We start from the raw sequence: 56985 nt of genomic DNA, 5'->3' as shown, positions 1-56985 counted from the left end.
TGATGTGTGCGAACAGCTCCTTCTCCTTGAGCGCCTCCACGACCGAGGCGATGCCGTCGTACCGACCGATCCGGAGGTTGTCGCGCTGGGCCACGTCGTGGGTGAGCACCACACGGGAGTTCTGCCCGACACGGGAGAGCATGGTCAGCAGCACGTTGCGCTCCAGGGACTGCGCCTCGTCGACGATCACGAAGGCGTCGTGCAGGGAGCGTCCGCGGATATGGGTCAACGGCATCACCTCGAGCATGCCCCGCGAGAGCACCTCGTCGATGACGTTCTGGGAGACCATCGAGCTGAGCGTGTCGAACACGGCCTGGCCCCAGGGTCCCATCTTCTCGCCCTGGTCACCGGGCAGGAAGCCGAGCTCCTGGCCGCCCACGGCGAACAGCGGACGGAACACCATGATCTTGCGCTGGGTGCGCCGTTCGAGGACCGCTTCGAGGCCGGCGCACAGGGCGAGCGCGCTCTTCCCGGTACCGGCGCGACCGCCCAGGGAGACGATCCCGACGGACTCGTCCTGGAGCAGATCGATCGCGACGCGCTGCTCGGCGGAGCGACCGGAGACGCCGAAGACGGTCTGGTCGCCCTGGACCAGCGTCACCTGCCGGTCCCGGGTGACCCGCCCCAGTGCCGAGCCGCGCGGGCTGGTGATCGTCAGCCCGGTGTGCACTGGCTGATGGGCGACCTCGGGGATCTCGACGACCTGGCCGTCGTAGAGGTCGGTCATGGTCTGCTCGTCGACCGAGGTCGTGACCATGCCCGTGTAGCCGCGGTCCCGGGCGAGCTCCGCCCGGTACTCCTCGGCATGGATCCCGGAGGCGGAGGCCTTGATGCGCATCGGCAGGTCCTTGGAGACCAGCACGACGTCCTTGCCCTCGAGCTGCAGGTTCTTGGCGACCGCGAGGATACGGGTGTCGTTGTCCCCGAGGCGGAAGCCGTCGGGCAGCGAAGCGGTGTTCATGTGGTTGAGCTCCACCTGCACATGCCCGCCGTCCTTGCCGATCGGCAGGGGCACGGAGAGATTCCCGTGCTGCTCGCGCAGATCATCGAGCAGACGCAGCGCCTGCCGGGCGAAGTAGCCGAGGTCGGGATGGTGCCGCTTCGCCTCGAGCTCGGTGACGACCACGATCGGCAGCACGACGTCATGCTCGGCGAAGCGGTGCAGCGAGAGCGGGTCCGACAGCAGCACCGAAGTGTCCACCACGTAGGTGATCACTCCGGTCTCCACGCCCGAGAGGATCTGCTGAGCTCCTCCGGGACGCAACGAGGGCACCACCGGCGAGCCGTCCCTGTTCGCGGCTCCGATCACCCCCGACGTGAACCTCGTACCGGAGCCTGTGACGTCCGTCTGTGCGGACATCGTCTCGCGGGCTGTGGTGGTGTCGTCCATCGGAGCCTCCCGAAATCGCGCGGATGCCTGGACCCTAGCGGGGTCCTCACCCGCTCACGGGCGCGTCCCGCCGTCGGCGGGTTCGACGTTCACCCGATCGTCACCGGGTGTTCTGCCGAGCACCCGATGGAACCAGTGTGCCACCGGTCACACGCCCGGGGCGGGAGGCGCGGGCACATGATCGGCGACCGTCGGTGCCTCATGGCCGACGGTTGGGCCCGGCGACTGGGCCCGACGACTGGGCCCGACGACTGGGCCCGGCGACTGGGCCCGACGGCTGGGTCCGACGGTCGAGGCCGGCGTCCGGGCTGACGGTCAGGCCGACGGTCGGGGCGACGCGCGAGGCCGACGTCAGTGCTCAACCAGGGTGTGGACCGGGCCTGGACGACGGTGGTGTAGAGGTCAGACTCCGTAGCGTCGCTCTCGTCGGCAGAAGTCGCGCAGCGCGCGCAGGAGGTCGATCCGGCGGAAGCCCGGCCAATAGGTCTCGCAGAACCAGTACTCGGAGTGGACCGACTGCCAGAGCAGGAATCCGGACAGTCGCTGTTCGCCCGAGGTGCGGATGATCAGATCAGGATCCGGCTGCCCCCGGGTGTAGAGGTGCTCCGTGATCGAGTCGACGCTGATCGCGGCGGCGATGTCCTCCGGGGAGCGGCCCTGCGCGCCGAGGTCGCGCACGAGCTCCTGCACGGCGTCGACGATCTCCTCGCGGCCGCCATAGCCGATGGCGACGTTGACCGTGAGCTCGGAGTCCGGGGCGGCGCGCTCCTGGATCCGGGCGATGCCGGCGCGGACGTCGTCGGGCAGCGCCTCCGCGGTGCCGGTCAGCCGCACGCAATAGCCTGCCTCGGCGATCTGCGCGACGGTCGAGGCGATGATCTCGTAGAGCGCGACGAGCTCCTCGGGCGGGCGGCTCAGATTGTCGGTGGACAGCATCCACACGGTGACCAGCGGGATCTTCAGATCCTCGCACCAGGAGAGGAATTCGACGATCTTCGCGGCGCCGGCTCGATGACCATGCTCGGTGGACTCGCCGGCCTCTTTCGCCCAGCGCCGGTTGCCGTCGACGATGACGCCGAGATGCTGCGGGAGCTCGAAGGCTTCGAGCTCCTTGGTGAGCCGACGTTCGTAGACGCGATACAGAAGGCCGTCGTCATCCATTGCAGCCTCCGTTCACAGGGTCCGAGGTGATGCCCCGGCCGCCGTGGGGCGCCGGGTCCGTGCACGGCACGCTCTGTGCGGCCCGACCCATGACGCCGCACCCATCCAGTATCGACGATGCGGGATGCCGACCTCGCCGTTTCCCCGCAATCCTCACCGGATCGTCACGTGGGGCACCGCTAAGTTACGTTGCCGTAGGTTACGATTTCGGCATGACTAACGGGCCGCGTCCCGAGGACGGCGACAGCTCCTCGAGGACCACTCCATCGCACGCCACCCGGCGGGACCATGCCGCAGCACCCAGCTCCTCCCCCACAGCTCGCACTGCCGTCTCGGCGGAGGATCCAGCGCTGCAGGAGGCCGCGGAGGCGATGGCAGAGTCAGGAGCTCCCCGCATCGACCCCGACGCGGGGATCCCCACGGCGGAGACTCATCCCTTCGCCCCGAAGACCCTGACACGGGCGATGGCCGCTCGGGCCGCTCAGCTCGGGCTGCAGCTGCCGAAGCCACGGCTGCGGGGCATGCTCCACCTGATCGCTTTCCCCACCTCGCTGGTGGCCGGTCTGCTGCTGGTCGCGTTCGGCGACACGCTCGCGGTGCGGCTCGCGTGTGCCGTCTTCGTGCTGACCGCGGGGATGCTGTTCGGCATCAGCGCCGTCTACCACCGCGGCACCTGGACGCCCCAGCGCGCGATCATGCTGCGCCGCTTCGACCACGCGAACATCTTCCTCATCATCGCCGGCACGTACACCCCCATCGCGGTGGCGATGCTCGCCCCGCGCCAGGCGATCACCCTGCTCGGCATCGCGTGGGGCGGTGCGCTGGTCGGCGTGTGCTTCCGTCTGTTCTGGACGAACGCCCCGCGCTGGCTGTACGTCCCGGCCTACGTCGCCCTGGGCTGGGTGGCGGTCTTCTACATGCCGGCCCTCCAGGCTTCTGCCGGCTGGTCCGTGGTCTGGCTGCTGTCCATCGGCGGCCTGGCCTACACGGTCGGCGCCGTCGTCTATGCGCTCAAGAAGCCCAACCCGTCACCTGCCTGGTTCGGATTCCACGAGATCTTCCACGCGGGAACGCTGATCGGCTTCGGCTGCCACTTCGCCGCGGTCGCGACCGCCGTCGTCTGAACGGGACGGCGACGTCGTCAGAGCCGCGTGGCCGCGGCCGTCCGAGCGACTTGTCCGCCGCCGCCTGAGCGGAGCGGCCGCCCCCACCTGAGGGACACAGCGATCCCCCACGGCGGCCGACGTCTCGGCGACGGCCAACGTCTCAGCGGCGGTCGTCGCCGCCCGAGCCGTCGGCGTCGTCGTCGGAGTCGCGATCGACGTCGTGCGCTGGCGAGGGCCGAGGATCTGCTGGGATGCCCGCCACGTCGCCCGAGGTCTCGAGCGAGCTCTCCTCCGCCGCCTCCCGCGGGGCCTGGTCCTCGGCGTCATCGACGTCGGAGGGATCGCCGGGACGCAGGGGACCCGCGGTGCCCTCAGGGGCGTCCTCGCCCTCAGAGGCCGCCGCGGTGGCGTCGCGCTCGGCCTGCTCGGCGTCCATGCGCTCCTGCACTGCGGCGCGAGCCTTGACGCGTCGCGTGCGTCGGGTCATGTCGAGCACCAGCAGCACCACGGCCACCGCGAGGATGAACATCGCGATGAAGCCGGGCAGGCCCGGGGAGACGGAGACGGAGGTGAAGCCGCCGCCGTCCGAGGGACCACCATCCGAGGGGAAGGGGTCGGCCAGGAGCATGCCTGCCGCGGACTTGAACTGCGCACCGATCATGCGCGAGCCTCGATCGTCTCGTCGCGCAGCCCGGCGAACAGGTCGTTCTCCGGCAGCTTCACGCCGATCCGGGAGATGTGCAGCTCGTAGTCCTCGGTGCCCCACACCGCGGTCTCCACATCATGCGAGATCCGGAAGAACGGACCGTCGGGGTCCACCTGGGTGGCGTGCGCGCGCAGAGCGTCATCGCGCACCCCGAGATAGTCGCGCACGTCGATCCTGGTCGTCAGCAACCGGTCCGTCGACTCGTCGAAGCGTTCCATCATCTGCTCGAGCTCCTCGTTCGGAGCGCCGGCGGCCCGCAGGTGCCGAGCGACGGCGGAGAACCGTTGACGATGGAATCCGTTGATGTAGTAGAGCTTGGCGACCGCCCAGGGCTCACCGAGCTCCGGAGCGAAGTGCGGATCCGCGGCGAGGTCGAAGGCCGCGACGCTGATCCGGTTGGTCTGGATGTGATCGGGGTGCGGATAGCCGCCGTTCTCGTCGTACGTGGTCAGCACGTGCGGGCGCAGCCGACGGATGGCTTCCACCAGCGGGCGGGCGGCCTCCTCGGGGCTCAAGGTGGCGAAGCTGCCCGCGGGGAGCGGGGGCAGCGGATCACCCTCAGGAAGCCCCGAATCGACGAAGCCCAGCCATTCATGATCCACGCCGAGGATCTCCTGGGCCGCAGCCATCTCCTGGCGCCGCACGGTCGGCAGGACGTCGCGGGTCAGGGTGGGATCGTCGCGCAGCCGAGGGTTCAGCACGTCCCCGCGCTCCCCGCCGGTGCAGGTGATGACCGTGACCTGCACACCCTCGCGGGCATAGCGCGCGGTCGTACCGGCCCCCTTGGAGGACTCGTCATCCGGGTGCGCGTGGACGGCCACCATCCGCAGGGTTTCATCGGGCGCTGGCAACTGGACGGTCACGGTTCTCCTCGGATCATCGGCTCGGGGACGAGGCACCCCGGGGCCCGGCAGCGGCATCTCGGGCGTGCCGTTACAGCGTCCGATCGTACGCCACGTGGCCTGAGGGTTCACGGGGCGACGGACACGGGGCCGACAGACGTGACCGGGCCCTCCCGGGCGCCTGCGCTCCCCTGGGAAGTCAGCATCGAGAGGTCTGGGAGGATGGACTCATGAACGGCACCTTGCAGCGCCCGGCCGATCGCTACGGCGCCCCGAAGATCTCGAAGCGCACCGCCCGGATCCTCATCGCGCTCGTCGCCGCTGCCTTCCTCGCCGTGGTCGCCCTGGTCGGCTACTGGGTCGCGAGCCCACCCATCCGGGCCGACCTGGTCGGATACGACCACGTGGCCGATGACGTCATCGCCGTGCAGTACTCCCTCACCATGGATCCTGGCACCGAGGCCACCTGCCGCATCCAGGCCCTCAACGAGGGCCGCGCGCAGGTCGGGTTCGTCGAGACCACCATCCCCGCCCAGACGGAGCGCCAGACCGTGCACTCGGTGGAGATCTCCACCCAGGGCAAAGCCGTCTCAGCCGAGATCGTGGCGTGCGAGCCCGCCTGACCCTGAACCCCCGGCCCCCGGCCCCCGGCCCTCGGCCCTCGGCCCCCGATCTCCGGCCCTCGATCCCCGATCCTCGATCCCCGATCCCCGATCCCCGATCCCCGATCCCCGATCCCACCTGATCGTGACCGCTCTGGCCGACTCCCTCCGTCGAATCCGCCCAGAAGCCGCCCCCGGGAGGCGGACGCCTGGGAACTGCCGCTCGAATTACTCGCAGCGCGAAACTCCTTGAGCCTTCGGGAAACCCTGAATTGCGCGGTGTAAGGTATCCCGAAACCGGCATCGAGCCGGTGATCATCACCCGCACCACGGGGCGCATGAGGACATGTGCCCCGTGATTCGCGTATAGGGGGCTCTTTCACGATGCCCTCGATGCGCTCGATCCAAGACGACAGGAGTGAACCCATGAGCAGCCAGCCGAATGGCGCCTGGCTCACCCAGGACGCGTACGACCGTCTTTCCCAGGAGCTCGCTGAGCTCGAGGGCCCGGGCCGTACCGAGATCGCGGAGCGCATCGCCGCTGCCCGTGACGAGGGCGACCTCAAGGAGAACGGCGGCTATCACGCAGCCCGTGAGGAACAGGGGAAGCAGGAGGCTCGCATCGCCGACCTCCAGCGTCTCCTCAAGAATGCTGTGGTGGGCGAAGCGCCGAAGGACGACGGTGTCGTCGAGCCCGGCATGGTCGTCGCCATCACGATGGCCGGCAAGGAGCGCACGTTCCTGCTCGGCAACCGGGAGATCGCAGAGAACGCGGACCTGGAGGTGTACTCCTCCGAGTCGCCGCTGGGCAGTGCGATCCACGGGTCGAAGGTGGGCGACACGGTGGAGTACACCGCACCGAACGGGAAGTCGTTCTCCATCGAGATCCTGACGGCCAAGCCCTACGCCCCGTGAGGTGATGCGCCCCGTGCGCAATGCTCCGCCCGGAGCATGACGAGAGCGGCCCCCGATCCAGCTGATGCCGGATCGGGGGCCGCTCTCTGTCGCCCGGTGCGCGCCGGGCACTCAGGCCCGGCGCGTCCGCGTCACTCCTGGGTGGGCTTCGTCGGGAATTCGGGGGCCTGCTCGGGCGACTGCTCCGAGGTGTCTGCAGACGGTACTGCGGACTTCGCCTCCGACACGGTCGCCGGCTGCGCCTGCGAGTCGCTCGTATCCCGGCCCTCGGCCCTGCTGACATCCGACTCAGCATCAGCATCAGCATCAGCATCAACATCAACATCAACGAGATGGGGATGATGACCCACGGCGAGCGCCGCGAAATGATCCCGGGATGCGGAGTCCACACCCAGCTCCGGGCTGGGATCACGACCCACTATGTACAGCAGCGTGGCGTTGACGAACGCGATCAGCGGGATCGCGAACAGGGCGCCGGGGATCCCGGCGATCATCGCGCCGCCGGCCACGCCCAGGAACACGGCGAGCGGGTGCAGCTCGACGGCCTTGCCCATGAGCAGGGGCTGGAGCACATTGCCTTCGAGCTGCTGCACGAGCAGCACGATGCCGAGCATGATCAGGGCGAAGATCCAGTTCTGCAGCACCAGCACGAGGAGCACGGCGATGATGCCCGAGGCGATCGCGCCGACCAGCGGGATGAAGGAGAACAGGAACACGAGCAGCCAGATCGGCACCGCATAGGAGCCTAGGCCGAGGGCGACCATGCCGATCGAGATGCCCACGGCGTCGACGGCGGCCACGAGGATCTGGGTGCGCACATAGGCCGACAGCGCCTTCCAGCCCCGGCGGAATGCCTCGTGAGTGCCGGTTCGGGCGGCCGGCGGCAGGAGCCCCACGACCCAGCGCCAGATCGTCGGGCCGCTCGAGAGCAGGAAGAACAGCGTGAACAGCATGATCAGGACGCCGGTGACGAGGTTGCCGAGCACCGCGGCCGTGCTGACCGCCGAGTTGAGCAGCGTGTCCGCGTTCTCCTGGAGCTTGGCCAGCCCCTCGTCGAGGGCCGAGTTGATCATCGGTGCATCGATCTGGAAGGTCGTCTTCGCCCACTCCGACACGGATTCGAAGCCCGTGACCAGCTTGTCCTGGATGTCCGCCCACTTGGCGATCAGCTGCCGACCAGCGAGGGTGAACATGCCCGCGACCACGAGCAGCAGGCCGAGCAGGGCGACCCCGCTGGCCGCCCCGCGACCCAGGAACGTATAGCGCGTGAGCAGCTTGACCACAGGGGTCAGCAGCACGGCGAGGAGAACCGCGAGCAGCACCGGGATGACGATCCCGGTGATCTGGAGCAGGCCGTAGAGGATCAGCGCCGTCGCAGTGACGATCACGAGGATCCGCCAGGACCAGGCTGCCAGGCGACGCACGCCGAGCGGGATCTCCTCGACCTCCTGCGCCAGGCCAGGTGCCCGCGGAGTGGGGCGCAGCTTCGACATGGGGTTCCTTCCCTCGGTGCCAGGACGACTCCTGCGCATCCTAGTTGCACAGCATCCTCCGGGACGCCTCCCGGAGCGCGCACCCCGACGAAGGTCGGCCCCGTTCCCACCGACTGGAGGACACCACGCCGACCAGACGCTCGGTAGCGTGATCCCATGCACACAGCCGACCCGTCCTCCTCGACCCCGACCGGTTCCCCCGCTCCGTCGGCGACCGACTCCTCTGCCCCGTCCGCGCCCGGCCCTGCAGCGCCGGTCACGGGTGCCGCGGCGCCCGTCGGAGCCGACACCGCTCTCCCGACGCAGTCCGCGCTGTCGATCCGCGGCCTGCGCAAGACCTTCGGCAAGACCGAGGTGGTCCACGGGATCTCCCTCAACGTGCCGCGCGGCTCCTTCTACGGGATGGTGGGCCCCAACGGCGCCGGCAAGACCACCACCCTCTCGATGGCGACCGGCCTGCTGCGGCCCGACAGCGGCACCGCGCACGTGCTCGGAACCGACATGTGGGCCGCCCCCACGGCCGCGAAGAGCCAGCTGGGTGTGCTGGCCGACGGTCTGCGCACCTTCGACCGGCTGACCGGTCGGGAACTGCTGACCTATGTCGGCCTCATCCGTGGCATGGAGGCCGACGTCGTCGAGGAGCGCAGCGCATCGCTGCTCGCCGCTCTGGACCTCGAGGGCGAGGACGGCAAGCTCGTCGTCGACTATTCGGCGGGCATGACCAAGAAGATCCTTCTGGCCTGCGCCCTGCTCCATGCGCCGCGCCTGCTGATCCTCGACGAGCCGCTCGAGGCGGTCGACCCCGTCTCCGCACAGGTGATCCGGAAGATCCTCACGGCCTACGTCGACGGCGGCGGCACCGTGGTGCTGTCCAGCCACGCGATGGAGCTGGTCGAGGGCCTGTGCAGCCACGTCGCGATCATCGCGGACGGCGCGCTCCTGGCAGACGGCACGCTCGACGAGGTCCGCCAGGGCGGCAGCCTCGTGCAGACGTTCATCGATCTCGTGGGCGGCGGCGACGTCGCCGAAGGGAGCCTGTCGTGGTTGGAGTCCTGAGCAGCGAGCACGCCGCCACCGCGTCCGCGACGGACGTCGCCCACGGCGCGGTCTCCCAGAAGTCCCTCATCCGCCTGCTGATGACGCTGAAGTGGACCCTGTGGAAGCGGTCCTACCGCAAGAACATCGGCAAGCTCATCGGCACCATCATCGGCGTGCTGTACGGCGCGGGCGGTCTCGTCGGCCTGGTGTTCGCCTTCCTCGGCGCGACGCTGTGGAGCGGCGAGGGTGATCTGTTCCCGATGATCATCCGCGGCCTCGGCGCCCTGACGGTTCTGCTGTGGTTCCTGATCCCCGTCCTGGCCTTCGGCCTCGACGACACGCTGGATCCACGCCGTTTCGCACTGTTCCCGCGCAGCGGCAAGGAGCTGCAGCCCGGCCTGTTCGCTGCGGCCGTGCTCGGCCTGCCCAGCCTGTTCACCCTGGTCGCGCTGGTCATCGCCACCGCCTTCGAGGTGCTGTGGCTGGTGCTCTACGGCCACGGCGTGGGGTGGATCATCGCCGCCATCGTGCTGCTGATCCCTGCGAACCTCGCCGGGCTCGGTCTGTGCCTGCTGCTGCCGCGCGCCTGGTTCGCGCATTCGGCGAGCCGTGCCTCGTCGCGCAGCGGGCGCGAGCTGGGCGGGATCATCGGCATGCTGGTCATGCTCGCCGTGATCTACGGCTTCTCCCTGGGCATGCAGAAGGTCGCGGAGATCGACGTGGACTTCCTGATGCGTTGGCTGCCCCCGGTGATCGACGTGCTGGCCTGGACACCCTTCGGCGCTCTCTTCGCCGCTCCCATGGACCTCGCCGAGGGCCACGTGCTGGCGGCGCTGGTGCGCCTCGTCATCGGGGCGGCCGCGATCGCGCTGACCTGGCTGTGGTGGCGTCGTTCGCTCGATGCCTCGCTCACCTCGGCCCTGTCCGGCGATGCCTCCTCTGGGACCACGAAGGTCTCCGCCCTGGTGCCGCGCTTCGTGAAGCCGACGGCCTTCGGTGCGGTGCTGGGGAAGTCGCTGCGGTACTGGCGCCGTGACACCCGCTACCTGGCCGCGATTGGCATCTATCCGCTGGTCATCGTGTTCTTCGTGGCGATGGGGCTGATGCTCCCGGAGTCGCGGCCCATGATGCTCGCCATGGTGGTCCTGATGTGCGGTATCAGCGGGATCACCCTGTGCAACGAGATCGGGTTCGACGGCCCCTCGGGCTGGGTCAACATCACCGCAAACCTTCCGGCGCGTGCGAACCTGCTGGGCCGGGTCGCGGCGATGGCCCTGCTCATGGTGCCGCCGGTGATCGTCGTCGCCGCCGTGATCCCGCTGCTGTACGGCCTGCCCCATCTCATCCCGCTCATCGTGCTGGCCTCACTCGGCTCGATGGCCACCGGATGGGGCAGCTCGGTCGCGATCTCGGCGATCCTGCCCTACCCGGCGTCCGCGCCCGGTACCAATCCGATGAAGGACAAGTCCGCCTCGAGCACGAACGCGATGCTCACGATGACGATCGCCATGGTCGCGGTGTTCGTGCCGCAGATCCCGACGATAGGGCTGGCGATCTGGGGCCTCGTCGTGGGCAGCGACTTGCTGCTGCTCGTGGCCGGCATCGTCTCGTTCGCCGTCGGTGTCATCGCCTTCCTGGTCGGCCTGCGCATCGGTGTGGTGCGGCTGACCAGCCGTTACCCGGATCTGTTCCAGAAGGTGCGCGACTTCCTCTGACCCCCGGGTCCACCGGGTCCACCGAGTCCACCGAGTCCACGAGTCCACGAGTCCACGAGTCCACGAGTCCACCGAAACGTCCCACCATCGGGACGAAACGAGGGACTCGGCGGGCATCCACCGGCGCGTTCGTCCCCTTTTCATCGACACGCCCACCGAGTCCACCGAAACGTCCCACCCTCGGTACGAAACGAGGGACTCGGCAGGCGTCCACCGGCGCGTTCGTCCCCTTTTCATCGACACGCCCACCGAGTCCACCGAAACGTCCCACCCTCGGTACGAAACGAGGGACTCGGCAGGCGTCCACCGGGTCCAGACCGGCGAGGGGTGCGGGTGGGGCGAGGGGTGCGGGTGGGGCGAGGGGTGCGGGTCCGGGTGCGGGTGCGGGTGGGCGAGTTGGCTCAGGCGCCGAGCTGGCGCTGCATGACCAGGGCATCGATGCGTCGGCCCCGGATCCGGTAGTAGCCCCGGCGGCGATCGATCTCCTGGTACCCGGACCGTGAGTAGAAGGCCCGGGCCCGTTCGTTGTCCTCGCGCACCTCGAGAAGCAGGCGCTCCGCTCCCCCGCGACGGGCCTGTTCCTCGCACCAGGCGAGCAGTGCACGTCCGATGCCGACGCCCTCACGCAGGGTACCGATGGTGTGCAGATCAGCCAGGTCTCCGCCGATCATGATCCCCGCATAGCCGAGCAGCTCACCGCTCGCCTCAGCACCCGTGGCGGCGAGCACGTAGCGCCGATCCGGGTGCTCGATCTCCTCGGCGAGCTGGAACACGGTCCAGGCCTCGTCGGGGAACAGCTCGAGCTCGGCGAAGGCGATCTCCTCGACGTCGGCGAGTGTCGCGGGGCGCAGCGCCCAGGCCTCCGGTGCTACCGGACGCGTCCCGTCGGACGGTGGGACCGAGCCCGCTCCGGTCGTCATCTCCGCTGCCCCGCGCTCAGCGGCCCAGGGCGCTCTTGCGCGCGGTGGGCTTGGCGGCGTCGGGCGCGCGCAGGTACATCGGCTCGGTGCTGGAGAGGTCGATGCCCTGGCCCGTCAGCTGCGCGGCGGCGAGGATGAGGTGCCCGGCGTCCACATGGGCCATCTCCACGGTGGCCGGTAGCAGATCCGGGTAGATCGCCGTCCCGGAACCGACGAGCAGATCGCAGGCCGACAGCTCCTCGGAGACAGCTGCCGGGAGGTCGACGGCGGGGTCGCTGGTGCGAGTCACCGTGCCGTCCTCGTCCCGACGGAAGCGGGCGTGGTAGACCTCGCGGCGTCGTGCGTCCAGCGCCACGCCCACCGTCACCGGCGAGGTATCCGCGGTGGCGAGCGCCTGGTGGGCGAGGGCATCGAGGGAGCTGAGACCGTACAGCGGGATCCCGAGCACCCCGGCGATGCTGCGTGCGGCCACCAGCCCGACGCGCAGACCGGTGAAGGGGCCCGGGCCGCGCCCCACGACGAGCCCGGTGAGGTCGGCGCGCTGCACGCCGACCGCTCCCATCGCCTCGTCGACGAGAGACAGCAGCACCTCGTCGTGATGACGCGAGCGCTCGTCCCCGCGCACGGCGAGGATCTCCGGCGTCGAGCCGTCGAGGGCGCCGCGCGCCACGGCGACGCTCACGGCCCCGGAGGTGTCGATTCCCAGCAGCATCAGCGGTTCTCCTCAGTAGTCGATGCGGTCCTGGGACCGATCGGGGGGCCTGCCTGTGCGGTCGTCACGGAGTCGCCGTCGACTGTCACGGCGTCGTCGGCCGCCGCACCGCCGTCGGCCGCCGCACCGCCGTCGGCCGCCACACCGCTGTCGGCCGTCACATCTCGGTCGGCCGTCACATCTCGGTCGGCCGTCACAGCAGGCAGCGGGGACAGGGCGTCGCGCAGCTCGGCGCGGGAGCTCCGGTCCCAGCGTGGCCCGCTCGGGGTCAGGCGCAGGGTCCGGGGCTCGTCGGGGTCGTCGGAGTCGTCCACCTGGTCGGGACGCTCGAGCTCGAGGAGCAGGTAGGAGTCCACGAGGTGCTCCACGCGGCCGCGTCCCCATTCCACGACGGTGACGGCCTCGTCGAGGTCCGCCTCCAGGTCGAGGTCGTCGATGTCGCCGTCGGCGCCCAGCCGGTAGGCGTCCACGTGCACGAGGGCAGGGCCGCCACGGAGGCTCGGGTGCACCCGCTCGATGACGAAGGTCGGGGAGGCGACGGGGCCGCGCACCTCCAGCCCGGCGCCGAGGCCCTGGGTGAAGGTGGTCTTCCCGGCGCCCAGGGGCCCGTCGAGGATCAGCACGTCGCCTGGCCGCAGCACGCCGGCGAGGGCGACCGCGACGGCGCGGGTCCCGTCGGCGTCGAGGGTCCGGACCTCCAGGGTGCGGGCGTCGAGAGGCCGGGGTTCCAGGGTCCGAGCGCCGGGGTCCTGGCCCTCGAGACCACGTGCACCGAAGGACCCGGCCTCGGGAGATCCGGCCTCGAGGTCGCCGTGGCGGGTCATGCGCGCACCTCGCGGGTGACCCGACCGGAGACCGAGGTGAGGACCTCGTAGGGGATGGTCCCGGCGGCGCGCGCCCAGTCCTCGGCAGTCGAGGCGGAGGGGTCCGTCGGCGCCTCCCCGGCGTCGCCGAACAGGAACACCTGGTCGCCGGCGCGGGCGTCGGTGTCCGGTCCCAGGTCGATGACGATCTGGTCCATGCTGATGCGTCCCACCTGGGGGGCGCGGCGGTCGCCGGAAGCGGTGCGCACGAGCACTTCGCACTGGTCGCTGCCGGCCCGGTGCAACCCGTCGGCGTAGCCGATCGGCACCAGGCCCAGGCGTGTGCGCCGCGCGGTGGTGCGGATCCGGCCATAGCCGATGCTGTGCCCTTCCGGGACGTCCTTGACCAGGGCCAGGCGGCTGGTGAGGGTCATCGCCGGGCGCAACTGGACGTCGGTCGCCACCGGCGGGTAGCCGTACAGGGCGATTCCGGGGCGCACGATGTCGCGGTGCAGGTCGGGCCGGGTCAGGAGGGCTGCGGAGTTGGCCAGGTGCTGCAGCGGGATCGGGCCGACCTCGTCGGCGAGCGCGTCGCAGGCCGAGTCGAACAGCGCCACCTCGCGATCGGTGGAGGGGTCCGCGGGATCGTCCGCGCTGGTCAGGTGGGTCCAGGCGGCGACGACCTCGATGAAGTCGTCCTCCCGCATGGCGGCACCGATCTCCCGGATGTGCTCGGGCAGGACACCGTTGCGGCCCATGCCCGTATCGATCTTCAGATGGACGCGGGCGCGGCGGTCGGCCTGGCGGGCGGCGTCGGCGACCAGCGCGAGCATCTCGGGCGAGCCGACGGACACGTCGATCCCCGAGCTGATCACCTCGGGCAGCACGATCGCGGCGGTGTGCGGTTCGTACAGCCAGGTCAGGATGTGCACGTCGAGGCCGGCGCGGCTGAGTGCGAGGGCGCTGGCGGGGTGGGCGACGCCGAGCCAGGTGGCACCGCCTTCGAGGGCGGCGCGGGCGGCGGTGAGCATGCCGTGCCCGTACCCGTCGGCCTTGACCACGGCCATGAGGGCGGTGTGCTCCTCGAGCTGCCCGGTCAGGGCGCGGGTGTTCTGGGTGATCGCCGAGGGGTCGATCACGGCCCGGTTGGGCACGTGCCGAGGGTCCTCAGCAGGGATCGGGATGGTCATCGGGCTCCTAGGATCACGACAGGGCGTCCGCCAGGATATCCCCGAGAGCACGGGGCAGGTGATCGGCGACGTCGAGGGCGACGAGCGGCAGGCGCCCGTCGAGGGAGGCGAGTCGGCCCGCTCTGCCATGCAGGATCGCGGCGAGCGCGGCGGCATCGGGTCCGTTCAGACCGGCGGCGAGAAGGGTGCCCAGCACGCCGGCGAGCACGTCGCCGGTGCCCGCCGTGGCGAGCTGCGCCGTCGCGTCGTCCTGGCTGCGAAGAGGAGCTCCGTCCCCCGGGGCGATCAGCGTGATCGCGCCCTTGAGCAGGACGGTCGCCCCGGTCCGTCCCGCGAGCGCGGTCGCCAGAGCGGGCCCGGGGAGGTGGGTGTCCAGGCCGAACCGCTCGGAGAGCCGGTCGGCCTCTCCGCGGTGCGGGGTGAGGACAACGTCCGGACCGAAATGCTGCTGTGGCGTGATCGCCTCGAGCCCGCCGGCATCGATCACGCCGCGGTCGAGGTCCCCGCCGTCGGCGAGCAGGGCCACGCCGGTGCGGGTGCGAGGATCCTCACCCGGGAGCCCGGGGCCGACGACGAGCGCGTGCGTGCGCCCGATCTCCTCGAGGTCGACGGTGTCGGTCCGGTGGCCGACGATCTCGGGGCGCGCACGCAGCACGAGATCGAGGACGGCCTGCGGGGCCAGGCAGCGGACCATGCCGGCGCCGGCACGGGCGGCACCGGAGGTCGCGAGCACCGCCGCTCCGGGGAAGCGGACGCTGCCCGCGGCGAGGGCGACCACGCCGCGGGAGTACTTGGTCGCGTCACGCCCGGGGTGGGGCCAGAGGGCACGCACGTCGTCGTTCTCGAGCCGACGGACCGCGGGAGCCGGGGGCAGGTGCTCCTCCAGTCCGAGGTCGACGGGGTGGATGCGCCCGGCGAGCTCGGCGCCTCCGGGCAGCAGCAGGCCTGCCTTGAGCGCTCCGAAGGTGACCGTCTCCTGGGCCGCGAGGGCGCCGGGAGCGGCCTGGCCGGTGGTCGCGTCGACGAAGCTGGGAAGGTCGACGGCGAGCACGGGGACGCCGGCTGCGGAGACCGCCTCCAGCAGCGGGACGAGCCCGACGGGGATCTCGGGACGCCCGCCGATGCCGACGATCGCATCCAGCACGAGGTCCGCCTCGGTGAGCAGGGCCCCGAGGTCCTCGGGGGCGAGCTGCGCCAGGGGATGGATCATTCCGTCGGCGGCACGCAGTGCGGCAGCGCCCTGCTCATGGAGCGACTCGGCGGTGGAGATCGCGTCGGCCGTGATGCCCTCGCCGCGCAGGATCGCCGCCGCGTGCAGGGCATCGCCGCCGTTCGCGCCGCTGCCGGCCAGCACGAGGACGTGCGGCGCCTCCGGCGTGCGCATCCGCTTCGCGACGTGGCCGGCCAGGGCGCGGGCGGCGCGCTGCATGAGCGGCTGGCCCTCCTCGAGCAGCGGGCGCTCCGCGGCGCGGATGTCCTCGGCGGTGTAGGCGCTGATCATCGGCCCTCCCGTTCGGCGACCACGATCGCGGTGGCGATGTCCCCGTCGTGCGAGAGCGAGAGATGCAGGTGGCGCACCCCGGCGAGCTCGGCGGCCCGCAGCGTCGCCCCGCGCAGCTGCAGATAAGGGCGGCGCGTCGGCGTCTTCTGCACGGTCACGTCCTGCCAGGAGAAGTCCCCGGGGGCGCCCAGCGCCTTGCCGACGGCTTCCTTCGCGGCGACCCGCGCGGCCCGCGAGGCGTCGGAGAGACCCCGCTCCCCCGGCGTGAACAGGCGCTCGAGCAGGGCCGGAGTGCGGTCGATCATCCCCGCGAGCCGGGAGATGTCCACGACGTCGATGCCCACCCCCACCACGGTGCCGTCGTCCGCAGGCGCGAACGCCCGACCTCCGAAGCTGTCCTCGGGGCCGGGCGCCGTGGTCGCGGTGGGAATGCTGCTCATCCCCGCAGTATCACACCCTGACCCGGGTGCGTGCGGAGGTGCAGGTCAAACGCTCATTCGACGGTGACGGACTTCGCCAGGTTGCGCGGCTGGTCCACGTCCAGGCCCTTCGCCGTGGCGAGCTCGCAGGAGAAGATCTGCAGCGGGATCACGGTCAGCAGCGCGGCGAACAGGGTGCGGGTCGCGGGCACCCTGATCACTTCGTCGGCGTACGGGAGCACTGCGTCGTCGCCCTCCTCGGCGATCACCAGGGTGCGGGCGCCGCGGGCGCGCACCTCCTGGATGTTGGAGACGACCTTGGAGTGCAGGGAGTGGCGACCGTTGGGCGAGGGCACGATGACGAACACCGGCTGTCCCTCCTCGACCAGGGCGATCGGCCCGTGCTTGAGCTCGCCGGCGGCGAAACCCTCGGCGTGGATGTAGGCGATCTCCTTGAGCTTGAGCGCGCCCTCCATGGCGGTCGGGTAGCCCACATGGCGGCCCAGGAAGAGCACGCTGGTGGCGTCCTTCATGTCCTGGGCGAGCTTCTCGACCTGCGCGGAGCTGTCCAGCACCTGCTGGATCTGCTCGGGGATCTGTTCGAGGTCGCCCATCAGTGCGGCGATCTCGTCGGGGTAGAGGTTGCCGCGCACCTGGGCCAGGAACAGGCCCAGCAGGTAGCAGGCGGCGATCTGGCCCAGGTACGCCTTGGTCGAGGCGACGGCGATCTCCGGGCCCACGTGCAGGTACAGCGCCGCATCGGACTCGCGCGGGATCGTGGAGCCGCGGGTGTTGCAGATGGCGATGACCTTGGCACCCTGCTCGCGGGCGTGGCGCACGGCCATCAGGGTGTCCATGGTCTCGCCGGACTGCGAGATCGCGACCACGAGGGTCTTCTCGGTGACGACCGGGTCGCGGTAGCGGAACTCGTGGGCGAGCTCGACCTCGGTGGGGATGCGGCACCAGTGCTCGATGGCGTACTTCGCCACCGCGCCGGCGTTCGCGGCGGTGCCGCAGGCGACCACGACGATCTTGTCGACGCTGCGCAGCACGGAGGGGTCGATGTCCATCTCGTCCAGCTGGAGCGCCCCGTCCTCGAGGCGGCCCAGCAGGGTGTCGGCCACGGCGCTGGCCTGTTCGTGGATCTCCTTGGCCATGAAGGACGGGTAGCCGCCCTTCTGCGCGGCCGCGGCGTCCCACTCGATCGTGTAACGCTTGGCGTCGGTGACCTCGTGGCCCTCGAAGTCGATGATGCGCACGTCGTCCGCGGTGACGGTGACGACCTGGTCCTGACCGATCTCCAGGGCTTCCTTGGTGGAATCCACGAACGCGGCGACGTCGGAGCCCAGGAAGTTCTCGCCCTCGCCCAGTCCCACGACCAGCGGGGAGTTGCGGCGGGCGGCGACCACCGTGTCGGGGGCGTCGCGGTGCACGGCGAGCAGGGTGAAGGCGCCTTCGAGGGAGGCTGCCGCGCGGCGCATCGCCTCGGTGAGGTCACCGGCGGTCTCCATCTCGCGGGCCACCAGGTGCGCGGCGGCCTCGGAGTCGGTCTCGGAGGCGAAGAGGTATCCGTCGGCCTCGAGCTCGGCGCGCAGGTGCGCGAAGTTCTCGATGATGCCGTTGTGCACGACGGCGATCTCGCCCTCACGGCCGCCGAGGTGCGGGTGGGCGTTGGTGTCGGTCGGGCCGCCGTGCGTGGCCCAGCGGGTGTGGGCGATCGCGACGCGCCCGGTCGTCTCGGTGTCGCCCTCGAGGGCGGCACGGAGGTTCGCGAGCTTGCCGGCGCGCTTGGTGACGCGCACCGAGCCATCATCGATCACGGCGACTCCCGCGGAGTCATAGCCGCGGTACTCGAGACGGGCCAGACCCTGGAGGGCGACGTCCACGGGACGGGAGGAGGGGGCCTTGGCCTGCGGGCCTGCATATCCGACGATTCCACACATGCCGCTCACGCTAGTGATCCCCGCCGTGGATCTCGTCCCGGAGGCGGAATCCGTGGGAGTCGTTCCTCACTGTGGCGGGGTCCCGTGCACGGGCCTGCCGGAACGTGCGCACGGCCGGTCACATTCGCGCACGGGTCCCTCGCAGGGTCCCGGACGGGACATTCGGGGCCGATAGGACGCGCCGCTGGACGTCGCACGGGTCTCATCTGACAGCCCGGTGGCGGGATTCGGCCCGCGGTGCTGGAACAATCAGCGCCATGAAGGCCGCTTCAGCGTCGAGCACCGTCACCCCGTTCGAGGAGATCCCGCGGGATGACTGGGCCCGGCTGTCACAACAGACCCCCCTCCCCCTCTCCGAGGACGACGTCGTGCGCCTGCGCGGCCTCGGCGACCGGATCGACCTGCAGGAGGTCGACGCGGTGTACCGGCCGATCTCCCGGCTGCTCAACATCCAGGTCGCGGCGGCGCAGAGCCTGCGGCGCGACCGGGAGGGCTTCCTCGCCCAGCCCCAGCAGCGCACCCCGTACATCATCGGCGTGGCCGGGTCCGTGGCCGTCGGCAAGTCGACCACGGCGCGTCTGCTGCGCGAGCTGATGGCCCGCTGGCCCGAGACGCCGCGCGTGCAGCTCGTGACGACCGACGGGTTCCTGCTCCCCAACGCGGAGCTCGAGTCCCGCGGGATCATGCACCGCAAGGGCTTCCCCGAGAGCTACGACCGTCGCAAACTGCTGCGCTTCGTCTCCGATGTGAAGTCCGGGCAGGACCGGGTCGAGGCGCCCGTGTACTCGCACCTGACCTACGACATCCTGAAGGACGAGAAGGTCGTCGTCGAGCAGCCCGACGTGCTCATCCTCGAAGGGCTCAACGTGCTGCAGCCCGCCCGCCCCCGTCGCGACGGCCGGCTGGGCATGGCGGTCTCGGACTTCTTCGACTTCTCGATCTACGTCGACGGCCGCGTCGAGGACGTGCAGCGCTGGTACGTGGAACGGTTCCTGCAGCTGCGACGCACCGCCTTCTCCGACCCGCGGTCGTACTTCCGCCGCTACGCCGACCTCACCGACGACGAGGCCGTGCAGACCGCGCAGAGGATCTGGCGCACCATCAACGGCCCCAACCTCACCGAGAACGTGCTGCCCAACCGCGGCCGCGCCGACCTCGTGCTGCGCAAGGACGGCCAGCACCGCGTGCACTCCGTGCTGCTGCGCAAGGTCTGACGCGCACCTCGCCCGGGACCGGAGCCGGGCGCAGTCCCCGAGCTCAGTCCCCGAGCCCAGGGTCCCGAGCCCGAGCCCAAGCCCAAGGTCTCCTGCTCGGGGAAGAACCCACCGAGTCCCTCGAAACGTACCGCTGACGGGACGTTTCGAGGGACTCGTGAGGAGCTGCAGCAGTCCCGGGACGACGAAACCCCGGAAACGTACCGCTGAGGGCACGTTTCCGGGGAATCGATGTCAGAGGCCGGCGCTCCGGGTCAGGGACCAGCGCTCCGGGGTCGGCAACCGGCGCTCCGGGTCAGAGACCTACGCGCTCACGGACCACGGTGGCGAGGCGCTCGGCGATCGCGGACGCGGTCTCGTCGGACGGCGCCTCGACCATGACGCGCACGACGGGCTCGGTGCCGGAGGGCCGCAGCAGCACACGGCCGGTCTCCCCCAGCTCGCGCTCGGCGGCCTCGATCGCGTCGGCGACCCCGCGGTCGATGGTGGCCTTGGCCTTGTCGACGTTCTTCACATTGATCAGGGCCTGCGGGAGGCGGGTCATGACGTCGGCGAGCTCGCGGGAGGTGCGGCCGGTCTCGGCCATCCGCTGCAGCAGGTGCAGGGCGGTGAGCTCGCCGTCGCCGGTGGTGGCGTGCTCGGCGATGATCACGTGGCCGGACTGCTCGCCGCCGATCGAGAACCCGCCGAGGTTCATCTCCTCGAGCACGTACCGGTCCCCGACCCCGGTCTGGCCGAGGTGGATGCCGTGCTCGCGCATGGCCAGCTTGAGACCGAGGTTGCTCATCACGGTGACCACGAGGGTGTCCTCGTGCAGGCGACCGCGCTCCTTGAGGTCGAGCGCGAGGATGCCCATGATCTGGTCGCCGTCGATGATGTCGCCGTTCGCGTCGACCGCGAGGCAGCGGTCCGCATCGCCGTCGAACGCCACGCCGATGTCGGCGCCGTGGGTGCGCACGGCGTCCTGGAGCGGACCGAGGTGCGTGGAGCCGACGCCATCGTTGATGAGTCCGCCATCACTGCGGTCGCCGATCACGTGCACGGTCGCACCGGCACGGCTCAGGGCCAGCGGTCCGGTGACGCTCGCGGCACCGTTGGCGCAGTCGGCGACGACGGTGAGGCCCTCGAGGGAGCGGTCCAGGGTGCCCACGAGGTGCTCGACGTACGCGTCGATCGCGCCCTCGTAGGGCGTGATGGTGCCGACGTCGGTCCCCTGCGGGCGCTCCCACTGCTCCCCCAGGCGCGCTTCGATGGCGTCCTCGACCTCGTCGGGCAGCTTGGTGCCGCCGCGGGCGAAGAACTTGATGCCGTTGTCCGGGTGGGGGTTGTGGGAGGCGGAGATCATCACACCGAGGTCCGCCCCGGTGGACTGCACGAGGAACGCGAGGCCCGGGGTGGGCAGCAGGCCCGCGTCCTGCACGTCGACCCCGGCGGAGGCGAGCCCGGCGCACACGGCGGCCGACAGGAAGTCGCCGGAGGGGCGCGGATCGCGGGCGACGATGGCGCGCGGTCGGGAGCCGTTGAAGGCGCCCAGCGTGCCCAGGACGTGGGCCGCACCCACGGAGAGCTCGACCGCGAGCTCTGCGGTGATGTCGCCGTTCGCGCGTCCGCGCACTCCATCGGTTCCGAACAGTCGTGCCACAGGGTTCTCCTCATGAGAAGGGGTTGCATCGTCCTGACGGGGCCACGAATGGCGCGCTCCGGCCCGGACTTTCGCTGTGAGACTACCCGCTGAGGGGACCTCGACCCGTCACCGGTGGGCTGTCGACGATACTTTGGTAGCTATGCCTGATCCTGTCCTCCTCCCCCGTCTGCTGCCCTCGGCCATCAGTCACCACGTCGGTGACCGGTCCGCCGGGCGCGGACTGCACCGCGCGCGGGCCGGCAGGGTCGAGGGCCTCGCCTGGGACCCCGACACCTCGATGGTCACGGCGACGGTCACCGACGACGTCGGCACGGTGCAGCGGTCGCAGGCGCTGCTGGACGAGTACGCGGAGGATTCCGTCTCACGGCGCTTCCTGCCGTCGGCCCCCGGAGGGCTCTGGCGGCCGCGCGGATCGCAGTGCAGCTGCCCGTCCGAGGGCAGCTGCGAACACGTCGCCGCGATGCTGTACCGCCTCAACGACCTCGGTGACCGCGCCGAGAAATCCGCTCCCCCCGCAGAATGGCGCAGCGTGCTGCGCCCCCTGCTGACCTCCGCGAGCTCGAGCATCTCGGACGCGTCGGAGGGCTCCGGCACCTCGAGCGCTGCGGGAGCGGCGCAGACGGCTCCACGGCCGCTGGCGATCCGCTTCGATCTCGAGGCCGGCGCCACGGGTACGGGGGCATCCCGCCAGAGCCGGGAGCCCGCCACCGCGGCCGACCTCGAATCCGGGGCCGACCTGTGGCTGGGGCTGCGCCCGCTCACCCGTGGCCGCAAGGGGACCTGGATCAAGGGCGACCTCTCCTGGCGCAGCTTCGAAGGGCGGCTGCTGGGGCGCGAGTACGACGCCGTGCAGGCCGAGGCTCTCTCGCGGGTCTTCGCCTCGGCGTCGACCGAGCGCTCCTACTCCAGCGGTGCGATCGACCACCTGTGGGTGAACACGATCACCTCGCCGCTGCTGTGGCAGTCGCTGGTCCATGCTCGCGACGCCGGCATCGAGTTCCTCCCCGGCTCGGGGCTGACCTCGATCACCCTGCTCGGCAGCGCCGATGCCGGCCTGGACCTGCAGGTGGCCGACGAGTCCCAGGATCTCGAGGTGCGTCCCCGCATCGACCTCGAGGGAGAGCGGGCGCCCGGTGCCCGGCTGCTGGGGGCGGCCGGGGTGCTCGACGTCGAACCGCACGGTCCCGATGCCCTCGCCGCCCGCATCGCCCCGCTCGGGAGCCCCGTCCCGCGGGCGCTGCGCACGCTGCTCCAGCGCCGCCACCCGCTGCGCGTCCCCGCTGCGGACAGGACGGCGTTCCTCGAGGTCGCCTATCCGCAGCTGCGCTCCCGCACCACCGTGACCAGCCTCGACGGCAGCGTCCCCCTGCCGGCGGCCCGTCGGCCCACCCTGCGGCTCACGGCGTCCTACGCCTCCGGTGACCGGCTCACGTTGCGCTGGTCGTGGCACTACCACGACCCCGACCGGATCCTCCCGATCGATCAGCGCCAGGGCGCGCACCGCGACGTGGCGCACGAGGACGAGGTGATCGCGGCCGCCATGACGCTGTGGCCGACGGCGGGCTCCGAGTCCCCCGATCTGCTCAGCGGGCCCGATACCGCCCTCTTCTCCGAGCACGTGCTCGACGAGCTCGATGCGATGGACCATGTCGAGACCGAGGTGGTCGGCACCCGCCATGAGTACCGCGAGCTCGACGGCGCCCCGAAGGTACGGGTCACCCAGCGGGCCTCGCCGGGGAAGCATGATTGGTTCGACCTCGGCTTCGAGATCACGATCGAGGGTCGTTCGATCCCCTTCCCGTCGCTCTTCATCGCGCTCGCCCGGGGCCGCAGCACGCTCCTGATGCCGGACAAGACGTACTTCTCCCTCGACCATCCGGCCTTCGACACCCTGCGCGAGCTGATCCGCGAGGGCGAGGCCCTCGCGGAATGGGAGCCGGAGCGACAGCGCATCAGCCGGTTCCAGGTCGAGATGTGGAACGACCTCGAGGAGATGGCGGACGAGGTCGACGAGAGCGCCGACTGGGATCGCACCGTCGGCCGCCTGGCGCAGCTGCCGCGCACCGCGGCGCCCGCCCTCCCGGCCGCGCTGGATGCGGACCTGCGCCCCTATCAGCACGACGGGTTCGCCTGGCTCGCCGCACTGTTCTCGCTCCGGCTGGGCGGTGTGCTGGCCGATGACATGGGCCTGGGCAAGACGATCCAGACACTCGCGCTGATCGCCCATGCCCGGGCGTCCGTCGGGCCGGATGCGCCGCCGTTCCTGGTGGTCGCGCCGTCCTCCGTGCTGCCGGTGTGGCGGCGTGAGGCGGCCCGCTTCACGCCGTCCCTGGACGTGAGGATGCTGGACCGCACGAGCGCCAAACGATCCACGGATCTGTCCACCCAGATCTCGGGCGCGGACGTGGTGGTGACCAGCTATGCGGTGCTGCGGATCGACGAGGAGGTCTTCGCCGGGCAGGCCTTCCAGGGCTTCGTGCTCGACGAGGCGCAGTTCGTGAAGAACCGCCGCTCCCGCTCCCACCGGGCCGCCAAGGGCATACGCGCCGAATTCCGCCTGGCGATCACCGGCACTCCGATGGAGAACTCCCTGGACGATCTGTGGTCGATCTTCGACCTGGTGGCCCCCGGGCTGCTGGGCGGAGCGAACGGCTTCCGGCAGCGGTACACGATGCCGATCGAGACCGGCGAGCATCCGGACCGCATGGAGCTGCTGCGCCGGCGCGTGCGTCCGTTCCTGCTGCGGCGCACCAAGGAGCTCGTCGCCACCGAGCTGCCGCCGAAGCACGAGGAGGTGCTGACGGTGACGCTGGGCCAGGAGCACCGTGCCGTCTACGACTCGGTGCTCCAGCGCGAGCGCAAGAAGGTTCTCGGCCTCATCGAGACGGACCTGGATCGGCAGCGGTTCGTCGTGTTCCGTTCCTTGACCCTGCTGCGGATGATGGCGATCGATCCGTCGTTGGTGGATGCGGAGGCCTACGCCGACGTGCCCAGCTCGAAGCTCGAGGCTCTGTTCGACCGGCTCGAGGAGGTGGTCGGGGACGGCCATCGGGTGCTGCTGTTCAGCCAGTTCACCTCCTACCTGGATCGGGTCGCGACGGAGCTCTCCGCGCGCGGCGTCGGCTATGCGCATCTGGACGGTTCGACCCGGGATCGCGACGGTGCCGTGTCCGGGTTCCGCGAGGGCGACGCCCCCGTCTTCCTCATCTCCCTGAAGGCGGGCGGGTTCGGCCTGACCCTGACCGAGGCGGACTACGTGTTCCTGCTGGACCCGTGGTGGAACCCCGCCGCGGAGGCGCAGGCCGTGGACCGTGCGCACCGGATCGGCCAGGACCGCCAGGTCATGGTGTACCGGATGGTCGCCGAGGACACGATCGAGGAGAAGGTGCTGGCGCTGCAGCAGCGCAAGGCGGAGCTGTTCGATGCCTTCACCGACGGCGGGGAGGCGTTCCGCTCCGCCGTCACGGCCGAGGACATCCGGGAGCTGCTCAGCTGACCTCGTCCTTCCAGGCGAGCGGCGAGGCGGCGTAGACGCCGACGGGCAGCTCGAGGGTGGATCCGTCGATCCGCAGCGGCGGCGGCACGGCGTCGAGCCGCAGCGCGCCCGACGTCGTGGCCACGAGCGGGACGGCCAGCTCCGCCGCCCTCTCAGCAGGGGGCTTCGGAGCCTCGAGCAGCGTGCGAGCGGCGCCGAGCAGGCTGAGGTGGATCGTCGCGGCCCGGGACCGAGCCAGGGCGGTCAGCACCTGCGCTGCCAGGAAGTGCCCGGTGGCGTGGTCGAGAGCCTGGACCGGCAGTGCGCCGGGCCGCCCGTCCGCGCCGCAGGTGTCGGCGATCCCGGTGGCGGCCTGCACGATGGAGTCGAAGCCGGGCCGGTTCCCCCAGGGCCCGATCTCACCCCAGGCCGAGAGGGAGACGAGGACGGCGGTGGGGGCGAGCACCTCGAGGTCCTCGGTGCCGAGCCCGTGCGCGGCCAGCGCTCCGGGTCGGTAGCCGTCGAGGACCACGTCGGCCCCGGCGGCGAGAGTCCGCACCTGCTCGGAGTTCTCTCGCAGGTCCACCGCGGCCGAGCGTTTGCCCATCCCGGTGGACAGGTGCTGGTCCAGGATCTCGGGGCGATGCGGCGGATCGATGCGCAGCACGTCGGCCCCGAGGGCGGCGAGCAGCTGGGACCCCGTCGGCCCCGCGATCACGCGCGTCAGGTCGAGCACCCGCACGCCGCGCAGCAAGCCGGGCGAGACCGGTCCCCGGCCGACGGCGACCTCCCCGCCCGCCGCGCTCACGCCGCCGATCCGTCCGAGAGCAGGTCGCTCCCCACGGTCCGTGACCTCCGCCCAGGGGATGTCCGCCATCGCCCGGGACTGCGGGTGCCGCTGCCACTCCTCGCGGGTGCGCACGGCCATCGCGATGCCGCCGGCGGCAGTGATCCGCTCCTCGATCTCGGCGGCGTCGCGTCGGGCGCTCTCGCGCTCCAGGGCGGCACGATCCTCGATCCCGAGGACGGAGCGGATCACGGCGGCGTGGTGAGGGTAGTTGCCGTGCAGACGCACCCAGCCGTCCCGCGCCGCGACGAAGCCGGACAGCTCCGCCCAGGCGGCAGGCGCCCGGCCGTCGACCCGGAGGTGATCGACAGCGGCGAAGGAGGCGGCGACGAGCTCCGGCGTGGTGTCGATCGCGAGGTCGAGACCACGAGCGACGGCGAGCTCCCCGGCGGCGTCACGGGCTGCAGTGACAGCGGACCAGGCCAGGCGCTCGACATCGAACGGCCCCTCCCACCAGCGACGCGGCATCGGCTCCATGGCGGGAGCCTACCGGGCGCTCATCCCTCGTCGGTCGTGGCGAGGACGCCCGTCTGCACGCCCGCCGAACGCGACGATGCCCCCGACCCGGAGGTCGAGGGCATCGTGCGTCACGCAGCAGCGGTGCGGAGCAGTGCCCCGTGACCGATCAGCGCTTGGAGTACTGCGGAGCCTTGCGGGCCTTCTTCAGACCAGCCTTCTTGCGCTCGATGATGCGCGGGTCGCGCTTGAGGAAGCCGGCCTTCTTGAGGGTGGCGCGGTTGGCCTCCTCGTCGATCTGGTTCAGCGCGCGGGACACACCGAGGCGCACGGCGCCGGCCTGTCCGGACGGGCCGCCGCCGTGGAGGCGGACCCACACGTCGAAGCGTCCCTGAAGATCGAGAGCCGTGAACGGGTCGTTGATCTCCTGCTGGTGCAGCTTGTTCGGGAAGTAGTCATCGATGGCGCGGCCATTGATGGTCCACTGGCCGGAGCCGGGGACCAGGCGGACGCGGGCGATGGCCTGCTTGCGACGGCCGGTGCCGTAGCCCGGCTCGATCGCCGACTGGCCGCCGCCGACGGCGGACTCGCCGGTCGACTCGGTGGTGAAGCTCGAGGGTGCGGACTCGTCGGTCACGGCCTCGAGGTTCTCGGTGGTATCGGGGGTGGTGGTCTCAGTCACGGTTCTCCTTGGTTCGTCCGTGCGGCAGGGCGGAGTGGCGGGGCACCCGCTTACTGCGCCACCTGATCAATGGTGAAGGGGACGGGCTGCTGAGCGGTGTGGGGGTGCTCGGAACCCGAGTAGATCTTCAGCTTCTTGATCTGCTGATCAGCAAGCTTGTTCTTGGGGAGCATGCCTCGGATGGCCTTCTCCACGGCGCGCTCGGGGTTCTTCTCGAGCAGCTCGGAGTAAGGGACGCTCCGGAGGCCGCCGGGGTAACCGGAGTGGCGGTAGGCCAGCTTGGCGTCCCGCTTGTTGCCGGTCAGGGCGACCTTGTCAGCGTTGATGATGATTACGAAGTCGCCTGCATCCACGTGGGGTGCGAAGACCGGCTTGTGCTTTCCGCGGAGGAGCTGTGCAGCCTGGGAAGCGAGCCGGCCGAGGACGACATCGTTTGCGTCAATGACGTACCAGGAACGCTCGACATCGCCGGGCTTCGGGGTGAACGTACGCACTCGTGCCTTCTTCTCTCGTCGTGGTGCCCGGGCGGCAGATCGCCGACCAGGCACGGTTCGATGGACCGTGGGCACGCTTCCTTCGGGTAAAAGCATGGCCCTGTTGCTGCACCCGGACCGCTCCGCTGACTATGCGACGGCGGTCCTGGATGTGTGTGAGATGCCCTGACGCGCCGGACGTGAGAGAACGGCTGCGGGTTGGGCACACATCGAGGCACAACGACCGCTAACAATAGTTCCCGCACGGAGCCAGCGTCAACGCGGCGAGGGCCGACGGGGTGTGATCTCCGGCTCCCGCCCGGCTCGCGCGGCATGGCCCCGCTGCGCGCTCAGACCCGTCGGGCCCGTGCGATCGCGGCGCGCGCGGCGAGCTCCTCGTCGGGCGGGTAGGCCACGTGGTCGAGCGTGAGGCCCTGGGGCGGGCAGATCGGGGCGGACCCGGTGCCGTCGCGGGTCGCCGCGTCCCGGGTGCGTGCCGTGAGGACGCCGGCGGGCCAGTCGATGCCGCGCCGCCCCTCCCCCACGCCGATCATCGCGCCCACCAGGGAGCGCACCATGTGATGGCAGAAGGCGTCCGCGACGACGGTCGCGACGATCAGTCCTTCGTCGGCGCGCCCTGCGCCCGGGCGCTCCCAGCTCAGCTCCCGCAGCGTGCGGATGGTCGTCGCCCCCTCGCGCGGGCGGCAGAAGGAGAGGAAGTCGTGCTCACCCAGCAGGGTGCGGCTGGCGCTGTTCATCGCCTCGACGTCCAGCGGACGGCGGTGGCGCAGCACGTCCCGGCGCAGCGGGTCATGCGTGGCCGGGCTGTCGGAGAGCCGATACCGATACCGGCGCCACAGGGCCCCGAAGCGGGCATCGAAGTCCAGCGGGACCTCGCGGGCGACGTGCACGACGATGTCGCGAGGAAGCACTCCTGCGAGCCGCGTCACGAGCGCGTCCTCGGGCCGACGGTCCGAACGTCCCGGCAACGTGGCGAGGATCGACCGCGGCACGTCGAGATGGCAGACCTGGCCGCGGGCATGGACGCCGGAGTCGGTGCGGCCGGCGACGGTCACGCGCAGCGGCACGCGGGCGATCTGCGCCAGGGCCTTCTCGAGCTCGCCCTCGACGGTGGGATGCCCCGGCTGCGCGGCCCAGCCGTGGTACGCGGTGCCGTCATAGGAGAGGTCGAGCCGCAATCTCGCTGTCGTCGCCGGATCGGCGCGCCGTCGGGTCACCAGGTCATCGGCCCCCGCCGGGACGGTCCACTCCACCGGAGTCGCGAGATCCATCGGTGTCGCGAGATCCATCGGGGTCGCGGGATCCGCCGGGGTCGCGGAAGCGGCAAGGTCCGGGGGAACAGCAGGCATGGCCCTGATCGTAGCCGTGAGCGCTCGGGGGTCCGTGGCGGCGAGCGGGGACTGCGATGGATCACTCTCCGAGTACTGGTGCTGGAGGGCACCGACGTCCCGGAATGCCGGAGTGCGGGCACTTCTCCGGCGACCGGGGCCCGCTCGGTACCCTGACCGCGTGAAGATCCTCGTCATCGGTTCCGGAGGCCGCGAGCACGCGATCATTCGTCGTCTCGCCGCCGACCGCCCCGCCCCTGAGCTCCATGCCGCTCCCGGCAATCCCGGGATCGCGCAGCTCGCCACCTGCCACGACGTCTCCGTCGACGACCTCGACGGCCAGGTACGGCTCGCCCAGGAGCTGACCCCCGATCTCGTCGTCGTCGGCCCCGAGGCCCCGCTGGTCGCGGGCAGCGCCGACCGACTGCGGGAAGCGGGCTTCGCCGTGTTCGGACCGTCGGCCGCCGCCGCGGTCCTGGAGGGCTCGAAGTCGTGGGCGAAGGAGATCATGGCCGCGGCCGGCGTGCCCACCGCCGCCTCCGTGACCGTGACCGCGCGGGACCAGCTCGGCGCGGGACTGGACCGCGTGAACCCGCTCGGCGACGTGCCGTTCGTGGTGAAGGCCGACGGTCTCGCCGCCGGCAAGGGCGTCGTGGTCACCCCCGATAGAGAGGTCGCTCTCGCCCACGGCGATGCTGTCCTGGCCGCCGGCGGCTCCGTGGTGCTCGAGGAGTACCTCGACGGCCCCGAGGTGTCCCTGTTCTGCGTGAGCGACGGGACCCGCGTGGTCCCGCTCGCCCCGGCCCAGGACTTCAAGCGGGCTCTGGACGGCGACGAGGGCCCGAACACCGGCGGCATGGGTGCCTACTCGCCGCTCCCCTGGGCGCCCGAGGGACTGGTCGACGAGGTCATCGGCAAGGTCGCCCAGCCCACGATCGACGAGCTCGCCGCCCGCGGCATCCCCTTCGTCGGGGTGCTGTACTGCGGCCTGGCGATCACCTCCCGCGGGATGCGCGTGGTCGAGTTCAACGCCCGCTTCGGCGATCCCGAGACGCAGGTCGTGCTAGAGCGCCTAGCCTCCCCCTTCGCCCCGTTGCTGCTCGCCGCCGCTCAGGGTGACCTGAGCACTGCGCCGGCACCGCAGTGGCATGATGCCGCCGCCGTGACCGTGGTGGTCGCCTGCGCCGGATATCCCGCAGCGGCGCGCCTGGGCGATGTCATCGCCGGGATCGAAGCCGCCGAGATGCTCGGCACGCACGTGATCCATGCCGGCACGGCCCGCCGCACCGAGGACGGTGCTCTGCTCAGCAGCGGCGGCCGGGTGCTGTCCGTCGTCGCGACCGGCGAGGACCTCGAGGATGCTCGCGTCCTCGCCCTCGCGGGTGCCGAGGCGATCGCCCTCGAGGGATGCCAGCACCGCCACGACATCGCTCGCACCGCAGCCCGCAACGCTCGAGACGTGCAGGCGACGTCCAGCTCGCAGCACACCCCCGACGCGCACCCGGCGTCCACCCCTGACGACGGAGTCACCGCATGAGCATCACCACCACCTCCCCACTCATCGAGGCTCCCGACCTGCCCGGCTGGGACCATGTCGTCTCCGGGAAGGTCCGCGAGCTGTATGTCCCCGCCGGCACCGACCCGTCGGCCGCCACCGAGGTGCTCGTGGTCGCGACGGACCGCATCAGCGCCTACGACCACTCCCTCCAGCCCGGCATCCCGGACAAGGGGCGGGTGCTCACGGCGATCAGCACGTTCTGGTTCGAGCAGCTCGCGGGCATCGTCCCGAACCATGTGATCTCGGCGAGCGATGTGCCGCAGGCGGTCGCCGGGCGGGCACTGCGCTGCCACGGCCTGGACATGGTGCCCCTGGAGTGCATCGCCCGCGGCTATCTCACCGGGTCGGGCCTGGCGGACTACCGCGCCGGCGGCTCCGTCGGCGGCCATGTGCTGCCCGGCGGCCTGGTGGACGCCTCGCGCCTGGACCCCGCGATCTTCACCCCGTCGACGAAGGCCGAGGCCGGCGAGCACGACGAGAACATCACCGTGGCCCAGGCTCGCGACCTGCTGGGGCCCGAGCTCACGGACGACCTGGAGGAGCTCACCCTCGCCGCCTACGAGAAGGCGCGGACGGTCGCCGCGAAGCGCGGCATCCTGCTCGCCGACACGAAGTTCGAGTTCGGCCATTCGCGCGTCGACGGCACCCTGATGCTCGGCGACGAGGTGCTGACCCCCGATTCGAGCCGCTTCTGGTCCGCGGACACCTACGTCGAGGGCCGTACCCAGCCCAGCCTGGACAAGCAGTTCGTGCGGGACTGGCTCACGTCCCGCGCATCGGGCTGGCACAAGGGCTCCAACACTCCCCCGCCGGAGCTGCCCGCCGAGGTCATCGACCAGACCCGGGCACGCTACATCCAGGCCTACGAGCGGCTCACCGGCCAGTCCTTCTGACCGGGTCCGCCCCGACGATCACCCGGTCGCCCCGGCAGGTCGCGCGCCCGCCCCGTCGAGCCGATGCGCACGGGCTTCGATGCGCACGGGCCTCGGAGCGGCCGCTCAGCAGACCACGAGGACTGCGCCGACGGCTATCGCCACGGCCACCACGAGCAGCAGATCGGCTCGTCCGCACGGGACCGGTCGCCAGATCGTGCGCGGCCCCTCACCCAGCCCCCGGGACTCGAGGGCGAACGCGAGGCGTTCAGCGCTCCGGATCGCGTCGACGAGCAGCGCGAAGGCGCAGGCCACGAGGTGTCGGGGACGGAGCCTGCTCACGATGCCTGCGTCCGTGACGGGAAGACGCGCGCGGTGGGCGCGCGTGATCGTCGCCCAGCGCGACGGCAGGTCGTCCAGCAGCCTCCGGCCGGACAGCAGGGCGTAGGCGTACCGGGCCGGCAGGCGGGCGTGCTGCTGCAGGCTCACCATCGTGCGACGCGGATCCGTGGCCCGGGCCACCGCGAGCGCTCCGAGCCCGATCACCAGAGCACGCAGCGCGAGGGCCGTCCCCAGGACGATCCCCTCCTGCGTGATCCGCACCGGCAGCTCGGGCCACGGCTCATGGCCGGGCCGGCTGAGCACGTTGACCGCGAACACTCCCATGGCGAACACCACGAAGGGCACCTGCGCCCGCAGGAGCGCGAGCGGCCTGATCCGGCATCCGACCAGCGTCGCCACCGAGAGCAGCACGTACAGCACGGCCAGCGGCACCGGGTCGGTCAGGGTGATACACACGAGGCTCAGCGCCGTGAGCAGGCCCAGCAGCACGGTCGGGTTGCGTCGGGACAACCACGCGCGCGGCGCGGCCGACGGGTCTGTCGACGTCTCGGCCGAGCGGACGACCGAGGGGACGGCCGAGGGGACGGCCGCGTCCGCCGCCCCCACCTCGTCATCGCGCTTCGTCCTGCTGGTCTCCGGGGCGGGCGACGCGACGAGCCCGGCCCGACGCAGCAGGTCCGTGTCCTCCAGCAGCTGCGCCGGAGGCATCGGGCCCAGCACCTTGCCGCCGGCGAGGACCGCCACGGCATCCGCCTGCTCGACGGCCCTCAGATCATGGGTGGCCATGACCACGCCGCGCCCGCTCGCCGCACTCTCCCGCAGCAGCCCGAGGACGGTGTCCTGTGCCGCCCGGTCCAGGCCGAAGCCGGGCTCGTCGGCCAGGAGCACCGGACGTCCGGTGAGCAGCATCGCCCCGAGGGAGAGGCGCCGCTGCTGCCCGCCCGAGAGTCGGAACGGGCTCGCCCCGGACCAGTCCGCCAGCGCGAGCCGCTCCAGCATCTCGTCCACCTCGGTCTCCCCCGCGCCGGACGCCCGGAGCTCCCCGATGACGGTGGAGCTGATGAACTGCGCCTCCGGACGCTGGAAGACCATCCCGGCTGCAGCACCCGAGACGGTGCCCTCGAGCGGCGGCTCCAGTCGCGCGAGTGCGGACAGCAGGGTGGACTTCCCGGCGCCGTTGCGGCCGACGACCGCCAGCACCTGGCCTGCTCGTACGTCGAGGTCGACGCCCTCGAGCAGCCTGTGTCCCTCGTACCCGAGCGCGACCCCGTCGGCTCTGAGCAGCGGCCCCTCATGCGACCCCTCGAGCGGCCTCTCGTGCGACCTCTCGAGTGGCATCTCGAGGGTTCTCTCGAGCGATCTCTCGAGGTCGCGGGGAAGCCAGCACCCCTCTGCGCGCAGCGCCGACCCGTGCTGGAGGAGCACCTCGCTCGTCGGCCCGTCGGCGAGGACCCTTCCGGAGCGATCCAGCGCGATCGTGCGCGGAGGGAGGGCGGCGAGGCCGTCGGCGCCCGCCCACTCGTCCAGGCGGTGCTCGACGAGGATCGCTGCGACGTCCCCGTCCTGCAAGGCGGCCTGGATGCTCCGGCGCACCGCGGCGATGCCGTCGGCATCGAGCATCGCGGTGGGTTCGTCGAGCAGGAGGAGTCGGGGCCGGGCGGCGAGCACCGCGGCGAGCGCGGCGCGCTGCAGCTGCCCGCCCGAGAGTGTCGAGGCCTTCCGCGCGACGAGGTCCCCGGCGTCGGCGGCGATCAGCGCCCCGTGCACCCGTTCCCCGATCTGCGCGGCCGGCACGCGACGGTTCTCCAGCGGCAGGGCCACGTCGTCGGCCACATCGGGCAGGCAGACCCCGCTGGCCGGGTCCTGTCCCAGATATCCGACGACGCGTGAGGTCGTGACCACACCGTCGACCACCGGGTCGATCCCGCCCACGCGCACGCTCCCGGTGACGCAGCCGTGCTGATGCGAGGGGACGGCGCCGGCGAGAGTGCGCAGCAACGTCGACTTCCCCGCGCCGCTCGGGCCGAGCAGCAGCACGTGGTCCCCGGCCGCGAGGGTGCCGCTCCACGGCCCGACCCCGTCCCCCGAGGGCAGCACCACCTCGAGCTCCTCGGCCTTGAGGAGCGCGGCGGAGGGGTTCGAGGCAGGGCCCGCCGCGCCCCTCGGCCCGCCGTGGACGGTCTCAGCGGACACGACGCTCCACGGCTGCCTGTGCGTCGAGCGGTGCGGCTCCGATCGCGAAGTCGTCGAGCACGCCCGTTCTCCGCAGGGCGCCGACGATGGTCCTCGCGAGCAGCCCGCCGAGCACGATCCCCGACAGCACCTGCACACCCAGGCGCAGCTCGAGCAGATCCTGCCCGTACCAGCCCATCCGATACGCGGTCCAGAAGAACACGAGCCCGGCGCCGAGGGCGCCCGACGCGGCGAACACGCCCCAGCCGAAACGGCGGTACCTGGTCAGGGCGAAGGGCAGCTCGCTGCCGATGCCCTGCAGCAGCGCCGAGAGCACCAGCAGCGGGCCGACCGGGCTGCCGAGGAACACCACCTCGACGACCGCGGCGATCAGCTCCGCCAGGATGCCGCTGCCCGGTCGCCGGAGGATCGCCACGGCGATCGGCCCCACGAGCAGCCAGGATCCGAACAGGACGTGCTGGGCGAGATCGCCCGCGGGGCCCATGGCGATCGCAAGGCCGTTCCATGCCTGGACGAAGATCCAGTACAGGAAGCCGAACACGACGCCGAGCACGACGACCAGCACGATCTCCCGCAGAGTGAAGCGGGCGCGCCTCCGGGACGGGGCTTCCTGCATCGCGGTCATCGCGTCACCTCGTCCAGGGTGCGCGTCGCGTCCAGGGTGCGCGTCGCGTGCGAGGGGCTGTTCAGCGAGATCGTGAGGTGGCTCGTCACGTGCTGGACGCCGCGTCCCACCAGCAGCCATCCGGCGATCGCCGTGGCCAGGACGTCGCCGACGTCGCCCTCGAGACGGGTCACGAAGTGCTCGGAGCCCCGGAAGGTCCCCAGCTCGCGGGCGTGATCGATCGCCGCGTAGATGTCCCGCATGTGGTCCGGGAGCGTGCCATCGGCGAGCACCTGATCGGCCAGCGGGTACAGAGCCCATTCCGCCGCGGCGTAGCGGCCTGTGCGGCGGGGCTCCGGCACGTCCGTTGCACGGGGTCCGGCCCCGCCGGGCAGCTCGCAGGCCACCTCCCCCGGGCATCCCCGGGACAGGAGCACGGAGATCGTGGCGTGGTGCTCGGTGCGGGCGAGATCCTCGGCGAGATCGATGAGATAGCGCTGCAGGTGCACCTCATGGCCGCCGATGTAGGTGGAGACGTCGCCGGTCTCGCGCACGAGGCCGGTCCCGTCGAGGCGTGAGAGGACGTCGAGCAGGAGCGGCGCGTAGTCGTCCGCCATCACGGCGACGGTCACCCGGGCGCCCACGCCGAACCCGAGCGGCGTCGCCGTGGGATCGGGGGAATCAGCGAGATCAATGGGGTCGACGGGATCGGCGGGATCAGTGGGGTCGGCGGGATTCTCCGGGACTGCGGGCGGGGCGCCGACGGATGCGACACACGCTGAGGTCATGGTCCGTGCCTTTCACGAAGGGCACGGGCACGCGGCGGATCTCGCCCGGCGGAGCTTCCTGCGCCGGCATGATCCGGGTCAGGTTCTACGGTCGGAGTTGGAGAACTCCCTCTCAGCCCGGCCTACCGGACTCCCGTGCACGGGGCCACTGTAGACGGGACCGCGGGCTCACCGACGGCCACGTTCACAGAACCCGTCGCCCGGGCCCTGGAGCGGTCGCGCGCGGCTGATACTTTCGGGGCCGGAACTCCAGGAGGGGAGCACAAGGATCGTGGGAAAGATGCAGATCCACGCCATTGCCGACGATGTCTTCATGGTCTCGGGGATCGCCTCGAACTGGACGCTGGTGCGAGAGGGCCGTGACCTCACCCTGATCGATGCGGGCTATCCGAAGGATCTGGGCGCCGTGATCGCCGCCGTCGAGCACATCGGGAACAGGGTGGAGGACATCCGGGGTGCCTTGATCACTCACGCCCATGTCGACCATGTGGGCGCTCTCCCGCAGCTGCAGGAGATCCATCGATTCCCGCTCCACGCCCATGAGCACGAACTGCCCATGCTCCGCGGCGAGGCCCATGAGCAGGCCACGGCCGCGGACGTCCTGCCGCAGTGCTGGCGGCCGCGCACGGCGCTCTGGACGCTCACCCTCCTGCGCGCCGGTGCGCTGTCCTCGATCCGGCTGCCGCAGACGCAGGCCGTGAGGACCGGTACGGCGCTGGATCTCCCGGGGGCCCCGGTCGCCCTGGCCTGCCCCGGGCACACCTCGGGCCACACCATCTACCACCTGCCGAGGGCAGGCGTCGTGCTCACCGGCGACGCGCTGATCACCGGGCATCCCGTCACCTCGCGCGTCGGGCCGCAGCTGCTGCCGGCGCTGACCGCCCACGATCCGGTCGGGCTCTACGACACCCTGGGCAGCATCGCGCAGATCGACGCCGACACCCTCGTCCCCGGTCACGGACCGGTCTGGCGCGGTCGGATGCGGGCAGCCGTCGCCGAAGCGCGCGCCTCGGCAGCGCCCGTCTTCACACGCCCTCGGCCCTGACCACCAGGTGCCAGGACGGCGGGACCGGCACCTTCCGTTCAGAGCTCAGAGCTCAGAGCTCGACGACGCCGTCCTCCGGCCAGTCGCGCACCTCGGTGCCCTCGGGCGAGAGCGCACCGGACTGGCGCAGGTAGATCGACCGGCCGCCCTCGCTGGCCACCGCATCGTGGACCGGCAGAGCCAGACGCGGGCGCACCGCGCGCAGGAAGTCGATGGTCTCGGACATCTTGGACCACGGCGCCACCACGGCGAAGGCCAGGGCGTCGATGCCGTGGAACTCCTGCAGGGGCTCCAACGAATCCCCCGTGATCCCGAGCTGCGGCCCGCCCCCGGCGGAGAGCACGAGGCCCACGTTGCCCACGCGCGGGATGTCGGGATGGATGATGGCGTGCTGACCGCCTGCCGCGACGATCCGCAGCGCCTCGCGACCGTCCAGTGCTGGGAACTCATGAGCCTCGCCCGCGCTGAGCGGCAGCAGGCGCTCGGTCGAGACCGCGGCGCCGTCCTCGCTGCTCTCGGCGAGCTGCGCGGCCGTCTCCGGCTCGGCGATCACGACCGCCTGCGCGCTCGCAGCCAGGACGTGGTCCAGCAGGCCGCGGTCGAGATGATCAGGATGCTGATGCGTGACGGCGACGGCGTCGACGCCCGCGAGCACCTCGGTGCCCAGCGTTCGCACGGCCTCGCCGCTGAAGATGCCGGGGTCCACGAGAACCCTCCGCCCGGCCATCTCGACGAGCAGGCAGGAATGGACGAGGTGACGGATCTTCATGGCTGCCTCCGGAGTCTGCGGAATCGGGTGCCCCCACCGTACGACCACGGGACCACCACGCCAATGCCCTGCAGATCCGGCTCGGTCTCCCTGCGGAACCGGTTCGAGTTTCCTGCGGAACCGGTTCGAACCCCCGGCGGATCCGGTTCGCGTGGGCACTGCCCCGCCGACGGGCCACGGCTCGGTACGATGGGGGCGTCGGCACCGATCCGTCGGTGAGCCCGGGATCCATTCCCGCCCCGCCCTGCAGATTCATCCCGTCCGGCCCGCCCCCGAGCGCGGCCGTCGTCCTCCAGGAGAACGCCCATGCCCCGCGTCGTGGTCCATGTCATGCCGAAGCCGGAGATCCTCGACCCCCAGGGCAAGGCCGTCGCCGCAGCCCTGCCCCGCCTGGGCTTCGAGGGCATCAGCTCCGTGCGCCAGGGCAAGCGGTTCGAGCTCGAGGTCGAGGGCGAGGTCACCGACGAGGTGCTCGCCTCCCTCCGCGAAGTCGCCACCACCTTGCTGTCCAACCCCGTGATCGAGGACGTCATCGCCCTCGAAGTCGAGGACCCTGCCGCGGAGGGCCAGGCCTGATGCGCGTCGGTGTGGTGACCTTCCCGGGCACGCTGGATGACCGCGATGCCCTGCGCGCCGTGCGGATCGCCGGCGCCGAGCCGGTCGCGCTGTGGCACGGCGACGACGGCCTCTCCGACGTCCAGGCGGTCGTGCTGCCCGGCGGCTTCTCCTACGGCGACTACCTGCGCGCCGGGGCGATCAGCCGCTTCGCGCCGGTGATGGAGAAGGTCGTCGATGCGGCCAACGGCGGCATGCCGGTGCTCGGCATCTGCAACGGCTTCCAGGTGCTCTGCGAGACGCACCTGCTCCCGGGCGCGATGATCAAGAACGCTCACCGCTCGTTCATCTGCCGCGACCAGCCGCTGCGGGTCGAGAACACGCGCACCGCGTGGACCTCCGACTACCAGCAGGACCAGGTCATCCGGGTCCCGCTGAAGAACCAGGACGGCCAGTACGTGGCCGACGAGCACACGCTCGCCCAGCTCGAGGACGAGGGCCGCGTGGTGTTCCGCTACGCCGCCGGTGCGACTCACGGGCCGGCCGGTTTCGAGTCCAACCCCAACGGTTCCCGCAACGACATCGCCGGCGTCACCAACGCCGCAGGCAATGTCGTGGGCCTCATGCCCCACCCCGAGCACGCCGTCGAGGCAGGCTACGGACCCGACGAACCCGGTGCGGGAACCCGTACCGGCACTGACGGCCTGGGCATGTTCACCTCGGTGCTGCGCAGCCTCGTCGCCTGAGGCGCAGCTCGTCCGGCACCGGGACCGGCTGCTGGCGTCAGACGCGGCTGATGAAGTCTGACGCGGTCGGAGGCGTCAGACGCGGTCGGCGGAGAGCACCGTGAAGCGGCGGTCGCGGGCTCGCTGACGCACGGGACCGACGCGACGCTCCACCTCGGTGCGATAGCGCAGGTGGGAGTTGTGCACGAACCACAGCTGCCCGCCGGGTCGCAGCACCCGCGACGCGGCGTCGAGCAGACCGTCCACGAGCGTCGCATCGATCGCGGTGCCATCGTGGAAGGGCGGGTTCAGCAGCACCAGGTCCAGGCTGCGATCGGGAACCTGGGAGAATGCATCGTCCCAGGCCAGTTCTATGTTCTCGCGCTCGAGAGCATTCGCGGCGAGGGTTGCCCGGGTGGAGGCGACGGCGTCGGCATCCTCATCGCTGCCCAGCACCGAGGCCTCGGGCAGCGCGGCAGCGAGGTACGAGGTCATCAGCCCGTTCCCGCAGCCGAGATCCGCAGCGGATCGCACCGCGGACTCCTCGGTGGCGAGCTCCCCGGCGGCCACGGCCCGGTCCAGCGAGGACAGCAGCAGGAGGCTGCCCGCGTCTGCCCCGGCCCCTCCGAAGACAGTGCCGACACCGCGCAGCGACAGGGGCTGCTGCTGGCCGCGCACCGAGAACCGTGTGGTGCTCTCGATGGGCGTCGGCCCGGCGGTCTGAGTCCGCAGGCCGGTGCCGATGAGCGCACGGGACTTCCCGATGCCGCGGCTGGCCCGGACCTCGGTGAAGAGCTTCGCGAGCACGTCGTTCTGGGAACGGGTCATGTGCTTGACCCGGCCACCGGCGATCAGCTCGAGGCCACCGCCTCCCCGGCCCCGTGCCGCCTCGGCCAGCCGACGGGCCCGGTCCTCCAGGGCGTGCAGGGACTTCGGCAGCCGCATCAGCACCATCTGGTGCCCCTCGACCATCGCTGCGGCCTCGCCGAGCTCGACGGGCTCGGGTCCCGCCGGGAGCAGCAGGCGGCCAGCCTCGAGCTGCGCCGCGAAGCGCTCCTGCAGGGCCGCGGCCAGCACCCTCGACGAGGTCCAGCTGAGCACCTTCGCCTCCGCGTGCTCGGCGACGGCGGCGAGCGCGAACGCGGTCAGCTCGCCGGTCGCGTCGTCCACCACGATGATGTCGCAGGGGCGGCCGATGCCGGACTCCTCGGCCGCGGCGATGATCACGCGGTCGGTCTGGTCCGCGCCCCGAGGGGTCTGCGGTACATCCTGGCTCGTCGTATCCAGGGACATCGCGTTCGGAGACATCCCGTTCGGGGACGTCGCGTTCGGGGACGACGTCGCGGGCTGCGTCGGCGTTGAGGGCGTCGCGGCGCTGTCGTCGGTGGCGGGGGTGTGGGGCACGGGATCAGTCCTTCGAGAGGCCGACGCGGCCGCGGGAGCGCAGCCGGCCGTTGGGGAGCATGGGGGCGGGCAGAGCCGCAGGAGTATGGGGAGCGAAGGGGCCGAACTGCTCGGCATCGGCCGCGAGGCCGCCTCTGTCGCGGGCCGCCGGGTGGATCGGGGCCTCGTCGAGCGTACCCTCCACCCCGATCTCCGCCTGGTAGCGGGCGCGGAACTGCGCGATCTCCTCATGGGTGCGACCCACGAAGTTCCACCACATGAGGATGTCCTCGCCCAGCGGCTCCCCGCCCAGGAGCATCACCCGCAGGTCCTCGCCGTCCTCGGCGTGCAGCTCGAGATGGTCGGCGCCGTCGGGCAGCACGGCCAGCTCGGCACGACCCACCGGGCTCTCGAGGTCCGCGACGACAAGATGCGCCGCGCCTCGGTCCACCAGCACCCCGTGCTCGTGCGCCGGGTCCAGATCGATGCGCATCCGGCGCCCGGCCCGCAGCTCGATCTGCACCATGGTCAGCTCGGTGTCGGCGACCAGGGGGCTGGTGTCCTCGAGCACGGTCCCGTCCTCGTCGGCCGCCCGGAAGGTTCCCATCCCCACCCGCACGCGCAGCGTCGAGGTGGTCTGCTCGACCGGGGTGTGCACCGCGAACTCCTGCTCGCGGAAGCGCGCGCGGTCCGGCAGGGCGTACCAGAGCTGCACGCCGTGCAGCACGGTGGTGTCGAGGGTGGAGAACTCCGAATGGGAGATGCCGGAGCCGGCCACCATGAGGTCCACGTCGCCGGGTCGCACGAGGGCGTGGCTGCCGATCGAGTCGCGGTGCGTGATCGCGCCCTCGAACAGCCAGGAGACGGTGGCCAGGCCGGTATGGGGATGGCGTGCGACCTGCATGCCGTCGCTCGCGGAGACGTCGTCGGGGCCGAAATGGTCCACGAAGCACCAGGCGCCGATCAGCGAGGTCCGGCGGGCCGGCAGCGTGCGGTGCACCGTCATCCCGCGCGGTCCTCCGAGCGGCACCTCACGGGGCTCGAGCAGGGCGAAGTCCTCGAAGACGCTCATGGCTCGAGTCTAGATCGGCCCCTGCCCGGAGCCTGGCCCGTCGGAACCTGTCCGGAGCCGGGCCTGTCCGCATCACGGCCCACGGACTTACCCTGGCCGCATGTCGACGCCGACCCCAGGACCCGCCCGCCTGCTCGACCGCTTCGTCGCGGACGGCACGATCCCCGGCGGCGTGATCGCGCTCGGGCACGATCCCCAGCCCTACGCGACGGGAGCGATGGCGGTGGGCGGCCCGCCGCTGCGGGCCGACGCGATCTTCCGCATCCAGTCGATGACGAAGCTGATCACCGCCGTCGCCGCGCTGCGCCTCGTCGAGCAGGGCGAGCTCACACTCGAGTCCCCGGTGGCGACCTGGCTGCCCGAGCTCGCCGAGCCCGTGGTCCTCTCCCGACCCGACGCGGAGCTCACCGACACGGTGCCCGCCCGCACCCCGATCACGCTGCGACACCTGCTGACCAACACCTCCGGCTGCGGGATGATCCTCGACGACTCACCGCTGCAGCGGGCCATGGCCGCCAACGGCACCGAGGCCGGTCCCCTGCCGCCGACGCTCGGGGCCGACGACTGGCTCGCGGCGCTTTCCTCCCTGCCCCTGGTCGGGCAGCCCGGGGAGGTCTGGCGATACCACCACTCCTTCGGCCTGCTCGGGATCCTGCTGTCGAGGATCAGCGGCACGAGCACGGGAGAGCACCTCGAGAGCACCGTCCTCGCCCCGCTCGGGATGAGCGACACGGGATGCTCCGTCCCCCGGGAGAAGGCCCACCGGCTCCCGGCGGCCTACGGGGTCGAGGGCGACGAACTCGTCGAGCGCGAGCCCGCGGCGGGCGGGTTCCACGTCGGCCCGCCTCCCTACGACATGAGCCACAGCGAGCTGCTCTCGACGGCGCCGGACTATCTGCGGTTCCTGCGGGCGCTGCGTGACGGCGAGCTGATCGATGCGGAGCATCTGGCGATGCTGAGCCGGGACCAGGTGCCTGACGGCGCGAAGGATCCGAGCTCGTTCTTCCCGGGATTCTGGGAGCACACCGGCTGGGGCTTCGGCGTCTGCGTGGTGGCCGACGGGCCCCACCGAGGTCGCTTCGGCTGGTCCGGTGGGGCCGGCACCGACTTCTTCGTCGACCCCGACGGCACGATGGGCATCGTGCTCACGCAGGTGGAGATGGGCGGGCGGATCGCCCCGCTGCTCGAGGAGTACGGCGAGCTCACCGCGCCCGCGCAGGAGCCGCCCGTGGCACGATAGCGATCTGCAGTGATGCGCGTCACCGAGGTGACCGCTCCGCCCAGGAGCGACGGAGATCGGATCCCGTGGTCGCGGCCGCCATCTCCCCGAGGAGCCTCCTGATGCCGTCCCGTCCCTCCGCACGATCCGCCCTCGCCTCCGCCGTCGGTCTCGCCGGTGCCGCGCTCGGCGGCCTCGCCGCCTACGACCTCACGCAGAAACGTCACACCATCCTGCGCAACTACCCGGTGATCGGGCACATGCGCTACCTGCTCGAAGGCCTGCGGCCGGAGCTGCAGCAGTACTTCATCGAGCGCAACTGGGACGGCCGGCCGTACGACCGGGACATCCGCAGCATCATCTACGAGCGCTCCAAGGGCATCCACGGCGAGCAGCCCTTCGGCACGGAGCGCGACGTGAACGCCTCCGGCTACGAGTACCTCGTCCATTCCATCGCTCCGGTCCCCGAGCCCGCGAAGATGCCGCGCGTCCGGATCGGCGGGCCCGACTGCACCCAGCCGTACTCGATGGCGCTGATGAACGTCTCGGCGATGAGCTTCGGTGCACTGTCCGCCAATGCGATCCGCGCCCTGAACAAGGGGGCGCAGCTCGGGGGGTTCGCCCATGACACCGGGGAGGGCTCCCTGTCTCCGTACCACGAGGAGATGGGCGGCGACCTGGTCTGGGAGCTGGGCACGGGCTACTTCGGCTCCCGCACGGCGACCGGTCTGCTCGATGAGGACATCTTCCGCGAGAAATCCGCGAAGCACCAGGTCAAGTGCATCTCCGTCAAGCTCAGCCAAGGCGCGAAGCCGGGGATCGGCGGCGTGCTGCCCGGACCCAAGGTGACCGCGGAGATCGCCGACATCCGGGGCGTCCCCGAGGGCGAGAAGTGCGTCTCCCCGCCCTCGCACGCGATGTTCTCCACCCCGACGGAGCTGATCGAGTTCCTCGCCCGCCTGCGCGAGCTCTCCGGCGGGAAGCCCGTCGGGATGAAGCTGTGCGTGGGCAGCCGCGTCGAGGTCCTCTCGCTGTGCAAGGCGATGCTCGAGGTCGGCACCACCCCGGACTTCGTCATCGTCGACGGCTCCGAGGGTGGGACCGGGGCCGCCCCGCTCGAGTTCGAGGACCACATGGGCATGCCGCTCACCCAGGGCCTGATGACCGTGAACAATGCGCTGGTCGGGACGGGCCTGCGGCACCGGATCCGCATCGGCACCTCCGGGAAGGTGGCCGCGGGGAACGACATCGTCAAGCGCATGATCCAGGGCGCCGACTACACCAATTCCGCCCGCGCCATGATGATGGCCATCGGATGCATCCAGGCGCAGCGCTGCCACACCGGCCGCTGCCCCACCGGGGTGACCACCCAGGATCCGCGTCGTCAGCGAGGACTCGTCGTCGAGGACAAGAGCGTGCGGGTCAAGCAGTACCAGGAGGGCACGGTGGCCGAAGCGGTGAAGCTGATGGCGGCGATGGGGGTCTCCGATCCGTCCGAGCTGCGGCCGTGGATGCTGCGCCGGAATCTCTCGGAGACCTCGAACATCTCCTACGCCACGCTCTACGAGTGGCTCGAGCCCGGCCAGCTGCTCGCCGAGCCGCCGGAGACCTGGGCCGAGGCCTGGAGCTCCGCGACCCCCGACGCCTTCGGCACGCACGTCTGACCGTGCCGGAAGCGCCGGAGCCCCACCGAGAACGACTCCTCCCGTTGAGAGCGGTCACTGCCAGACGGCGGTCTCCGGATCGACGCCGTGGCATCGGGCGTTCTCCTCGATCGCCCGGCGCAGCCAGACGGCGAGCCCCTCGGCGCGCTCGTCGTAGTGCGCGGCGAACCGCGGGTCCTCCGTGTACATCCGCGACAGGACCACCTGCATGGAGTGCGTGCAGTCGTAGTGGCGGGCGATCGTGTCTCGGTGGCGCTCGGCCAGCATGTTCGCCTCCTCGCTCCCCGGCGCGACGCCGCGGCCCAGCGCCTCGGCGAGCGCGGCTTCGACCTCGTCGGTCTCGTCCTTGACCCTCTGCCACTGCTCGGCGCCCCAGCCCTCGGTCCGGGCGGCGGACTGCTTCCAGGCGTCGGAGCCGCCCCACCGCTCGCGCGCCTCGTCCTCATAGGCGGGATCCCAGTCGGTGCCGAAGATGCGGGCCTGCTCCTCGGGACTCAGGCTCGTGCCCGTCGTGCCCGTCGTGCCCGTCGCGTTCGTCGTGCTCTTCTCGTGCGTCATGTCGGTTCTCTCGATCATCTCGTCGACGGCGCGTGCCGTCTTCTCGAGCCGGCGTATCCGCTCCTGGAGCAGAGTCCGCTGGCGATGGAGGTGCTCGCGCGGATCGACGCTCGGATCATCGAGGATCCGGCCGATCTCCGCGAGCGCCAGACCGAGCTCCCGGTACACGAGGACACGGTGGATCCGTGCCACGTCGTCGGCGCCGTACAGGCGATACCCCGACCAGCTGCGTCCACCCGGACGCACCAGGCCCACACCGTCCCAGTGGTGCAGAGTGCGAACGCTGACGCCGACCAGGTCGGCGACGCGCCCCACGGTGAGGTCCTCGTGCTGTGTCGTCTCGGTCATGGGAACCACCTTCCAGGCTGACGTCGCGTGAGGGTCAAGCGCCCACGCCGAGCTCCTGCCCGGGCACGCCGGACCGGCATGATCATGACGCCGGGTCGTCGAGCTGCGCGATCAGGCGCCGCGGGGCCACCGTGCGGTAGGACTCCTCGATCAGCTCGGCGAGCTCGGACGCGTCGGTCCGCTCGTCCAGATCGAGGCCGATCCAGCCCGCGGGCGCGAGGTAGGCGGGCTCGAAGGACCGGGGGTCCTCACGGAGGGCGGCGGTCTCCGAGGGCGGCAGATGCAGGATCACCGCGTGCGGATGCTGCTCCCACTGCCCGTCGATCTTCCGCGCCCCGCCGTAGTAGCAGTGCACCTTCTGCGTGTGGAAGGCGGGACGGCCGTGACTGACCTTCTCCAGCGCCCCGGGCAGGGCGAGGGCGATCGACCGCACCCGCTCCAGCATCGGGTCGTCATCGTCGAACATCTGCGCGTGGGCCATGGAGAGATCCTGCCGTGATCGGCGGTCCCCCGCCATCCCTCCGGGAGGGGCTCTACGCTGACTCGATGACCCTTCCCGTGCTGATCGACTGCGACACCGGCATCGACGACGCGATCGCCCTGACCTATCTCGCCTGCCGGCCCGAGGTCGAGATCGTCGGCATCGTCTCCACCGGCGGCAACGTCCCGGCCCCCACCGTGCACCACAACAACCTCGCCCTGTCCGAGATGCTGGGCCTGCGTGCCCCGGTCTCGCTCGGTGCGGCGCGCCCGCTCGTGCAGGAGCCGATGTACGCCGACGACACCCACGGGCCGCAGGGCATCGGGTACGCCGTGCTCCCGCAGACCGAGCGCGCCGAGGATCCCCGCTCGGGAGCCCAGCTCTGGGTCGATGCGGCCCGTGCGCATCCCGGGGAGCTCATCGGTCTGGTGCTCGGCCCGCACACGAACCTCGCGCTCGCCCTGGAGATCGACGCCGAGCTGCCACGGCTGCTGAAGCGCCTGCACATCATGGGCGGGGCCATCAACCACCGCGGGAACACCGGCCCGACCAGCGAATGGAACATCGCCGTGGACCCCGAGGCCGCCCAGCAGGTGCTCACTGCGTTCACCGGCGCGCCCACCCGGCCCGTGCTCGGATCGCTCGAGGCCACCGAGACGGTGCGGTTCACCCAGGACACCCTGAGCCGCGTCGAGCGGCTCGGCGCGAGCACCGGGCATCCGGTCGCGACGGTCCTCGCCGACGCCCTGCGCTTCTACTTCGAGTTCCATGAGGCCGACGGCTTCGGCTGGATGGCGCACGTGCACGACCCTCTGGTCGCCGCCCATGCGGTGACCGGCGACTTCGCCGGGATGCGACCGCTCGCCGTGGAGGTGGAGCTCTCCGGCACCCTGACCCGCGGCCAGACCGTCGGCGACGAGCTGGGCCGCTGGGGCCGCGAGCCGAACGTCGACGTGCTCACCGACGTGCGGGCCGAGGCGTTCGTCGACCATCTGCTGGAGACCCTCGAGGTCGGGCTGGCGCGCCCGTCGGCCTCGGACCTCCCTCGAGAGAACCTCCCTCGATGGTCAACGGCGCGGGGTCACCCATCGAGTGGTGGGTGACCCCGTGCCGTCCCTGCTGATCCGTGCTCAGCCCAGGGTCGTGACCTCGACCTCGAAGCAGCGGCGCGGCCCCTTCTCCCCGGAGCCGGCCCGCCAGCCCACGCAGTGCACGCCGCCGGCCCGCGGATCGTCGTCGTACGCGACCAGGACCGTGCCCGGCAGCGACACCGGGGCGTCGAAGCTGACGTCCCAGCGAAGCGGGCGCGCGAGGTCCACCCCGGACTCCGTGAAGGCCCGTGAGGCCGTGTACATCCCATGGGCGATCGCCCGCGGGAAGCCGAAGACCTTCGCGCTCAGCGCGGAGAGATGGATCGGGTTCACGTCACCGGAGACCGCGGCATAGCGACGGCCGGTGTCGGCCGGAAGCTTCCAGCGGCCCGTCGGGCGCGGAGCCACGAAGTCCCGACGCCCTGCCCGCTCCGAACCGTCCGCATCTCCCTTGGCCAGGTAGGTCGAGACGTCGGTCGCGATGATCTCGCCGTCCTGGCCGAGGATCGTGGAGACCGCCTCGAAGGTGCGGCCCTTGCGGTGGGGCTGCAGATCCCGCACCCTGCACTCGACGTCCACGAGCTCCCCGACCCTCACGGGGCGATGCTGAAGGATCTGGTTGCGCAGATGCACCAGGCCCAGCAGGGCGAAGGGGACGTCGCGCCGGGCCAGGAGAGCGAGCGAGACCGGGAAGGCGAGCACGTGCAGCACGCCGGGATGGACGAGATCGGTGGCCGGGCCGCCCATCAGGTGATCGAAGTCGCGGGCACGCTCGGCGTCGACCCGCACCTTCCGCACCCGGTAGGCGATGCTCGGCAGCGTCGGCTCCCCCCGCGCGCCCCTGCGGGCCGAGCGCGGGTCCAGCGCCGCCGCATAGATGGCCGGGAACGACGGGACCTCGGAGAGGTCCTTGATCCGCTCGCCGATCTGAGGGGTCCCGGTGCCGGTCACGGCGCTCACCTCCCCACCATGTTCTGCCCGCACACGCGCACCGTCTCGCCGCGCAGGCCGCCGGCCTCGTCGGAGGCGAGGAAGGCGATCGTCTCGGCGACGTCCACCGGCAGGCCACCCTGCTGCAGGGAGTTCAGCCGCCGGGCGACCTCCCGGGTCAGGGCCGGCATCCTCGCGGTCATCTCGGTCTCGATGAACCCGGGCGCGACCGCGTTCGCCGTGCCCCCGATCGACTCCAGACGGGCGGCGAGCGCCTGCACGAAGGCCATCACGCCCGCCTTGGAGGCGGCGTAGTTCGTCTGCCCTCGGTTGCCGGAGATGCCGCTGGTGGAGGCCAGGGAGACGACACGGGGCTGGTCGCCGAGCACGTCCCCGGCCTCGATCAGTGCCTGCGTGAGGGTGATCTGGCTGGTGATGTTCACGGCGAGCACCGGGTCCCAGCGCTCCGGGGTCATATTGGCGAACAGCTTGTCGCGCGTGATGCCGGCGTTGAGCACGGCGATGTCCAGGCTCAGCCCCCGCTCGCGCAGGAAGGCCACCAGGCGGTCCCCCGCACCGTCGGAGGTGACATCGAGCTGCACCGGTGCCGCGCGCAGGTCGTTGGCCAGGCGGGAGAGCTCGGTGCCCGCGCCGGGCACGTCGAGGACCACGAGGTGGGCGCCGTCGGCCGCGAGGGTGCGGGCGATCGCTGCGCCGATCCCCCGGGCGGCGCCGGTGACCAGGGCGGTGCGCCCCGCGAGCGGCTTCTCGAGGTCCTCGGTGCGCGCCCCGTCGGCGGTGGAGACCGTGAGGAACTGACCGGTGACGAAGGCGCTGCGGGCCGAGAGCAGGAAGCGCAGGGATCCGGTCACGCCGACGGCGTCGAGGTCCACGCCGTCGTGCACGAGGATGCCGTTGGCCGTCGCCCCGCCGCGCATCTCATGGGCGAGCGAGCGCAGGAATCCCTCGACGCCGCCCCGGGCCGCATCGCGTGCGGGATCCTCGCCGCGGGCGGGACGGGAGATCGTGACGACCCGGGCGCCGGGGGCCAGGGAGCGCATCGCTCCGGACAGCGGCAGCAGGATCCGTCCGAGATCCGCCGGGGTGCCGATCTCGTCGAGCACGGCGACGACCGAGCCGACGGAGCGCAGCTCCTCGAAGCGCCGGCGCACGTCGACGCCCTGACCGAGGAGGTCACGGGTGATCTGTTCAGCGCCCGCGGAGTCCCCGAGCACGACCACCGGCCCGAGCACCGGCTCGGGACGGTCCCCGCGCCGCGGAAGCTTCGAGGGACGGGGCAGGCCCACCTGCTTGGCGATGAGCTTGCCGGGGGCGGAGCGGACGAACTTCGTGTAGGTGTCTGTTCGTGCAGCGGTGTCGGTCATGGGGCTCTCCTTCACACGAGGGTGCGGCGTCGACGACGCGGAGTCTGGTCTGGACGGATCTGAAGTGGCCTGGACGGTGCCGAGCGGGTCAGTCGGTGACCGACTCGAGCAGCACGACGGCGCCCTGGCCGGCGGCGGCGCACACCGAGATCAGGCCGCGCTGGACACGACCGGTCTCGACCGCGCGCTGATGCAGCAGCTTGGACAGGGTCGCGACCAGGCGTCCGCCGGTCGCGGCGAAGGGGTGCCCCGCCGCGAGGGAGGAGCCGGTCACGTTGAGCTTGCTGCGGTCGATCGTGCCGAGCGGGCCGCCGCGTCCCAGCTTCTCCCGGCAGAACTCCTCGGACTCCCAGGCGGCGAGGGTCGACAGCACGGTGGAGGCGAACGCCTCGTGGATCTCGTAGAGGTCGAGGTCCTGCAGGGTCAGGTCGTTGTCGTCCAGCATCTCGGGCACGGCGTAGGCCGGCGCCATGAGCAGCCCTTCCTCGCCGTGCGCGAAGTCGACCGCGGCGCTGCGGGCGTCGACCACCCGGGCCAGCGGGGTGAGGCCGTGCTCATCGGCCCACTCCTGGCTGCCCATGAGCACCGCGGAGGCACCGTCACTGAGCGGCGTGGAGTTGCCTGCCGTCATCGTAGGTTCGCTGACCTGCGGCGACTTCACGCCGAACACGGGCTTGAGAGAGCTGAGCTTCTCGAGCGTGGAGTCCGCACGCAGGTTCTGGTCACGGGCGAGGCCCCGATAGCCGGTGACCAGGTCGTCGAAGAAGCCGGAGTCGTAGGCCGCCGCGAGCTTCTGGTGCGAGGCCAGCGCCAGCTCGTCCTGGGCCTGGCGGGTGATGCCCCACTGGGCGCCGGTGAGCGCCTGGTGCTCGCCCATGGACAGGCCCGTGCGCGGCTCGCCGTTGCGGGGCGGGACCGGGGTGAGATCCGCCGGACGGATCGCGCTGAGCGCCTTCACCCGCTGCATCGCGGTCTTCGCCGCGAAGGCCCGGTGCAGGATCCGACGCAGCCGCGGGGTGACCTCGATCGGGGAGTCGGAGGCGGAGTCCACGCCGCAGGCGATGCCGGAGTCGATCTGTCCGAGCTGGATCCGGTTGGACAGGTGGACCATGGTCTCCAGGCTCGTCGCGCAGGCCCGGGACATGTCCAGCGCCGGGGTGCGCGGGTCCAGCGGAGTGCTCAGGGCGCTCTCGCGGGTGAGGTTGAGGTCGCCGGCGAGCTTGAGGACGGCGCCACCGGCGATCTCGCCGAGCTTCTCTCCCTGCAGTCCGAAGCGGGCGACCAGTCCGTCCAACGCTGCGGTCAGCAGGTCCTGGTTGGAGATCCCGGCGTACGGGCCTCCGGAGCGGGCGAACGGGATGCGGTTGCCGCCGAGGATCAGGGCGTCGCGCGGGAAGTCAGTCACTGGGTGCACCTCTTCGTGGTCACTGCGTACGGGGGTCGGGTCGACCGGTCCGGAAGAGTCATGCCGTGGGATGGACTCTCGTGGGGTCCGCACGACGGCCGACGCGATCCGACGTCGATCGGACGATCGTCGTCGGAGCCGACTTTACATAGAACCGGCGGTACTTGATACCCTAGGTTCTGTGAACGCGACGACGCAAGCCCCCGTGGACGGCCGATCAGCCCGCTGGGCCCGCCACCGGGAGGAGAGGCGGGCCGAGCTGCTCGACATCGCCCGGCACCTCATCCACGAGAACGGTCCCGACGTGACGATGGAGGACATCGCCGCGGCCTCAGGGACCTCGAAATCGATCGTCTACCGGTACTTCGAGGACAAGGCGGCGCTGCAGCAGGCCCTCGGGCGCAGCATCCTGGCGGCTATGCACGCCAAGCTCCTGGAGGAGATGCGCGAGCTCGAGACGGCCGTCGGCCGTCAGCCGGATGCCGATGAGCGCATCCACGCCATGATCCGCGCCTACGTCGAGACCGCCCAGCGCTCCCCCGGCGTCTACCGCTTCGTCACCCGGCCCAGCGACGGGCTGAACCACTTCCTGCACTCCGTCTCCCGACTGGTCGCCACCTTCCTCCCGAGCGCCGTCCCCTCGCCCCAGATCTGGGCGCACGGGGCCGTCGGCTTCGTCGAGGGCGCGGTGGACACCTGGATGAACGAGATCGAGTCGCCGGACGATCCCGACCACCCCCCGCTCACCTCCGACCAGCTCGTCCTCCACCTCGTCACCTGGCTCATGAAGGGAATGCACGCATGACTGTCAACGCCGACCGCTCCACCGATCCCACCGGGACCACCCCCGAGGTCTCCGTCTCGCCCAGCCCTGCCTCACCCAGCTCCGCCTCGACAAGCCCCACCCCGACCGGACCGATCCCGGTCCCCCCGGCCGGGACCGACCGGCTCGATGTGGGAGCGGTCTCCGAAGCTCTGATGGGCAGGTGGGCCGATGCGCGCCGCACAGCCCGGGACCGGGCCGCTCGCCCCGAGCTGCACCGACCGCTCGATGCCACCGTCGCCGAGCATCGAGAAGGCACCTTCGCGCAGATGGAGATCCTCGCGGAGGAGAACGTCTCGTGGCTGATGCTGCCCGAGCACCTCGGCGGTCCCAACGACAACGGGGGCAACGTCGCGAGCTTCGAGGAGCTCGTGGTCGCCGACCCCTCGCTGCAGATCAAGGCCGGCGTGCAGTGGGGCCTGTTCACCTCGGCCATCGTGCAGCTCGGCAGCGAGGAGCAGCAGAAGGCGTGGGTGCCCGACGCGATGAGCCTGGCCACCCCCGGCGCCTTCGCGATGACCGAGATCGGCCATGGCTCCGACGTCCAGTCGCTCGCGACCACCGCGACCTACGACCCGTCCACCGAGGAGTGGGTCCTGCACACGCCGTTCCGCGCCGCCTGGAAGGAGTTCCTCGGCAATGCCGCGCTCCATGCCAAGGCCGCGACGGTCTTCGCCCGGCTGATCACCCGCGGCGTGGACCACGGAGTGCACTGCTTCTACGTGCCCGTGCGCGACGCCGAGGGAGAGATGCTGCCGGGCGTGCTCAGCGAGGACGACGGCCCCAAGGGCGGGCTGAACGGCATCGACAACGGACGGCTCGCCTTCGAGCACGTCCGCGTGCCCCGCACCAACCTGCTCAACCGCTACGGGGACGTCGCCGCGGACGGCACGTACACCTCGCCCATCGAGTCCCCCGGGCGCCGCTTCTTCACCATGCTCGGCACCCTCGTGCAGGGACGCGTCTCGCTGGACGGCTCCGCGAACAGGGCGAGCCAGCTCGCCCTGCACATCGCGATCACCTATGCGACGCAGCGCCGACAGTTCACGGCGGCGGATCCCACCCGGGAGACGGTCCTGATGGACTACCAGGCGCACCTGCATCGCCTGCTGCCCAAGCTCGCCGCCACCTACGCCGGCACCTTCGCCCACGAGCAGCTGCTGCAGGCCTTCGATGACGTGTTCTCCGGTCGCTCCGACGACCCCGAGGCCCGCGAGGACCTCGAGACCCTCGCCGCCGCGCTCAAGCCCACCTCGACGAGGCTCGCCCTGGACACCATCCAGGAATGCCGCGAGGCCTGCGGAGGCGCAGGGTTCATCGCTGAGAACCAGCTCGTCGGCCTCCACCAGGACCTCGACGTGTACGCCACCTTCGAGGGCGACAACACCGTGCTGCTGCAGCTGGTGGCCAAGCGCCTGCTGAGCGACTACACCTCCGAGCTCAAGAGCGTGGACCGGGCCGGCATCGGTCGCTTCATCGCCCAGCGCGCGGAGGTGCTCGCCAAGCGCCACACCCCGTGGGCACGGCTCGCGCAGGATCTCAGCGACCGGGGCAACTCCCGTCGCGCCTTCGACTCGATGCGGCAGAGCGACTTCCAGGAGGAGATGCTCACGGCCCGCGCCCGGGTGAGAGTCGAGGAGGTCGCCCTCTCGCTGCGGTCCGCGGCCAAGATGAGCCCGGCCGACGCCGCTGCGGAGGTCAACAAGCATCAGGTCGAGATGCTGGAGGCCGCCCGCGCCCACGCGGACCTCGTGCGCTGGCGGGCCTTCACCACCGCGATCGAGAAGCTCGAGGACGAGGGCAGCCGCGCAGTCCTGACCGATGTGCGCGATCTGTTCGGGCTCACCGTCATCCAGGACGACCTGGCGTGGTTCCTGCTGGGCGGCATGATCTCCTCGCAGCGCGGACGCCAGATCGGCTCGGACGTGCGTCGCCTGCTGTGGCGTCTGCGTCCCCATGTCCTGGACCTCGTCGCCGCCTTCGACATCCGCCCGGGCCACGTGCGGGCGCCGATCGCCCTCGGCGGCGAGCAGGAGCGTCAGGACGAGGCCGCTGCCTACTTCCGAGCCCAGCGCGCCAGCTCGGACGCACCGATCAGCGAGAAGGTCCTGCGCGACGCGGAGAAGAAGGCCCGCCGCGCCGCGAAGAAGGGCTGACCGGGCCCTCCGGTCCGCCGGCCCCCCTGACCCGCCGGTCCTCTGATCCGCAGGGCCCTGACCCAGGGGTCTGCGGATCAGAGGACCGGCGAGTGGAGGGCACCCTGCGATCGTCACGGCGAGCGCAGGGTGCCCTCCACGTGGGCGCTCGCTCCCTCTGGTGCCCGGCGATCGTAGACTGTGGGGGCCGAGGCGGCTCGCCCGCTCTCCGGCGCCGGCAACCGCCGGTGCTCCTGTGCCCTCGTGATGAACGGACCCGATCCCGCGATGACCGCTGACGCCCTCCACCCTGAGACCGCCGCACCGGACAGCCGGTCCGGGGACGTCGACACCGTCGAGAATGCCGCCTCGACCCCTGATCAGGCTCAGCCGTTCGCCGAGCTCGGCCTCAAGGACGACGAGTACGCGAGCATCCGCGACATCCTGGGCCGCCGCCCCACCAACGCGGAGCTGGCCATGTACTCGGTGATGTGGTCGGAGCACTGCTCGTACAAGTCCTCCAAGAAGCACCTGAGCACCTTCGGCAAGCACACCACGGAGAAGATGCGCGAGAAGCTCCTGGTGGGGATGGGCGAGAACGCGGGCGTCGTCGACATCGGCGACGGCTGGGCGGTGACCTTCAAGGTCGAGTCCCACAACCACCCCTCCTATGTGGAGCCCTACCAGGGTGCCGCGACCGGAGTGGGCGGCATCGTGCGCGACATCATCGCCATGGGCGCCCGCCCCGTCGCCGTCATGGATCAGCTGCGCTTCGGCGCGATCGACCACCCCGACACCGCGCGCGTGGTCCATGGCGTGGTCTCCGGCGTGGGCGGCTACGGCAACTCCCTCGGCCTGCCCAATATCGGCGGCGAGACGGTCTTCGACGCCGCCTACCAGACCAATCCCCTGGTCAACGCCCTCGCCATCGGCGTCCTGCGTCACGAGGACATCCACCTCGCCTCCGCCACCGGCGCCGGGAACAAGGTGATCCTGTTCGGTGCGCGCACCGGCGGGGACGGCATCGGCGGCGCCTCGATCCTCGCCTCGGAGACGTTCGACGAGGACGGCCCCGTCAAGCGCCCCAGCGTCCAGGTGGGCGACCCCTTCATGGAGAAGGTCCTCATCGAGTGCTGCCTCGAGCTGTACGCGGCGCACACCGTCGAGGGCATCCAGGATCTCGGCGCGGCAGGCATCTCCTGCGCCACCAGCGAGCTGGCCGCCAACGGCAATTCCGGAATGCACATCCACCTCGAGAACGTGCTGCTGCGCGACCCCACCCTGAACGCCGGCGAGATCCTCATGAGCGAGTCGCAGGAGCGCATGATGGCCGTGGTCAGCCCCGAGAAGCTCGCCGAGTTCGAGGCGATCGTGGACAAGTGGGACGTCGAGGCCTCCGTGATCGGCGAGGTCACCGGGGACGGCCGCCTCACCATCGACCACGACGGGCACCGCATCGTCGACGTCGACCCCTCGACCGTCGCGATCGACGGCCCGGTCTACGACCGTCCCTACGCCCGGCCCGACTGGCAGGACGCCCTGCAGGCCGACCGCGCCGAGGCGCTCCCCCGGCCCGAGGGCGCCGAGGATCTCGCGCGCGCCCTGCGTGAGCTCATCGCCTCCCCGAACCTGGCCTCGAAGGGGTGGATCACCGACCAGTTCGACCGATACGTCGGCGGGAACACCGCGCTCGCGATGCCCGACGACGCCGGCGTGCTGCGGGTGGACGAGGAGACCGGCCGCGGGGTCGCCCTCGCGACGGACGCCAACGGCCGATACACCAAGCTCGACCCCCGCACCGGCGCCCAGCTCGCCCTGGCCGAGGCCTACCGCAACGTGGCCACCTCTGGCGCCGTGCCGCTGGCGATCTCCGACTGCCTGAACTTCGGCTCCCCGGAGGATCCGGGCCCGATGTGGCAGCTGGTCGAGGCGATCGGCGGTCTCGCCGAGGCCTGCGAGACCCTCGGGGTACCCGTCACCGGCGGCAACGTCTCCCTGTACAACTCCACCGGCGAGCCCGGGAAGATCGATTCGGCGATCCACCCCACCCCCGTGGTCGGCGTGCTGGGCGTCTTCGACGACGTCGCCTGCCGCGTCCCCTCGGGCTGGCAGGGCGAAGGCCTCTCGGTGGTCCTGCTGGGCACCACCCGCGAGGAGCTCTCCGGCTCCGCCTGGGCCGACGTGATCCACCGCCACCTCGGCGGAATGCCGCCCCAGGTGGACCTCGAGGCCGAGCGCTCCCTCGCCCGGGTGCTCATCGCCGCTGCCCAGGAGGGCGTGGCCGCGGCCGCGCACGACCTGTCCGAGGGCGGCCTCGCCCAGGCACTCGTCGAGTCGACCACCCGCTTCGGCACCGGCGCACAGGTCGACCTCGACCCGCTGCTCGAGCGCGACGGCGTGGACCTCGCCTCCGCCCTGTTCTCGGAGTCCCAGGCCCGAGCGCTCGCCGCCGTCCCGGCCGAGCAGGCCGCGCGCCTGGAGGCGCTGTGCACCGAGCACGGCGTGCCGCACCTGGTGATCGGCACCAGCGGCGCGGACACCCTGGACATCCAGGGAGTCGGCGCGTTCGCCGTCTCCGAGCTGCGCACGCTGCGCGAGGGCACCCTGCCCCGCTACTTCGCCTGAGCCCCTGCTCGGGCCGGCCCACAGCGGACCGGCCCGAGCCGTCCGGCTTCCGGCTTCCGGGTTCCGGGTTCCGGGTTCCGGGTTCCGGGTTCCGGGTTCCGGGTTCCGGGTTCCGGGTTCCGGGTTCCGGGTTCCGGGTTCCGGGTTCCGGGTTCCGGGTTCCGAGGGAAGGATCCTCCGATGGCGCGCGACCGCTACGGGCTGACCCCGCGCGACCGCCTGTCCCTGGACGCCGCCAAGCTCTACCACGCCGGCGGCCTCTCCCAGCAGGAGATCGCGCAGACCCTCCACGTCTCCCGGCCGACGGTCTCCAAGCTCGTCGCCACGGCTCGAGAGCGCGGCTTCGTGCGCACCCACGTCGCCGATCCCCGGGAGTCCGACGCCCCGCTGATCTCCGAGCTGCAGGAGCATTTCCGCCTCGCGGAGCTGCGCCTGGTGGTCCCCGTGGGCCGCGGCCCGATGGACAACCGCTATGCGCTCGGTTCCGGAGCCGCCGAGATGCTCGGCGCCCATCTCGCCTCGGGCGAGGACGTGCTGGGGTTCTGGTGGTCGGATGCGATCCACGCCGTCACCGAGGCGATGAGCCGCCAGCGCCTGCGGCCTCGTGCGCTGGTGCAGCTCAACGGCACGGATCCCGGGGTCGAGGTGGAGGCGGCGCTGGCGGCCTTCGCCGCTCGCTCCACGGTCCCGGTGCACTCCTATCCGTTCCCGATCCTGCACGACAGCGTCGCCTCGCGGCTCGAGGCCGAGAACGACCCGGCCACGCGCCAGGTGCTCACGCTCCGCGCCGAGTGCGCCGCCGTCGTGTTCGGCGCGGAGACTCCCGCCGCGGCGGCGATGCACAGGTCGCCGCTGCTCTCCGAGGAGGATCGCCGACACATCGAGGACCACGCCGTGGGGCAGATCTGCGGCCGGTTCATCGATGCCGAGGGGCGGATCGTCGCCCCGTCGCTGAGCCAGCGCACGCTCGGCCCCACTCTCTCCGATCTCCGGCGCCTGCGACGCACGGTCCTCGTCACCAGCGGCCTCGAGATGCTGCCGCTGATCCGGGCAGCCCTGGAGAACCGGTACGCGAACCATCTGGTGACGGACCTCGAGACGGCGACCGCCCTCGCTGACGCCCTCTGAGCCATCGCTGCCGGTCTCGGGCCGTCGCCCGCGCCCACTCCCTCGTCGGTCCCACGCCTCGGCCGCCGTCGTCGGACTCTTCGCCCGCCGCGCCTCACCTCACCTCGCCCTCGATCAGTATCGGCACATATGTGCCATCTTGCCGTTGCGCCCCTTCCGCTCCGGGACCTTCACTAGGGGTATCCGAACAAAGGAGTTGGAATGGATACCGCATCGTTGATCGACCACACGCTGCTCGCCCCCGACGCGACGGCGCAGCAGGTCAGCACCCTGTGCCAGGAGGCCGCCGAGAACGGTTTCCTCACCGTGTGCGTCAGCCCCACGCGTGTGGCACAGGCCGCCCAGGAGCTCTCGGGCCACACCACCCTGGTGTGCACCGTGGTCGGGTTCCCCTCCGGGGCGCAGCTGCCCTCCGTGAAGGCCGCCGAGACTGCCGCCGCCGTGGCGGACGGCGCCGACGAGATCGACATGGTGATCTCCCTCGGCGCGGTGAAGGACGGGGACTGGGATCGTGTGCGCGAAGACATCGCCGCCGTCGTCGCGGCCAGCGGCGATGCCCTGGTCAAGGTCATCCTCGAGACCGCGCTGCTGAGCGACGCCGAGATCACGGCGGCGTGCGAGGTCTCCGAGCAGGCAGGGGCCGACTTCGTGAAGACCTCGACCGGGTTCGCCTCCGGTGGCGCGAGCGTC

At 71.3% G+C, this 56985-nt stretch carries 48 protein-coding genes and 1 riboswitch (2 of these 49 only partly in view); of the genes, 20 read left to right on the top strand and 28 right to left on the bottom strand.

From position 1 onward, the window contains the following. Together ACT3UL_RS10205 and ACT3UL_RS10200 are read right to left on the bottom strand one after the other, a co-directional pair. On the bottom strand, positions 1–1390 hold the 5' portion of the coding sequence (locus ACT3UL_RS10205; RefSeq protein WP_444578134.1) for a PhoH family protein. 71 nt of this gene lie to the left of the window's left edge; only the first 1390 of its 1461 coding nucleotides appear in the window; it begins with the start codon at positions 1388–1390; the stop codon falls past the left edge of the window. Between the two features lie 402 nt (positions 1391–1792). After that, positions 1793–2551 (bottom strand): isoprenyl transferase, encoded by a 759-nt coding sequence (locus ACT3UL_RS10200; protein ID WP_444578133.1) that lies wholly within the window; start codon positions 2549–2551, stop codon positions 1793–1795. Positions 2552–2763: 212 nt separating this feature from the next. Here ACT3UL_RS10200 and trhA point away from each other — a divergent pair, with 212 nt between their 5' ends. Continuing rightward, on the top strand, positions 2764–3675 hold the full coding sequence (gene trhA, locus ACT3UL_RS10195) for a PAQR family membrane homeostasis protein TrhA (protein WP_444578132.1): 912 nt from the start codon (positions 2764–2766) through the stop codon (positions 3673–3675). 142 nt (positions 3676–3817) lie between these two features. Here the strand turns inward: trhA and ACT3UL_RS10190 are convergent, their stop codons facing one another. Both ACT3UL_RS10190 and mca read right to left on the bottom strand, forming a co-directional pair. Further along, positions 3818–4318 carry a hypothetical protein gene (locus tag ACT3UL_RS10190; RefSeq protein WP_444578130.1) on the bottom strand — a complete coding sequence of 167 codons (501 nt, stop codon included), beginning with the start codon at positions 4316–4318 and terminating at the stop codon, positions 3818–3820. Continuing rightward, on the bottom strand, positions 4315–5226 hold the full coding sequence (gene mca / locus ACT3UL_RS10185; protein ID WP_444578129.1) for a mycothiol conjugate amidase Mca: 912 nt from the start codon (positions 5224–5226) through the stop codon (positions 4315–4317). Before mca ends, ACT3UL_RS10190 begins: the two co-directional genes overlap by 4 nt. Before the next feature lie 209 nt (positions 5227–5435). On the opposite strand from mca, the gene ACT3UL_RS10180 reads away from it, so the two are divergent. Next, the gene (locus ACT3UL_RS10180; RefSeq protein WP_444578127.1) at positions 5436–5828 is read left to right on the top strand and encodes a DUF4307 domain-containing protein; all 393 of its coding nucleotides are present in this window, start codon (positions 5436–5438) and stop codon (positions 5826–5828) included. Between the two features lie 405 nt (positions 5829–6233). Next, positions 6234–6722, top strand: a complete 489-nt coding sequence (gene greA, locus ACT3UL_RS10175; RefSeq protein ID WP_444578126.1) for a transcription elongation factor GreA — start codon at positions 6234–6236, stop codon at positions 6720–6722. A 131-nt stretch (positions 6723–6853) separates the two neighbouring features. Here greA and ACT3UL_RS10170 read toward each other — a convergent pair whose 3' ends face one another. Next, complete coding sequence (locus ACT3UL_RS10170) at positions 6854–8215, bottom strand: AI-2E family transporter (protein ID WP_444578125.1); 1362 nt, start codon at positions 8213–8215, stop codon at positions 6854–6856. 156 nt (positions 8216–8371) lie between these two features. Here ACT3UL_RS10170 and ACT3UL_RS10165 point away from each other — a divergent pair, with 156 nt between their 5' ends. Both ACT3UL_RS10165 and ACT3UL_RS10160 read left to right on the top strand, forming a co-directional pair. Next, entirely contained in the window at positions 8372–9271 is a 900-nt protein-coding gene (locus ACT3UL_RS10165) for an ABC transporter ATP-binding protein (protein ID WP_444578124.1), read from the top strand. Further along, on the top strand, positions 9256–10968 hold the full coding sequence (locus tag ACT3UL_RS10160; RefSeq protein ID WP_444578122.1) for a hypothetical protein: 1713 nt from the start codon (positions 9256–9258) through the stop codon (positions 10966–10968). Before ACT3UL_RS10165 ends, ACT3UL_RS10160 begins: the two co-directional genes overlap by 16 nt. 401 nt (positions 10969–11369) lie before the next feature. Here ACT3UL_RS10160 and ACT3UL_RS10155 read toward each other — a convergent pair whose 3' ends face one another. The 7 genes from ACT3UL_RS10155 to glmS are packed head-to-tail and all read right to left on the bottom strand — an operon-like array spanning position 11370 to position 18456. Beyond that, positions 11370–11888 (bottom strand): GNAT family N-acetyltransferase, encoded by a 519-nt coding sequence (locus ACT3UL_RS10155; protein WP_444578121.1) that lies wholly within the window; start codon positions 11886–11888, stop codon positions 11370–11372. 16 nt (positions 11889–11904) lie between these two features. Continuing rightward, positions 11905–12600, bottom strand: a complete 696-nt coding sequence (tsaB, locus tag ACT3UL_RS10150) for a tRNA (adenosine(37)-N6)-threonylcarbamoyltransferase complex dimerization subunit type 1 TsaB (protein ID WP_444578119.1) — start codon at positions 12598–12600, stop codon at positions 11905–11907. Beyond that, a complete protein-coding gene (gene tsaE, locus ACT3UL_RS10145) occupies positions 12600–13424 on the bottom strand; it encodes a tRNA (adenosine(37)-N6)-threonylcarbamoyltransferase complex ATPase subunit type 1 TsaE (protein WP_444578117.1) in 825 nt (274 codons plus the stop codon). Before tsaE ends, tsaB begins: the two co-directional genes overlap by 1 nt. Then, positions 13421–14593 (bottom strand): alanine racemase, encoded by a 1173-nt coding sequence (alr, locus tag ACT3UL_RS10140; RefSeq protein WP_444578115.1) that lies wholly within the window; start codon positions 14591–14593, stop codon positions 13421–13423. Before alr ends, tsaE begins: the two co-directional genes overlap by 4 nt. A 13-nt stretch (positions 14594–14606) precedes the next feature. Beyond that, a complete protein-coding gene (locus tag ACT3UL_RS10135; protein ID WP_444578114.1) occupies positions 14607–16094 on the bottom strand; it encodes an NAD(P)H-hydrate dehydratase in 1488 nt (495 codons plus the stop codon). Then, on the bottom strand, positions 16091–16534 hold the full coding sequence (locus ACT3UL_RS10130) for a holo-ACP synthase (protein ID WP_444578113.1): 444 nt from the start codon (positions 16532–16534) through the stop codon (positions 16091–16093). The genes ACT3UL_RS10135 and ACT3UL_RS10130 overlap by 4 nt, the downstream gene beginning before the upstream one ends. A gap of 53 nt (positions 16535–16587) precedes the next feature. Then, positions 16588–18456, bottom strand: coding sequence for a glutamine--fructose-6-phosphate transaminase (isomerizing) (gene glmS / locus ACT3UL_RS10125; RefSeq protein WP_444578112.1), 1869 nt, complete (start codon positions 18454–18456; stop codon positions 16588–16590). A gap of 257 nt (positions 18457–18713) precedes the next feature. Here glmS and coaA point away from each other — a divergent pair, with 257 nt between their 5' ends. Then, positions 18714–19670 carry a type I pantothenate kinase gene (coaA, locus tag ACT3UL_RS10120; RefSeq protein WP_444578110.1) on the top strand — a complete coding sequence of 319 codons (957 nt, stop codon included), beginning with the start codon at positions 18714–18716 and terminating at the stop codon, positions 19668–19670. A gap of 295 nt (positions 19671–19965) precedes the next feature. Here the strand turns inward: coaA and glmM are convergent, their stop codons facing one another. Beyond that, positions 19966–21312 (bottom strand): phosphoglucosamine mutase, encoded by a 1347-nt coding sequence (gene glmM, locus ACT3UL_RS10115; RefSeq protein ID WP_444578108.1) that lies wholly within the window; start codon positions 21310–21312, stop codon positions 19966–19968. Positions 21313–21454: 142 nt separating this feature from the next. Between glmM and ACT3UL_RS10110 the strand changes: the two genes are divergently transcribed. Further along, positions 21455–24811, top strand: coding sequence for an SNF2-related protein (locus ACT3UL_RS10110; protein ID WP_444578107.1), 3357 nt, complete (start codon positions 21455–21457; stop codon positions 24809–24811). Here ACT3UL_RS10110 and ACT3UL_RS10105 read toward each other — a convergent pair. The 4 genes from ACT3UL_RS10105 to truA form a co-directional block, all read right to left on the bottom strand. Beyond that, positions 24804–26114: a CoA transferase gene (locus ACT3UL_RS10105; RefSeq protein ID WP_444578106.1), complete on the bottom strand. Its 1311-nt coding sequence runs from the start codon at positions 26112–26114 to the stop codon at positions 24804–24806. The two genes, ACT3UL_RS10110 and ACT3UL_RS10105, sit on opposite strands and share 8 nt — an antisense overlap. Before the next feature lie 148 nt (positions 26115–26262). Beyond that, positions 26263–26775, bottom strand: coding sequence for a 30S ribosomal protein S9 (rpsI, locus tag ACT3UL_RS10100; RefSeq protein WP_444578104.1), 513 nt, complete (start codon positions 26773–26775; stop codon positions 26263–26265). A 50-nt stretch (positions 26776–26825) separates the two neighbouring features. Next, on the bottom strand, positions 26826–27269 hold the full coding sequence (gene rplM, locus ACT3UL_RS10095) for a 50S ribosomal protein L13 (RefSeq protein ID WP_444578103.1): 444 nt from the start codon (positions 27267–27269) through the stop codon (positions 26826–26828). A 329-nt stretch (positions 27270–27598) separates the two neighbouring features. Beyond that, positions 27599–28618: a tRNA pseudouridine(38-40) synthase TruA gene (gene truA, locus ACT3UL_RS10090; RefSeq protein WP_444578102.1), complete on the bottom strand. Its 1020-nt coding sequence runs from the start codon at positions 28616–28618 to the stop codon at positions 27599–27601. A gap of 160 nt (positions 28619–28778) precedes the next feature. Here truA and purD point away from each other — a divergent pair, with 160 nt between their 5' ends. Together purD and ACT3UL_RS10080 are read left to right on the top strand one after the other, a co-directional pair. Next, complete coding sequence (purD, locus tag ACT3UL_RS10085; protein WP_444578101.1) at positions 28779–30134, top strand: phosphoribosylamine--glycine ligase; 1356 nt, start codon at positions 28779–28781, stop codon at positions 30132–30134. Further along, positions 30131–31048 (top strand): phosphoribosylaminoimidazolesuccinocarboxamide synthase, encoded by a 918-nt coding sequence (locus ACT3UL_RS10080; RefSeq protein ID WP_444578100.1) that lies wholly within the window; start codon positions 30131–30133, stop codon positions 31046–31048. The genes purD and ACT3UL_RS10080 overlap by 4 nt, the downstream gene beginning before the upstream one ends. A 105-nt stretch (positions 31049–31153) precedes the next feature. Here ACT3UL_RS10080 and ACT3UL_RS10075 read toward each other — a convergent pair whose 3' ends face one another. Genes ACT3UL_RS10075 through ACT3UL_RS10065 form a run of 3 tightly spaced genes read right to left on the bottom strand, consistent with a single transcriptional unit; the run spans position 31154 to position 34954 of the window. After that, on the bottom strand, positions 31154–33562 hold the full coding sequence (locus ACT3UL_RS10075; RefSeq protein ID WP_444578099.1) for an ATP-binding cassette domain-containing protein: 2409 nt from the start codon (positions 33560–33562) through the stop codon (positions 31154–31156). After that, complete coding sequence (locus ACT3UL_RS10070; RefSeq protein ID WP_444578098.1) at positions 33552–34187, bottom strand: ECF transporter S component; 636 nt, start codon at positions 34185–34187, stop codon at positions 33552–33554. Before ACT3UL_RS10070 ends, ACT3UL_RS10075 begins: the two co-directional genes overlap by 11 nt. Beyond that, a complete protein-coding gene (locus ACT3UL_RS10065) occupies positions 34184–34954 on the bottom strand; it encodes a YkoF family thiamine/hydroxymethylpyrimidine-binding protein (RefSeq protein ID WP_444578097.1) in 771 nt (256 codons plus the stop codon). Before ACT3UL_RS10065 ends, ACT3UL_RS10070 begins: the two co-directional genes overlap by 4 nt. 38 nt (positions 34955–34992) lie before the next feature. Then, positions 34993–35101, bottom strand: a riboswitch (TPP riboswitch). A 133-nt stretch (positions 35102–35234) separates the two neighbouring features. Between ACT3UL_RS10065 and ACT3UL_RS10060 the strand changes: the two genes are divergently transcribed. Next, positions 35235–35999 carry an MBL fold metallo-hydrolase gene (locus ACT3UL_RS10060; RefSeq protein ID WP_444578096.1) on the top strand — a complete coding sequence of 255 codons (765 nt, stop codon included), beginning with the start codon at positions 35235–35237 and terminating at the stop codon, positions 35997–35999. A 52-nt stretch (positions 36000–36051) separates the two neighbouring features. Here the strand turns inward: ACT3UL_RS10060 and ACT3UL_RS10055 are convergent, their stop codons facing one another. After that, complete coding sequence (locus ACT3UL_RS10055; RefSeq protein WP_444578095.1) at positions 36052–36768, bottom strand: MBL fold metallo-hydrolase; 717 nt, start codon at positions 36766–36768, stop codon at positions 36052–36054. Between the two features lie 306 nt (positions 36769–37074). Between ACT3UL_RS10055 and purS the strand changes: the two genes are divergently transcribed. Next, positions 37075–37344 carry a phosphoribosylformylglycinamidine synthase subunit PurS gene (gene purS / locus ACT3UL_RS10050; RefSeq protein WP_444578094.1) on the top strand — a complete coding sequence of 90 codons (270 nt, stop codon included), beginning with the start codon at positions 37075–37077 and terminating at the stop codon, positions 37342–37344. Next, positions 37344–38069 (top strand): phosphoribosylformylglycinamidine synthase subunit PurQ, encoded by a 726-nt coding sequence (gene purQ, locus ACT3UL_RS10045; RefSeq protein WP_444578093.1) that lies wholly within the window; start codon positions 37344–37346, stop codon positions 38067–38069. Before purS ends, purQ begins: the two co-directional genes overlap by 1 nt. A 75-nt stretch (positions 38070–38144) precedes the next feature. On the opposite strand, the gene ACT3UL_RS10040 is transcribed toward purQ, so the two are convergent. Further along, entirely contained in the window at positions 38145–39452 is a 1308-nt protein-coding gene (locus ACT3UL_RS10040; RefSeq protein ID WP_444578092.1) for a class I SAM-dependent methyltransferase, read from the bottom strand. Positions 39453–39456: 4 nt separating this feature from the next. Further along, positions 39457–40503, bottom strand: coding sequence for a pirin family protein (locus ACT3UL_RS10035; RefSeq protein ID WP_444578091.1), 1047 nt, complete (start codon positions 40501–40503; stop codon positions 39457–39459). Positions 40504–40603: 100 nt separating this feature from the next. Between ACT3UL_RS10035 and ACT3UL_RS10030 the strand changes: the two genes are divergently transcribed. Next, positions 40604–41743, top strand: a complete 1140-nt coding sequence (locus ACT3UL_RS10030) for a serine hydrolase domain-containing protein (RefSeq protein WP_444578090.1) — start codon at positions 40604–40606, stop codon at positions 41741–41743. 101 nt (positions 41744–41844) lie between these two features. Then, positions 41845–43386 (top strand): FMN-binding glutamate synthase family protein, encoded by a 1542-nt coding sequence (locus tag ACT3UL_RS10025; protein ID WP_444578089.1) that lies wholly within the window; start codon positions 41845–41847, stop codon positions 43384–43386. A gap of 54 nt (positions 43387–43440) precedes the next feature. Here ACT3UL_RS10025 and ACT3UL_RS10020 read toward each other — a convergent pair whose 3' ends face one another. Both ACT3UL_RS10020 and ACT3UL_RS10015 read right to left on the bottom strand, forming a co-directional pair. Next, a complete protein-coding gene (locus tag ACT3UL_RS10020) occupies positions 43441–44292 on the bottom strand; it encodes a MerR family transcriptional regulator (protein WP_444578088.1) in 852 nt (283 codons plus the stop codon). 82 nt (positions 44293–44374) lie between these two features. Next, the gene (locus ACT3UL_RS10015) at positions 44375–44773 is read right to left on the bottom strand and encodes an MmcQ/YjbR family DNA-binding protein (protein ID WP_444578087.1); all 399 of its coding nucleotides are present in this window, start codon (positions 44771–44773) and stop codon (positions 44375–44377) included. A gap of 65 nt (positions 44774–44838) precedes the next feature. Here ACT3UL_RS10015 and ACT3UL_RS10010 point away from each other — a divergent pair, with 65 nt between their 5' ends. After that, entirely contained in the window at positions 44839–45876 is a 1038-nt protein-coding gene (locus ACT3UL_RS10010; protein ID WP_444578086.1) for a nucleoside hydrolase, read from the top strand. Positions 45877–45903: 27 nt separating this feature from the next. Here ACT3UL_RS10010 and ACT3UL_RS10005 read toward each other — a convergent pair whose 3' ends face one another. The 3 genes from ACT3UL_RS10005 to ACT3UL_RS09995 form a co-directional block, all read right to left on the bottom strand. Next, complete coding sequence (locus ACT3UL_RS10005; protein WP_444578085.1) at positions 45904–46824, bottom strand: MaoC/PaaZ C-terminal domain-containing protein; 921 nt, start codon at positions 46822–46824, stop codon at positions 45904–45906. Then, on the bottom strand, positions 46821–48179 hold the full coding sequence (locus ACT3UL_RS10000) for a 3-oxoacyl-ACP reductase (RefSeq protein ID WP_444578084.1): 1359 nt from the start codon (positions 48177–48179) through the stop codon (positions 46821–46823). The genes ACT3UL_RS10005 and ACT3UL_RS10000 overlap by 4 nt, the downstream gene beginning before the upstream one ends. Before the next feature lie 88 nt (positions 48180–48267). Next, entirely contained in the window at positions 48268–49584 is a 1317-nt protein-coding gene (locus ACT3UL_RS09995; protein WP_444578083.1) for an acetyl-CoA C-acetyltransferase, read from the bottom strand. Between the two features lie 181 nt (positions 49585–49765). On the opposite strand from ACT3UL_RS09995, the gene ACT3UL_RS09990 reads away from it, so the two are divergent. The 5 genes from ACT3UL_RS09990 to deoC form a co-directional block, all read left to right on the top strand. Then, a complete protein-coding gene (locus ACT3UL_RS09990) occupies positions 49766–50389 on the top strand; it encodes a TetR/AcrR family transcriptional regulator (protein ID WP_444578082.1) in 624 nt (207 codons plus the stop codon). After that, positions 50386–52563 carry an acyl-CoA dehydrogenase family protein gene (locus ACT3UL_RS09985; RefSeq protein ID WP_444578081.1) on the top strand — a complete coding sequence of 726 codons (2178 nt, stop codon included), beginning with the start codon at positions 50386–50388 and terminating at the stop codon, positions 52561–52563. The genes ACT3UL_RS09990 and ACT3UL_RS09985 overlap by 4 nt, the downstream gene beginning before the upstream one ends. 267 nt (positions 52564–52830) lie before the next feature. After that, the gene (gene purL, locus ACT3UL_RS09980; RefSeq protein WP_444578080.1) at positions 52831–55167 is read left to right on the top strand and encodes a phosphoribosylformylglycinamidine synthase subunit PurL; all 2337 of its coding nucleotides are present in this window, start codon (positions 52831–52833) and stop codon (positions 55165–55167) included. A gap of 180 nt (positions 55168–55347) precedes the next feature. After that, positions 55348–56295 (top strand): sugar-binding transcriptional regulator, encoded by a 948-nt coding sequence (locus tag ACT3UL_RS09975; protein WP_444578079.1) that lies wholly within the window; start codon positions 55348–55350, stop codon positions 56293–56295. Positions 56296–56496: 201 nt separating this feature from the next. Further along, positions 56497–56985, top strand: partial view of a deoxyribose-phosphate aldolase gene (gene deoC / locus ACT3UL_RS09970; RefSeq protein WP_444578078.1) — the 5' portion only. 153 nt of this gene lie beyond the right edge of the window; only the first 489 of its 642 coding nucleotides appear in the window; its start codon is at positions 56497–56499; its stop codon lies off the right edge, out of view.

It is taken from the genome of Brachybacterium sp. 107 (assembly GCF_052379725.1).
Classification (GTDB): domain Bacteria; phylum Actinomycetota; class Actinomycetes; order Actinomycetales; family Dermabacteraceae; genus Brachybacterium.
Note: the sequence above shows the minus strand (reverse complement) of the source record. Positions and strands in the feature narration are given on the sequence as shown.

Excerpts from the sequence above, each read along its gene's own strand:
- trhA (WP_444578132.1), top strand. The coding sequence starts at position 2,764 with ATGACTAACGGGCCGCGTCCCGAGGACGGCGACAGCTCCTCGAGGACC.
- purS (WP_444578094.1), top strand. The coding sequence starts at position 37,075 with ATGCCCCGCGTCGTGGTCCATGTCATGCCGAAGCCGGAGATCCTCGAC.
- ACT3UL_RS10190 (WP_444578130.1), bottom strand. The coding sequence starts at position 4,318 with ATGATCGGTGCGCAGTTCAAGTCCGCGGCAGGCATGCTCCTGGCCGAC.
- ACT3UL_RS10000 (WP_444578084.1), bottom strand. The coding sequence starts at position 48,179 with ATGACCGACACCGCTGCACGAACAGACACCTACACGAAGTTCGTCCGC.
- ACT3UL_RS10105 (WP_444578106.1), bottom strand. The coding sequence starts at position 26,114 with ATGGAGCCGATGCCGCGTCGCTGGTGGGAGGGGCCGTTCGATGTCGAG.
- ACT3UL_RS10060 (WP_444578096.1), top strand. The coding sequence starts at position 35,235 with ATGCAGATCCACGCCATTGCCGACGATGTCTTCATGGTCTCGGGGATC.
- ACT3UL_RS10025 (WP_444578089.1), top strand. The coding sequence starts at position 41,845 with ATGCCGTCCCGTCCCTCCGCACGATCCGCCCTCGCCTCCGCCGTCGGT.
- ACT3UL_RS10010 (WP_444578086.1), top strand. The coding sequence starts at position 44,839 with ATGACCCTTCCCGTGCTGATCGACTGCGACACCGGCATCGACGACGCG.
- ACT3UL_RS09985 (WP_444578081.1), top strand. The coding sequence starts at position 50,386 with ATGACTGTCAACGCCGACCGCTCCACCGATCCCACCGGGACCACCCCC.
- alr (WP_444578115.1), bottom strand. The coding sequence starts at position 14,593 with ATGACCATCCCGATCCCTGCTGAGGACCCTCGGCACGTGCCCAACCGG.
- ACT3UL_RS10080 (WP_444578100.1), top strand. The coding sequence starts at position 30,131 with ATGAGCATCACCACCACCTCCCCACTCATCGAGGCTCCCGACCTGCCC.
- ACT3UL_RS10200 (WP_444578133.1), bottom strand. The coding sequence starts at position 2,551 with ATGGATGACGACGGCCTTCTGTATCGCGTCTACGAACGTCGGCTCACC.
- ACT3UL_RS10110 (WP_444578107.1), top strand. The coding sequence starts at position 21,455 with ATGCCTGATCCTGTCCTCCTCCCCCGTCTGCTGCCCTCGGCCATCAGT.
- ACT3UL_RS10165 (WP_444578124.1), top strand. The coding sequence starts at position 8,372 with ATGCACACAGCCGACCCGTCCTCCTCGACCCCGACCGGTTCCCCCGCT.
- ACT3UL_RS10015 (WP_444578087.1), bottom strand. The coding sequence starts at position 44,773 with ATGGCCCACGCGCAGATGTTCGACGATGACGACCCGATGCTGGAGCGG.
- coaA (WP_444578110.1), top strand. The coding sequence starts at position 18,714 with ATGAAGGCCGCTTCAGCGTCGAGCACCGTCACCCCGTTCGAGGAGATC.
- tsaB (WP_444578119.1), bottom strand. The coding sequence starts at position 12,600 with ATGCTGCTGGGAATCGACACCTCCGGGGCCGTGAGCGTCGCCGTGGCG.
- greA (WP_444578126.1), top strand. The coding sequence starts at position 6,234 with ATGAGCAGCCAGCCGAATGGCGCCTGGCTCACCCAGGACGCGTACGAC.
- ACT3UL_RS10070 (WP_444578098.1), bottom strand. The coding sequence starts at position 34,187 with ATGACCGCGATGCAGGAAGCCCCGTCCCGGAGGCGCGCCCGCTTCACT.
- ACT3UL_RS10170 (WP_444578125.1), bottom strand. The coding sequence starts at position 8,215 with ATGTCGAAGCTGCGCCCCACTCCGCGGGCACCTGGCCTGGCGCAGGAG.
- ACT3UL_RS10055 (WP_444578095.1), bottom strand. The coding sequence starts at position 36,768 with ATGAAGATCCGTCACCTCGTCCATTCCTGCCTGCTCGTCGAGATGGCC.
- tsaE (WP_444578117.1), bottom strand. The coding sequence starts at position 13,424 with ATGACCCGCCACGGCGACCTCGAGGCCGGATCTCCCGAGGCCGGGTCC.
- ACT3UL_RS10065 (WP_444578097.1), bottom strand. The coding sequence starts at position 34,954 with ATGACCTCAGCGTGTGTCGCATCCGTCGGCGCCCCGCCCGCAGTCCCG.
- ACT3UL_RS10155 (WP_444578121.1), bottom strand. The coding sequence starts at position 11,888 with ATGACGACCGGAGCGGGCTCGGTCCCACCGTCCGACGGGACGCGTCCG.
- ACT3UL_RS10135 (WP_444578114.1), bottom strand. The coding sequence starts at position 16,094 with ATGATCAGCGCCTACACCGCCGAGGACATCCGCGCCGCGGAGCGCCCG.
- glmS (WP_444578112.1), bottom strand. The coding sequence starts at position 18,456 with ATGTGTGGAATCGTCGGATATGCAGGCCCGCAGGCCAAGGCCCCCTCC.
- truA (WP_444578102.1), bottom strand. The coding sequence starts at position 28,618 with ATGCCTGCTGTTCCCCCGGACCTTGCCGCTTCCGCGACCCCGGCGGAT.
- ACT3UL_RS10130 (WP_444578113.1), bottom strand. The coding sequence starts at position 16,534 with ATGAGCAGCATTCCCACCGCGACCACGGCGCCCGGCCCCGAGGACAGC.
- purL (WP_444578080.1), top strand. The coding sequence starts at position 52,831 with ATGACCGCTGACGCCCTCCACCCTGAGACCGCCGCACCGGACAGCCGG.
- ACT3UL_RS10035 (WP_444578091.1), bottom strand. The coding sequence starts at position 40,503 with ATGAGCGTCTTCGAGGACTTCGCCCTGCTCGAGCCCCGTGAGGTGCCG.
- ACT3UL_RS09975 (WP_444578079.1), top strand. The coding sequence starts at position 55,348 with ATGGCGCGCGACCGCTACGGGCTGACCCCGCGCGACCGCCTGTCCCTG.
- ACT3UL_RS10180 (WP_444578127.1), top strand. The coding sequence starts at position 5,436 with ATGAACGGCACCTTGCAGCGCCCGGCCGATCGCTACGGCGCCCCGAAG.
- purQ (WP_444578093.1), top strand. The coding sequence starts at position 37,344 with ATGCGCGTCGGTGTGGTGACCTTCCCGGGCACGCTGGATGACCGCGAT.
- ACT3UL_RS10020 (WP_444578088.1), bottom strand. The coding sequence starts at position 44,292 with ATGACCGAGACGACACAGCACGAGGACCTCACCGTGGGGCGCGTCGCC.
- ACT3UL_RS10030 (WP_444578090.1), top strand. The coding sequence starts at position 40,604 with ATGTCGACGCCGACCCCAGGACCCGCCCGCCTGCTCGACCGCTTCGTC.